At 72.9% G+C, this 53,580-nt stretch carries 47 protein-coding genes and 1 rRNA gene; 33 read left to right on the top strand and 15 right to left on the bottom strand.

Translation table 11 applies throughout. From position 1 onward, the window contains the following. Nucleotides 1–196: 196 nt before the first annotated feature. From rrf to ACZ4Z1_RS39580, 3 genes are all read left to right on the top strand, one after another. Nucleotides 197–313, top strand: a 5S ribosomal RNA gene (gene rrf, locus ACZ4Z1_RS39590). Between the two features lie 206 nt (nt 314–519). After that, entirely contained in the window at nt 520–1,761 is a 1,242-nt protein-coding gene (locus ACZ4Z1_RS39585) for a hypothetical protein (protein WP_468491547.1), read from the top strand. Beyond that, on the top strand, nt 1,698–2,519 hold the full coding sequence (locus ACZ4Z1_RS39580; RefSeq protein ID WP_468491546.1) for a tetratricopeptide repeat protein: 822 nt from the start codon (nt 1,698–1,700) through the stop codon (nt 2,517–2,519). The genes ACZ4Z1_RS39585 and ACZ4Z1_RS39580 overlap by 64 nt, the downstream gene beginning before the upstream one ends. Nucleotides 2,520–2,618: 99 nt before the next feature. Here the strand turns inward: ACZ4Z1_RS39580 and ACZ4Z1_RS39575 are convergent, their stop codons facing one another. From ACZ4Z1_RS39575 to ACZ4Z1_RS39555, 5 genes are all read right to left on the bottom strand, one after another. Beyond that, nucleotides 2,619–4,454, bottom strand: a complete 1,836-nt coding sequence (locus ACZ4Z1_RS39575; protein ID WP_468491541.1) for an IucA/IucC family protein — start codon at nt 4,452–4,454, stop codon at nt 2,619–2,621. Then, on the bottom strand, nt 4,448–5,020 hold the full coding sequence (locus tag ACZ4Z1_RS39570; RefSeq protein ID WP_468491540.1) for a GNAT family N-acetyltransferase: 573 nt from the start codon (nt 5,018–5,020) through the stop codon (nt 4,448–4,450). Before ACZ4Z1_RS39570 ends, ACZ4Z1_RS39575 begins: the two co-directional genes overlap by 7 nt. Continuing rightward, entirely contained in the window at nt 5,017–6,339 is a 1,323-nt protein-coding gene (locus tag ACZ4Z1_RS39565) for a lysine N(6)-hydroxylase/L-ornithine N(5)-oxygenase family protein (RefSeq protein ID WP_468491539.1), read from the bottom strand. Before ACZ4Z1_RS39565 ends, ACZ4Z1_RS39570 begins: the two co-directional genes overlap by 4 nt. Before the next feature lie 55 nt (nt 6,340–6,394). Beyond that, on the bottom strand, nt 6,395–7,981 hold the full coding sequence (locus ACZ4Z1_RS39560) for a pyridoxal phosphate-dependent decarboxylase family protein (RefSeq protein WP_468491538.1): 1,587 nt from the start codon (nt 7,979–7,981) through the stop codon (nt 6,395–6,397). Nucleotides 7,982–8,206: 225 nt separating this feature from the next. Further along, nucleotides 8,207–9,469, bottom strand: coding sequence for a DUF1015 family protein (locus ACZ4Z1_RS39555; protein WP_468491537.1), 1,263 nt, complete (start codon nt 9,467–9,469; stop codon nt 8,207–8,209). Between the two features lie 142 nt (nt 9,470–9,611). On the opposite strand from ACZ4Z1_RS39555, the gene ACZ4Z1_RS39550 reads away from it, so the two are divergent. Beyond that, complete coding sequence (locus ACZ4Z1_RS39550; protein ID WP_468491536.1) at nt 9,612–10,640, top strand: HAD-IIA family hydrolase; 1,029 nt, start codon at nt 9,612–9,614, stop codon at nt 10,638–10,640. 168 nt (nt 10,641–10,808) lie between these two features. Here ACZ4Z1_RS39550 and ACZ4Z1_RS39545 read toward each other — a convergent pair whose 3' ends face one another. Together ACZ4Z1_RS39545 and ACZ4Z1_RS39540 are read right to left on the bottom strand one after the other, a co-directional pair. Continuing rightward, complete coding sequence (locus ACZ4Z1_RS39545; RefSeq protein WP_468491535.1) at nt 10,809–11,699, bottom strand: siderophore-interacting protein; 891 nt, start codon at nt 11,697–11,699, stop codon at nt 10,809–10,811. Between the two features lie 148 nt (nt 11,700–11,847). Further along, on the bottom strand, nt 11,848–12,873 hold the full coding sequence (locus ACZ4Z1_RS39540) for an ABC transporter substrate-binding protein (protein ID WP_468491534.1): 1,026 nt from the start codon (nt 12,871–12,873) through the stop codon (nt 11,848–11,850). A 186-nt stretch (nt 12,874–13,059) separates the two neighbouring features. Between ACZ4Z1_RS39540 and ACZ4Z1_RS39535 the strand changes: the two genes are divergently transcribed. The 3 genes from ACZ4Z1_RS39535 (at nt 13,060) to ACZ4Z1_RS39525 (ending at nt 16,189) form a co-directional block, all read left to right on the top strand. After that, on the top strand, nt 13,060–14,103 hold the full coding sequence (locus tag ACZ4Z1_RS39535; RefSeq protein ID WP_468491533.1) for a FecCD family ABC transporter permease: 1,044 nt from the start codon (nt 13,060–13,062) through the stop codon (nt 14,101–14,103). Continuing rightward, a complete protein-coding gene (locus ACZ4Z1_RS39530) occupies nt 14,100–15,209 on the top strand; it encodes a FecCD family ABC transporter permease (RefSeq protein ID WP_468491532.1) in 1,110 nt (369 codons plus the stop codon). Before ACZ4Z1_RS39535 ends, ACZ4Z1_RS39530 begins: the two co-directional genes overlap by 4 nt. A 182-nt stretch (nt 15,210–15,391) precedes the next feature. After that, nucleotides 15,392–16,189, top strand: coding sequence for an ABC transporter ATP-binding protein (locus ACZ4Z1_RS39525; RefSeq protein ID WP_468491531.1), 798 nt, complete (start codon nt 15,392–15,394; stop codon nt 16,187–16,189). A 30-nt stretch (nt 16,190–16,219) separates the two neighbouring features. Here ACZ4Z1_RS39525 and ACZ4Z1_RS39520 read toward each other — a convergent pair whose 3' ends face one another. After that, nucleotides 16,220–16,567 carry a sterol-binding protein gene (locus ACZ4Z1_RS39520; protein ID WP_468491530.1) on the bottom strand — a complete coding sequence of 116 codons (348 nt, stop codon included), beginning with the start codon at nt 16,565–16,567 and terminating at the stop codon, nt 16,220–16,222. Nucleotides 16,568–16,676: 109 nt separating this feature from the next. On the opposite strand from ACZ4Z1_RS39520, the gene ACZ4Z1_RS39515 reads away from it, so the two are divergent. Genes ACZ4Z1_RS39515 through ACZ4Z1_RS39505 form a run of 3 tightly spaced genes read left to right on the top strand, consistent with a single transcriptional unit; the run spans nt 16,677 to nt 18,860 of the window. Then, nucleotides 16,677–17,060: a hypothetical protein gene (locus tag ACZ4Z1_RS39515; RefSeq protein ID WP_468491545.1), complete on the top strand. Its 384-nt coding sequence runs from the start codon at nt 16,677–16,679 to the stop codon at nt 17,058–17,060. A 7-nt stretch (nt 17,061–17,067) separates the two neighbouring features. Then, the gene (locus ACZ4Z1_RS39510; protein WP_468491529.1) at nt 17,068–17,883 is read left to right on the top strand and encodes a TlyA family RNA methyltransferase; all 816 of its coding nucleotides are present in this window, start codon (nt 17,068–17,070) and stop codon (nt 17,881–17,883) included. Next, nucleotides 17,880–18,860: an NAD kinase gene (locus tag ACZ4Z1_RS39505; RefSeq protein WP_468491528.1), complete on the top strand. Its 981-nt coding sequence runs from the start codon at nt 17,880–17,882 to the stop codon at nt 18,858–18,860. The genes ACZ4Z1_RS39510 and ACZ4Z1_RS39505 overlap by 4 nt, the downstream gene beginning before the upstream one ends. Here the strand turns inward: ACZ4Z1_RS39505 and ACZ4Z1_RS39500 are convergent. The 3 genes from ACZ4Z1_RS39500 to ACZ4Z1_RS39490 form a co-directional block, all read right to left on the bottom strand. Beyond that, nucleotides 18,796–19,290 carry a CPBP family glutamic-type intramembrane protease gene (locus ACZ4Z1_RS39500; RefSeq protein ID WP_468491527.1) on the bottom strand — a complete coding sequence of 165 codons (495 nt, stop codon included), beginning with the start codon at nt 19,288–19,290 and terminating at the stop codon, nt 18,796–18,798. The genes ACZ4Z1_RS39505 and ACZ4Z1_RS39500 overlap by 65 nt on opposite strands. A gap of 216 nt (nt 19,291–19,506) precedes the next feature. Continuing rightward, on the bottom strand, nt 19,507–21,057 hold the full coding sequence (locus tag ACZ4Z1_RS39495) for a S41 family peptidase (protein ID WP_468491526.1): 1,551 nt from the start codon (nt 21,055–21,057) through the stop codon (nt 19,507–19,509). A 57-nt stretch (nt 21,058–21,114) separates the two neighbouring features. Next, entirely contained in the window at nt 21,115–21,417 is a 303-nt protein-coding gene (locus ACZ4Z1_RS39490) for a hypothetical protein (protein WP_468491525.1), read from the bottom strand. A 178-nt stretch (nt 21,418–21,595) separates the two neighbouring features. Here ACZ4Z1_RS39490 and recN point away from each other — a divergent pair, with 178 nt between their 5' ends. The 4 genes from recN (at nt 21,596) to ACZ4Z1_RS39470 (ending at nt 26,413) form a co-directional block, all read left to right on the top strand. Beyond that, a complete protein-coding gene (recN, locus tag ACZ4Z1_RS39485; RefSeq protein WP_468491544.1) occupies nt 21,596–23,323 on the top strand; it encodes a DNA repair protein RecN in 1,728 nt (575 codons plus the stop codon). A gap of 111 nt (nt 23,324–23,434) precedes the next feature. After that, nucleotides 23,435–24,217, top strand: coding sequence for a hypothetical protein (locus ACZ4Z1_RS39480; protein ID WP_468491524.1), 783 nt, complete (start codon nt 23,435–23,437; stop codon nt 24,215–24,217). A gap of 288 nt (nt 24,218–24,505) precedes the next feature. Next, nucleotides 24,506–25,648: a glycosyltransferase family 4 protein gene (locus ACZ4Z1_RS39475; RefSeq protein ID WP_468491523.1), complete on the top strand. Its 1,143-nt coding sequence runs from the start codon at nt 24,506–24,508 to the stop codon at nt 25,646–25,648. A 111-nt stretch (nt 25,649–25,759) separates the two neighbouring features. Further along, nucleotides 25,760–26,413 (top strand): LysE family translocator, encoded by a 654-nt coding sequence (locus ACZ4Z1_RS39470; protein WP_468491522.1) that lies wholly within the window; start codon nt 25,760–25,762, stop codon nt 26,411–26,413. 33 nt (nt 26,414–26,446) lie between these two features. On the opposite strand, the gene ACZ4Z1_RS39465 is transcribed toward ACZ4Z1_RS39470, so the two are convergent. Together ACZ4Z1_RS39465 and ACZ4Z1_RS39460 are read right to left on the bottom strand one after the other, a co-directional pair. Further along, nucleotides 26,447–28,072, bottom strand: coding sequence for a PucR family transcriptional regulator (locus ACZ4Z1_RS39465; protein WP_468491521.1), 1,626 nt, complete (start codon nt 28,070–28,072; stop codon nt 26,447–26,449). 79 nt (nt 28,073–28,151) lie between these two features. Further along, entirely contained in the window at nt 28,152–29,195 is a 1,044-nt protein-coding gene (locus tag ACZ4Z1_RS39460; protein ID WP_468491520.1) for a LacI family DNA-binding transcriptional regulator, read from the bottom strand. Nucleotides 29,196–29,372: 177 nt separating this feature from the next. Between ACZ4Z1_RS39460 and ACZ4Z1_RS39455 the strand changes: the two genes are divergently transcribed. Together ACZ4Z1_RS39455 and ACZ4Z1_RS39450 are read left to right on the top strand one after the other, a co-directional pair. Then, a complete protein-coding gene (locus tag ACZ4Z1_RS39455) occupies nt 29,373–30,338 on the top strand; it encodes a glycoside hydrolase family 16 protein (protein ID WP_468491519.1) in 966 nt (321 codons plus the stop codon). Then, a complete protein-coding gene (locus tag ACZ4Z1_RS39450; protein ID WP_468491518.1) occupies nt 30,335–31,504 on the top strand; it encodes a beta-1,3-glucanase family protein in 1,170 nt (389 codons plus the stop codon). The genes ACZ4Z1_RS39455 and ACZ4Z1_RS39450 overlap by 4 nt, the downstream gene beginning before the upstream one ends. Before the next feature lie 68 nt (nt 31,505–31,572). Here ACZ4Z1_RS39450 and ACZ4Z1_RS39445 read toward each other — a convergent pair whose 3' ends face one another. Then, entirely contained in the window at nt 31,573–33,384 is a 1,812-nt protein-coding gene (locus ACZ4Z1_RS39445) for a glycoside hydrolase family 15 protein (RefSeq protein WP_468491543.1), read from the bottom strand. Nucleotides 33,385–33,820: 436 nt separating this feature from the next. Between ACZ4Z1_RS39445 and ACZ4Z1_RS39440 the strand changes: the two genes are divergently transcribed. The 11 genes from ACZ4Z1_RS39440 (at nt 33,821) to ACZ4Z1_RS39390 (ending at nt 47,473) form a co-directional block, all read left to right on the top strand. Further along, nucleotides 33,821–35,500 carry a CTP synthase gene (locus tag ACZ4Z1_RS39440; protein ID WP_468491517.1) on the top strand — a complete coding sequence of 560 codons (1,680 nt, stop codon included), beginning with the start codon at nt 33,821–33,823 and terminating at the stop codon, nt 35,498–35,500. A 125-nt stretch (nt 35,501–35,625) separates the two neighbouring features. After that, nucleotides 35,626–36,252, top strand: a complete 627-nt coding sequence (locus ACZ4Z1_RS39435; protein ID WP_468491516.1) for an NUDIX domain-containing protein — start codon at nt 35,626–35,628, stop codon at nt 36,250–36,252. Between the two features lie 289 nt (nt 36,253–36,541). Continuing rightward, complete coding sequence (locus tag ACZ4Z1_RS39430) at nt 36,542–38,665, top strand: tetratricopeptide repeat protein (RefSeq protein WP_468491515.1); 2,124 nt, start codon at nt 36,542–36,544, stop codon at nt 38,663–38,665. Nucleotides 38,666–38,830: 165 nt separating this feature from the next. Further along, nucleotides 38,831–39,946, top strand: a complete 1,116-nt coding sequence (ald, locus tag ACZ4Z1_RS39425) for an alanine dehydrogenase (protein WP_468491542.1) — start codon at nt 38,831–38,833, stop codon at nt 39,944–39,946. A 489-nt stretch (nt 39,947–40,435) separates the two neighbouring features. Beyond that, on the top strand, nt 40,436–41,452 hold the full coding sequence (locus ACZ4Z1_RS39420; protein WP_030019435.1) for a ParA family protein: 1,017 nt from the start codon (nt 40,436–40,438) through the stop codon (nt 41,450–41,452). Continuing rightward, nucleotides 41,449–42,045: a hypothetical protein gene (locus ACZ4Z1_RS39415; RefSeq protein ID WP_468491514.1), complete on the top strand. Its 597-nt coding sequence runs from the start codon at nt 41,449–41,451 to the stop codon at nt 42,043–42,045. The genes ACZ4Z1_RS39420 and ACZ4Z1_RS39415 overlap by 4 nt, the downstream gene beginning before the upstream one ends. An 807-nt stretch (nt 42,046–42,852) precedes the next feature. After that, nucleotides 42,853–43,731: a segregation and condensation protein A gene (locus ACZ4Z1_RS39410; RefSeq protein WP_468491513.1), complete on the top strand. Its 879-nt coding sequence runs from the start codon at nt 42,853–42,855 to the stop codon at nt 43,729–43,731. Beyond that, nucleotides 43,728–44,399, top strand: coding sequence for an SMC-Scp complex subunit ScpB (scpB, locus tag ACZ4Z1_RS39405; RefSeq protein ID WP_468491512.1), 672 nt, complete (start codon nt 43,728–43,730; stop codon nt 44,397–44,399). Before ACZ4Z1_RS39410 ends, scpB begins: the two co-directional genes overlap by 4 nt. After that, nucleotides 44,399–45,598, top strand: coding sequence for a pseudouridine synthase (locus ACZ4Z1_RS39400; protein ID WP_468491511.1), 1,200 nt, complete (start codon nt 44,399–44,401; stop codon nt 45,596–45,598). The genes scpB and ACZ4Z1_RS39400 overlap by 1 nt, the downstream gene beginning before the upstream one ends. Nucleotides 45,599–45,684: 86 nt before the next feature. Then, the gene (locus tag ACZ4Z1_RS39395) at nt 45,685–46,695 is read left to right on the top strand and encodes an ADP-ribosylglycohydrolase family protein (protein WP_468491510.1); all 1,011 of its coding nucleotides are present in this window, start codon (nt 45,685–45,687) and stop codon (nt 46,693–46,695) included. Further along, the gene (locus tag ACZ4Z1_RS39390; protein ID WP_468491509.1) at nt 46,688–47,473 is read left to right on the top strand and encodes a nucleotidyltransferase domain-containing protein; all 786 of its coding nucleotides are present in this window, start codon (nt 46,688–46,690) and stop codon (nt 47,471–47,473) included. Before ACZ4Z1_RS39395 ends, ACZ4Z1_RS39390 begins: the two co-directional genes overlap by 8 nt. Here the strand turns inward: ACZ4Z1_RS39390 and ACZ4Z1_RS39385 are convergent. Continuing rightward, a complete protein-coding gene (locus tag ACZ4Z1_RS39385) occupies nt 47,426–48,172 on the bottom strand; it encodes a nucleotidyltransferase domain-containing protein (RefSeq protein WP_468491508.1) in 747 nt (248 codons plus the stop codon). The two genes, ACZ4Z1_RS39390 and ACZ4Z1_RS39385, sit on opposite strands and share 48 nt — an antisense overlap. Before the next feature lie 141 nt (nt 48,173–48,313). Here ACZ4Z1_RS39385 and ACZ4Z1_RS39380 point away from each other — a divergent pair, with 141 nt between their 5' ends. The 6 genes from ACZ4Z1_RS39380 to der all read left to right on the top strand — a co-directional run bounded on the left by ACZ4Z1_RS39380 (nt 48,314) and on the right by der (nt 53,439). Continuing rightward, nucleotides 48,314–48,760: a YidB family protein gene (locus ACZ4Z1_RS39380; protein WP_468491507.1), complete on the top strand. Its 447-nt coding sequence runs from the start codon at nt 48,314–48,316 to the stop codon at nt 48,758–48,760. Nucleotides 48,761–48,930: 170 nt separating this feature from the next. Further along, nucleotides 48,931–49,293 carry a chorismate mutase gene (gene aroH, locus ACZ4Z1_RS39375; protein ID WP_468491506.1) on the top strand — a complete coding sequence of 121 codons (363 nt, stop codon included), beginning with the start codon at nt 48,931–48,933 and terminating at the stop codon, nt 49,291–49,293. Then, the gene (locus tag ACZ4Z1_RS39370) at nt 49,290–50,375 is read left to right on the top strand and encodes a prephenate dehydrogenase (RefSeq protein ID WP_468491505.1); all 1,086 of its coding nucleotides are present in this window, start codon (nt 49,290–49,292) and stop codon (nt 50,373–50,375) included. Before aroH ends, ACZ4Z1_RS39370 begins: the two co-directional genes overlap by 4 nt. Before the next feature lie 147 nt (nt 50,376–50,522). Beyond that, the gene (gene cmk / locus ACZ4Z1_RS39365; protein WP_468491504.1) at nt 50,523–51,236 is read left to right on the top strand and encodes a (d)CMP kinase; all 714 of its coding nucleotides are present in this window, start codon (nt 50,523–50,525) and stop codon (nt 51,234–51,236) included. Continuing rightward, nucleotides 51,185–51,913, top strand: coding sequence for a lysophospholipid acyltransferase family protein (locus ACZ4Z1_RS39360; protein ID WP_468491503.1), 729 nt, complete (start codon nt 51,185–51,187; stop codon nt 51,911–51,913). Before cmk ends, ACZ4Z1_RS39360 begins: the two co-directional genes overlap by 52 nt. A 65-nt stretch (nt 51,914–51,978) precedes the next feature. Next, nucleotides 51,979–53,439 carry a ribosome biogenesis GTPase Der gene (gene der, locus ACZ4Z1_RS39355; protein ID WP_468491502.1) on the top strand — a complete coding sequence of 487 codons (1,461 nt, stop codon included), beginning with the start codon at nt 51,979–51,981 and terminating at the stop codon, nt 53,437–53,439. The last annotated feature ends 141 nt before the right edge of the window (nt 53,440–53,580 follow it).

Genomic DNA, 53,580 nt, shown 5'->3' with positions numbered 1-53,580 from the left:
GGTTGATAGGCCAGATATGGAAGCCCGGTAACGGGTGGAGTTGACTGGTACTAATAGGCCGAGGGCTTGTCCTCAGTTGCTCGCGTCCACTGTGTGGTTCCCGGGTTGCGAACAGTCGCAGCGTCGGTTGAACCAAGTTCCACTGTTTCATTCTTTTAATTGAAGAGTGTGCTTGTTCGCTAGAACCCGATAGGGTTTCGGTGGTCATAGCGTTAGGGAAACGCCCGGTTACATTCCGAACCCGGAAGCTAAGCCTTTCCGCGCCGATGGTACTGCAGGGGGGACCCTGTGGGAGAGTAGGACGCCGCCGAACAATCTTTGGAGGACCCTTGGTCCCAGCGTTCACGCTGGGGCTGAGGGTCCTTTTTTGTTTTGCCGAAGCGCGCCGGAGTGGTCGGTGCGCGAGAATGTTCGCAGTACCGAAGACAGGAGTCACGTCGATGTCCCCCAACTCTTCCGACGATCGTTCGGAGCGCCGGCCGCAGCGGCGCGAGGGCGGTGACCGCGGCGGATTCCGGCGTGACGACCGTGCCCCGCGCCGGGACGACCGGGGCGGTCGGCCCTCTGGCGGTGGCTTCGGCGGCGGCCGCCGGGATGACCGCGGCGGGAGCTTCCGTCGCGATGACCGTGGTCCGCGCCGTGATGACGACCGTGGTGGTTTCCGTCGGGATGACCGGCGTGACGACCGGCGCGGCAACGACCGTGGCGGCTTCCCCCGCGACGACCGTGCCCCGCGCCGGGACGACGACCGCGGTGGCTTCCGCCGCGACGACCGTCCCGGCTTCTCGCGCGACGACCGCGCTCCTCGCGGCCCCCGCCGCGATGACGACCGCGGCGGCAGCTTCCGTCGCGATGACCGTGGTCCGCGCCGTGACGACGACCGTGGTGGTTTCCGTCGGGACGACCGGCGTGACGACCGTCCGCGTGGCCCGCGTCGCGATGACGACCGTGGCAGCTTCCGGCGGGACGACGACCGCGGCGGGTTCCGGCGTGACGACCGGCGTGGCAACGACCGTGGCGGCTTCCCCCGCGACGACCGTGCCCCGCGCCGGGACGACGACCGCGGTGGCTTCCGGCGTGACGACCGTGCCCCGCGCCGGGACGACGACCGCGGTGGCTTCCGGCGTGACGACCGTGCCCCGCGCCGGGACGACGACCGTGGCGGCTTCCGCCGCGACAACGACCGGCGTGACGACCGCGGCGGCGGCTTCCGCCGCGATGACCGTGCCCCCCGTCGTGATGACGACCGTGGCGGTTTCCGGCGTGACGACCGGCGCGGCAACGACCGTGGCGGCTTCCCCCGCGACGACCGCGGCCCCCGCCGTGACGACGATCGTGGTGGTTTCCGTCGGGACGACCGGCGTGACGACCGTCCGCGTGGCCCGCGTCGCGACGACGACCGTGGCAGCTTCCGGCGGGACGACGACCGCGGCGGGTTCCGTCGCGACGACCGCGCCCCGCGTCGCGACGACCGCCGCGACGGCGACCGGGGTGGATTCCGGCGTGACGACCGCGGTCCGCGCCGGGACGACGACCGCGGTGGCTTCCGCCGGGACGACGACCGTGGCGGGCGCCGCCCGTACGGTGCCGGGCGCGGCCGCGACGACCGGCGGGACGACCGCCGCGACGGCGACCGTGGCGGTTTCCGGCGGGACGACCGCCGGGACGACCGGCGGGACCGGGAGCCGATCAAGCGGCTGCCGATCCCGGACGACGTCACGGGCGACGAGATCGACAAGGATGTACGGCAGGAGCTGCTGAGCCTGCCCAAGACACTCGCCGACGACGTGGCCAGGAATCTGGTCATGGTGGCCAAGCTGCTCGACGAGGACCCGGAGCAGGCGTACGGCTACTCGCGGGTGGCGCTGCGGCTCGCGTCGCGTGTCCCCGCCGTGCGCGAGGCGGCCGGTTTCGCCGCGTACGCCGTCGGGAAGTACGGCGAGGCGCTGGCGGAGTTCCGCGCGTCGCGGCGGATGACCGGCAGTGTGGAGCTGTGGCCCGTGATGGCCGACTGCGAGCGCGGTCTCGGCCGGCCGGAGAAGGCCCTGGCGATGGCCGGTGAGCCCGAGGTGCAGAAGCTGGACCGGGCCGGCCAGGTCGAGATGCGGCTGGTCGCGGCCGGCGCCCGGCGTGACATGGGCCAGACCGACGCGGCCGTGGTGACGCTGCAGAGCTCCGAGCTGGCGTCGAACTCCGTACAGCCGTGGACCGCCCGCCTGCGTTACGCGTACGCCGACGCGCTGCTGGAGGTCGGCCGCGAGGACGAGGCACGCGAGTGGTTCGCCAAGGCGCTGGAGGCCGACCAGGGCGGCACCACGAACGCCTCGGACCGGCTGGCCGAGCTGGACGGCGTGGAGTTCACGGACGCGCTGGAGGACGCGGACGAGGACGAGATCGACGAGGACGAGAACGCGGACGAGGCCCCCGAGGCCGAGGCCGCCGCCTCCGGGCAGCAGGACTCCTCCGAAGGCGGCGCCCCCACGGACGTCCCCCGCGAAGAGCGCCCCGAGCAGGGCTGACGCCATGGCGGCCCCGGCCGCGTGACGGTACATGAGTGAGGGCGGGACCCGGCCGGGTCCCGCCCTCACTCATATGTACGACTCAGACGTACGCGGAGGTCACGCCTCCCCGGCCGGGGCGAAGCGGGCGATCGGGTTCTGCAGCGTGCCGATCAGCTGGAGGGCGCCCGCCGGGTCCTGGAGGTCCACCATCTGCTCGTTGTTGCGCAGCTGGAGGCGGTTCAGGCAGGACAGCGCGAACTCGTCCGCGAACATGTCGTACTGCCGGAACTTGTCGGCGAGCTGCGGGTTGGCCTCCTGGTAGGCGGTCACGCAGTCGGCGACCGTACGCCAGAAGGTGTCCTCGTCCAGCACGTCGTTCGTGACGAGGATGCCGCTCAGGAAGCGGAAGAAGCAGTCGAAGACGTCCGTGAAGAGGGAGAGGAGCTTCTTGTCCTCGGGGACGTCGGCGCGGATGCGCTCGACGGCCGGCGGCAGGACCGCGTCCGGGTCCATGACGGCGATCTCCTCGGCGATGTCCTTGAAGATCGCGCGCTGGACGGTGCCGTCCTCGATGACCAGGATGACGTTCTCGCCGTGCGGCATGAAGACCAGGTCGTACGCGTAGAACGCGTGCAGGACGGGCGTGAGGTAGGCGTCCACGTAGCGGCGGAGCCAGTCCGCGGGCGCCAGGCCGGACTCCTCGATGAGGGCCGCGGCCAGCGAGCCGCCTTCGGGGTCGGTGTGCAGCAGGGACGCCATGGTGGCCACCCGCTGGCCCGGTTCGAGGGTGGGTACCGGGCTCTCGCGCCACAGGGCGGCGAGCATCTTCAGGTACGGGGAGCCCTTGGCGGTGGCAGCCTCGTACTGGCGGTGGTGGTAGCCGATGGCGGCGCGCTCGCGGATGATCGAGAAGCGGGCGGCCCGGAACGTCTCGTCGCTCGCGATCAGGCCCGCCAGCCAGTCGTTGATGGCCGGGGTGGCCTCCATGTAGGCGGCGGACAGGCCGCGCATGAAGCCCATGTTGAGGACCGACAGCGCCGTCTTGACGTAGTGCTTCGACGGGTCGCTGGTGTTGAAGAACGTCCGGATGGACTGCTGCGCCAGGTAGGCGTCGTCGCCGGGGCCGAGGCAGACCAGGTGCTGCTGGGCGACCTCGGCGGCGAAGGTGACGGAGAGCTTGTTCCACCACTGCCACGGGTGGACGGGGATCAGGTGGTAGTCCGCCGGGTCCAGGCCGAGGTCGCGCAGGGTGGTGGCGAACCGCTCCAGGGTGGGGCCGCCCAGCTCGTCCTCGATCAGCCGGTCGTAGTCCAGGCCTTCGCCCGCGGTGAAGGTCGAGCGGTCGCGGCGCGCGGCCAGCCAGATGAGGTGGACGGGGTGCGCGGCCTCGGGGGCGTAGGCGTGGTATTCGTGCACGCCGAAGCCGAGGCGGCCGTTGTTGGCGACGAAGCACGGGTGGCCCTCGGACATCCCCGTCTCGACCGTCTGGAAGTCCGCCTTCGCCAGTTCGGCGGCGGCCCTGGGGCCCGCGGCCAGCTTGTACGCGGTACCGGAGAGGGTGGAGCTGATCTCCTCCAGGTAGACGGGGAGGATGTCGTCGCTGAGGGCGAGGGTGCGGCGCAGCTCGATGAAGAAGTCGAGGGCGTCCAGGGGGACCTCGACGCCGTCGCGGCGGCGGGTGATGTCGTCGGCGTCGATGTGCCAGTGGTCCAGGCTCAGCCGGCGGGCGGTGAAGCGGTACTCGACACGGTCGTCGTCGCTGCGGACGACGTAGTGGCCGTCCTCGGGCAGCCGCTGCGGTGTCAGCAGGCGCTCGTGGGCGAACTCGGCGAGGGCCTTGCGTACGAGGAGGCGGTTGGCGCGCGCCCACAGTTCGGGGGTGAGGTGGCGGACGGCGTCGCGGGCTGTGGTCCCGACAGGGGCCGAGGTGGTGTCCGCGGTGGGGTTCAGCATGGGTTTTCTCCTCGGGCGGCCAGGAACTGGTCGCGGGTGCAGGTGCTCAGGTACGCCTCGCCCTTGGGCAGCGTGACGGTGCGGACGATCTCGAAGCCGACGGCCTTGTTCAGGGCGTGCACCGCGGTGTTGCCGGTGGCCGGTTCGACGACGACGCGCCGGTTGCCGGGCTCGGCGAACAGCATGTCCATGACGGTGGTGATCACGGCGAGGGTGAAGCCGTGCACCGGGGTGTCGGTGGGCGCGGTCAGGAAGTGCATGCCGATGTCGCCGGGCGCGGCCTCGTGGACCTCGGTCACCTCGCGGTGCGCGGGGTCGTAGCGCTCCATCAGGAAGGCGGGGACGCCGTTGTGCAGGCCGATGAAGGCGTCGTGGTAAGGATCGGCGTCGATGCGCGCGAACTCCTTCTCCACGGCTGCCAGGTCCGCGTCCTGCATCATCCAGTAGACGGCTTTGGGGTGGGTGACCCAGCCGTGCAGCAGCTCCGCGTCGCCGGCCGGGTCGACCGGGCGCAGCGCGAACTCGCCGAGCGAGGCGTGGGTGCGGGTGAAGACGGGCGCGGTCATACGGGCGTGACCTCCACGGGGTGGTGCGGACCGGACGGGGCGGCGAACTCCTGGAAGGCGATGGACTTCTCGACCGGGTAGTACTCGCGGCCGAGCAGCTCGCGGATGATGCAGGAATTGCGGTACGCGGCCATGCCCAGGTCGGGGGTGACGAAGCCGTGGGTGTGCAGCTCGGCGTTCTGCACGAAGATGTCGCGGCCCGCGGTGTCGACGCTGTAGTTGCGGGCGACCGCGTAGCGTCCGGCGTCGTCCCAGGCGATGCGGTCGGTGAGCGGGGCGAGGAACTTCGGTGTCTCGTACCGGTATCCGGTGGCCAGGACCAGGCCCTGGGTGGCGAGGGTGAAGTCCTGGCCCTGTTCCTCCTGGCGCAGGCCGAGGGTGTACGTGCCGGAGGCCGCGTCGTAACCGGCTTCGTTCAGTGCCGTGTTGGTGAGCAGCCGGGTGGGGCAGGGGCCGTGCAGGTTCTTCTGGTAGAGCAGGTCGAAGATGTCGTTGATCAGCTCGGAGTCGATGCCCTTGTAGAGGTTCTTGTGCGAGGCGTTGAGCCGGTCGCGGGTGGCCGCGGGCAGCGCGTGGAAGTAGTCCACGTACTCCGGGGACGTCATCTCCAGGGTGAGCTTGGTGTATTCGAGGGGGAAGAACCGGGGGGAGCGGGTGGCCCAGGTCAGGTGGTAGCCGTGGCTGTCGATGTCCTGGAGGAGGTCGTAGTAGATCTCCGCGGCGCTCTGGCCGCTGCCGACGATGGTGATGGAGTCCTTGGCCTGGAGGGCGGCCTTGTTCTCCAGGTAGTCCGCGTTGTGCAGGAGGTCACCGCCGAGGCCCTGGCAGGCTTCGGGGATGTGCGGCGGGGTGCCGGTGCCGAGGACCAGCTTGCGGGCGCGGTAGGTCTTCTTCTCGCCGGTGGGCAGGTGGTCGGCGTGGACGACGTAGACCTGCTCGGATTCGTCGTACTCGACGGTGGTGACCTGGTGGCCGAAGCGGACGGTGTCCAGCTTGGCGGCGGCCCAGCGGCAGTAGTCGTTGTACTCGGCGCGCAGCGGGTAGAAGCTCTCGCGGATGTAGAAGGAGTACATCCGTCCCGATTCCTTCAGGTAGTTCAGGAAGGAGAACGGGGAGGTGGGGTCGGCGAGGGTGACCAGGTCGGCCATGAAGGGCACCTGGAGGGTGCTGGTCTCCAGCATCATGCCCGGGTGCCAGTCGAAGGACGGTTTGTTGTCCAGGAACAGGCCGTCGAGCTCGTCGATGGGCTCGGTCAGGCAGGCGAGGCCGAGGTTGAAGGGCCCGAGGCCGATGGCGATGAAGTCGTGAGGGGCGGACACGTGGGGTCTCCGTTTGCGGGGTGTCGGTCGGCGGCGGGGCCGGTCGGCGGGACGGTCAGCTCGCGGCGCTGAGGGCCGGTTCGGGGCGCGCGGCGAGGTACGCGCCGGCGTGCTCGGCGATCAGGTCGAGGACCGTGGCGATGTCGGCCAGCGTGGTCTCGGGGTTGAGCAGGGTGAACTTCAGGTAGTGGCGGCCGTCGACGACGGTGCCCGCGACGATGGCGTCCCCGGAGGCGAACAGCGCTTCCCTGGCGTGCAGGTTGACCTCGTCGCTCAGCACCGGGTCCCGGTCGTCGGCGTACGGCAGGTAGCGGAAGACCAGGGTGCTGAGCTGGGGCTCGACCACGACCTCGAAGCGCGGGTCGTCGTTGAGGAGTTTCCAGGCGTCGGCGGCGCGGTCCACGACCTCGTCGAAGAGTTCGCCGATGCCGTCGGCGCCCATGGTGCGCAGGGTCAGCCAGAGTTTGAGCGCGTCGAACCGGCGGGTGGTCTGGATCGATTTGTCGACCTGGTTGGGGATGCGGCGCTCGGCCATCCGTGCCGGGTTGAGGTAGTCCGCGTGGTACGTGACGTGCCGCAGGGTGGCGTGGTCGCGTACCAGGACGGCGCTGGAGCTGACCGGCTGGAAGAAGGACTTGTGGTAGTCCACCGTCACCGAGTCGGCGCGCTCGATGCCGTCCAGGAGGGCGCGGCGGCGCGAGACCAGCAGGCCGCAGCCGTACGCGGCGTCCACGTGCATCCAGGCGCCGTACCGGGCGCACAGGTCGGCGACCTCGGGCAGCGGGTCGATGCTGCCGAAGTCGGTGGTGCCGGCGGTCGCGACGACCGCCATCGGGATCAGGCCCTCGGCCTCGCAGCGCGCGAGTTCGGCGGCGAGCGCGTCGGCCCGCATCCGCTTGTCCGGGCCGCACGGCACCGCGATGACGGCTTCCGCGCCGAGGCCCAGCAGGGTGGCGGCCTTCTCGATGCTGAAGTGGCCGACCTGGGAGGCGAGGATGCGCAGCCGGGGCAGGATGTCGGTACGGCGTACCGGAGTTGTGGCGCCCGGGGTGGATTCGTCCGGAACGTTCTCACGGGCCAGGGCGTTGCGGCACGCCTCGTCGCGGGCGAGCAGCATGGCCTGGAGGTTGGACTGCGTACCGCCGCTGGTGAAGATGCCGTCGGCGCGCTCGCCGAGGCCGATGCGCCGGGCGGTCCAGTCGATCAGGCGGCGCTCGATGAGGGTGCCGCCGGCGCTCTGGTCCCAGGTGTCCAGCGAGGAGTTGACCGCGGAGAGCACCGCCTCGCCCACCAGGGCGGGGATGACGACCGGGCAGTTGAGGTGCGCGAGGTAGCGCGGGTGGTGGAAGTAGACCGCGTCGCGGAGGTAGACCTCTTCGAGTTCGTCCAGCGCGGCGGCGGGGTCGTGCAGTGGCTGTTCGAGGTCGATGCCGGCCACGGTGGGGGTCAGGCCGTCGACCGTGACGCCGGTGAAGGGGCGTTCGGTACGGGATATTTTATCCGCTATGCGGTCGACGCCTTCGGCGACGGAGCGGCGGTAGTGCTGGGCGGTGCTGTTGTTGAACAGCTGTGAACGGCTGTCCGGCGCCCCGCTGCGTGCGGTGGGCGACGGGTCCTCGGCGGAGTGCGCGAGGGGACTCATGAACGTGTCCTCCCTGATGCGGACTTGCTCACGTGGGGGGATGCGCATGGAACGCCCGCGCTGGGGCAGGAGACTGTCGCGCAGGGGGGAACGGCTCCATCCGCTTACGTGATGAGGTAAGCCTAACCTAACCTCTGTGGCGGGTGAGCAAGGGGTGCCGTAGCACCGGCGCAGGAAGGCGCGCCGGGCCTCGTACGGGCGTCAGGGAGTCCGGTACGGCCGGAGTCAGGCGTTGTCGTCCAGGACGCGCAGCACCAGACCGGTGGCCGGCTTGGGGCCGAAGGACGTCGACTTGCGCGGCATGGTCACTCCGTCCAGCGCGAGTTGGCGCACCGTTTGCTCCGGTACCGGGCGCAGCAGCACGGCCGTACCGCCGCGCTTCGCCGCTTGCTCGACGGCGTCCCCGGCGCGGTGCAGATAGCTGATCTCCGTCGAGTGGTCACGGACCCGCCACACCTCGTCCAGCAGGACCGAGTGCAGCACGGTGGCGTCCAGCCCGCGCCATGCCGCCGGCCGGTCGCGGCGGACCGTACGGTCGAGCAGTGCCGCGTCGGGCCGGTCCAGCAGACAGAACCGCTCGGGACCCGAGGACAGCAGGAAGGCGTTGCCGTGCGTCTCGTCCAGTGCGGCCAGGGCCGCGTCGAGCGGTCCCTCCACCGGGCGGACGCGGAAGGCGTCACCGACTCCGGCCAGTGCCTCGTCGAGCGGGACGTGCGGCAGCACGCGGTGGATGGCCCGTACCTGGAGCGGATGGCGGGCGGAGTCCACCAGCAGCACCAGCCCGGTCGCCCACGGATTGACAGCGCCGTCGCCGGGGTGCTCGTCGCGCAGCCGCTGGTAGGTGGCCCAGCGGTGGTGCCCGTCGGCGATCAGGGCGTGCCGCAGGGCGAGGTCCTCGTCGACGGCGGCCAGTTCGGCGGGGTCGGTGACGGCCCACAGCCGGTGGGCGAAGCCGTCCTCGGTGGTGGTGGCGAGCAGCGGCGTGGTGAGGACGGTCCGTTCGATGACGCCGGTGGCGCCGTTGCCGGTGCCCTGGCCGACGTAGGACAGGAGCAGCGGCTCGAAGTTGGCGGCGGCCTCGCGCATCAGCGCGGCGCGGTCCTCGACGACCTCGGGGATCACGTCCTCGTGCGGCAGCACGGGACCGTTGAGTTCGAGCGCGCCGATCAGGCCGCGCTGCAGGAGGCCGCCCTTGCTCTGCTCGTACACGTAGAGCGCGGGCCGGTCGTCGGCCGCCAGGACGCCCTGCGCGCGCCAGCGGCGCAGCGTCTCGGCGGCCTGGCGGTGCCGGGTGGCGGGGTCGGGTGCCTGCGGGAGGATCAGCCGCACGATGTTGTACGGGTCGGCCGTTTCGAGGTGGCGCACACCGTCCGGCCGTACGACGACGTCGTACGGCGGCGAGGTGACGGCCGTGAGGCTGCTGACGCGGTCCGGGGCGTAGCGCAGCCCGCGGAAGGGGTGGAGGCGGAGGCCGTCGGTGCTGGTCATTGGGGCATGCTATGCCGCCTCACGGAGTGCGGGATGATCGGGGGGAAACCGTTGTCCGGCTGGATATATCGGTAGGCCGGGTTCCGTTTCGCGGAGCCCGCGGATCCCCCTGAGTACCTGTGTGCAGAAGGAGCGAAACGGCATGAGCGAGCGGGTGCGCAAGCAGCCCGGACAGTGCGAACGGGCACTGAGCGCGGCGTACGACACGGCGCTGCTGGACCTGGACGGAGTCGTCTACGCCGGCGGCTCGGCGATCGACCACGCCGTCGCGTCGCTCACCACGGCCCGGGACGGCGGTATGCACCTGGCGTACGTGACCAACAACGCCTCCCGGACCCCGGACACGGTCGCGGACCAGCTCACCGGATACGGGCTGCCCACCGGCCCGACGGACGTCATCACCTCGGCGCAGGCGGTCGCCCGGCTGATCGCCGGACAGGTGCCCGAGGGCGCACGGGTGCTGGCGGTCGGCGGCGAGGGCCTGCGGGTGGCGCTGCGCGAGCGCGGGCTGGTGCCGGTGGACTCCGCGGAGGACGACCCGGCCGCGGTGGTGCAGGGATTCGACCCGAAACTGGACTGGGAACGGCTGGCGGAAGCCGCGTACGCCGTCCAGCGCGGCGTGCCCTGGTTCGCCTCGAACACCGACCTGACGATCCCGAAGGAGCGCGGGATCGCGCCCGGCAACGGCGCTCTGGTGGAGGTCGTACGGACCGCCACCGGCGGTACGCCCCAGGTGGCGGGCAAGCCGGAGACGCCCATGCACCGCGAGACGGTGCTGCGGACCGGTGCGCAGCGGCCGCTGGTGGTCGGCGACCGGCTCGACACGGACATCGAGGGCGCCTACAACGGCGGCGTGGACTCGCTGCTGGTGCTGACCGGTGTGACCACCGCCGCCGAGCTGCTGGCCGCGCCGCCGCAGCACCGCCCCACGTACGTCGACGCGGACCTGCGCGGCCTGCTCGGTCCGCAGCCGGAGGTGTCCGGGGAGGCGGACGGCGGCTTCCGGTGCGGCGGCTGGACCGCGTCCGTACGGGACGGCGTACTGGCGCTGGACGGTGAGGGCGCGCCGCTGGACGGCCTGCGGGCGCTGTGCGCGGCGGCCTGGACGGCGGCGGGAGACGGCAGTTGCGACGCCGACGCGGGGAAGGCGCTGGCGCGGCTCGGGCTGTGACGCGCGCGCCGCGGCGGGCGGCGCACGAAGGAGGGAGGGGCCTCGCTCGGTGCCGAGCGGGGCCCCTCCCTCGGGTGCGTGTACGGACCGTCGTACTCGCACGGTATGGGGGTCACCTCCGGGGCAGAGCCTGTGCCATGGCTCCGGCCGGGGGTGCGGCGAAGAGTCTCAGTCCTCGTCGGTGGCGGCCGCCGTGCCCGCCACGTACTCCGCGAGCAGGTCCTCCTCGCTGGCGCCGCGCCGCCAGTAGCCGGTGAACTTCACGGCCCGGCGGTCGAACGCGCGCTCCCGCACGAGGTGCCGGCGCAGCGCCTTCACGTTGCCCGCCTCGCCCGCGATCCAGGCGTACGGCGTGCCTTCGGGCAGCTCGGCGGCGCGTACCGCCTCCAGCAGGGCGTCCCGCCCGTCCGCCGACCGCTCGTCGGCCGCGAGCCAGGTGATGTCCGCGTCCGCGAAGGTGGGCAGGTCCTGGCGGTCGGCCGCGTGGGCGACGGACAGGAAGACCTTGGCCTGGGTGCCGGGGGAGAGCCAGGCCAGGATGCCGGCCACCGCGGGCAGCGCCGTCTCGTCGCCGGTCAGCAGGATCCAGTCGGTGCCGGGCGGCGGGCGGAAGTCGACGCCGCCGTTGTCCTCGACGGCCGGGCCGAGGACCGAGACGCGGTCGCCGGGCTCGGCGGACGCCGCCCAGCGGGAGGCCGGGCCGCCGGCCGCGGCGCCCGGGGCGTCCGCGCCGTGGAGCGCGAAGTCCACGTCGATCTCGGCGGGCTCGTGGCGCTGCTCGCGGATGGTGTACGAGCGCATCAGCGGCCGCTCGGCCGGGTCCTGGGCGCGCCAGGCGGGGTACCAGTTCTCGCCCTGGTCGGCGAAGACCGGCGCGGACTGGTGGGCCTGCGGGAGGAAGAGTTTGAAGCGCTGGTCACGGCCGCCGGAGGCCAGTTCGCCCAGCCGTTCGCCGCCGAAGGTGATCCGGACCATGGAGGGCCCGAGCCGCCGGGTGCGCACGACGTGCACGTCGAAGAAGCGGAACGGGGTGGTGGCGGGTGCGGCGGTCGTGGTCATGCGGAGGAACCTCCCGGAACCGTGACTCGGTGACTGCGGTGGGGGCGGGGCGGGTGCCGTTACCGGCCGGTGCGGTGCCGGTGGCGGCCCGTGTGCTGCCGTACCGGCCGGTGTGCTGCCGTGCGGCCGGTACGGCGGCGGTACGGCGTCAGGCGACCTTCTTGGCGTTCTGGATGGCCTTGGTGAGCTCTTCGATCAGCGGCGCGGCGCCCGCGTAGGAGAAGCGCGGCTCGCTCGACCAGCCGGTGACCTGGCCGGCCTTGACGGCGGGCAGCTTGTTCCAGGCGGGCTTGGCGGCCAGGTCCTTGGGCTGGAGGGCGGAGGTGCGGTTGTCGAGCATGAGCACGTCGGCCGGGTACTTGTCGGCGTTCTCCCAGCTCAGGTTCTCGAAGTAGCCGCCCTTGTCCAGGTTGTCCGGCACGATGATGTCCACGCCCAGGGACTTGTAGTACATGATGTCGGAGTTGATGCCGGGGTTGGAGGCGTAGAAGAGGTCGGCGCTGCCGGAGCAGGCGAGCACCCGGACCGGGTTGGCCTTGGCGGCCTTGCGCAGCTCGGCGGCGGCCTTCTCGAAGCGGGCCTTGGCGTCGGTGACCTTCTTGGCCTTCAGGTCGGCGCCGAGGGACTGCGCCAGCTCGGCGTACCGCTCGATGATCTTCACCAGCGGGACCCGGGCCGAGGTGATCGCCACCGACTCGGCCAGCTTGGTGATCTTGTCCTTGCTCTCCTCCGGCACGAACCACAGGGCGTTCGGCTCGTACATGTTGGTGATCAGCAGGTCGGGATTGAGGCCCGCGTACTTCTCGACCGCGAACTGGTTGTAGGCGTTGCCGATGACGGTGACCCGGTCGACGTCGATGTCGCCGGCCTGCGGGTCGGCCTTGCCGTTCTTGAGCTTGGTCGGGCCGAAGACGCCGACGACCTGCTGGTCGATGCCGAAGTCGTACAGGGCGGCCGCAGTGCCGGTGAAGGCGACGATGCGCTGCGGCGTGTGGTCGAGGGAGACCTTCTTCTTGCGGTCGTCGGTGAAGGACCAGGCACCGCCCTTGACGCTCCCCTTGGAGCCCGAGTCCTTGCCGCCTCCGCAGGCGGCGAGGAGGGCGCCGATGCCGACGGCGCCACCGGCGGCGAGGACACCGCGTCGGGACAGGGATACGCTGCGGGAGGTGCTCATGGCTGTAGTGCTTCTCTCTGGGCTGGGGCCTCGGCACGGCCGGCAGGGCTTGACGGGACTTCAGCCGGTCGTTCACGGTCTTCGGTACGTTTCCGGTCGGACTTCAGGACGGACGGCAAAGGGCCGGTAAAAGGCCCTGCGGAACGACTTGATGTCTGATCGTGAGGGTAGGCTAACCTAACTCCCGTGTTGGTTGACAGTCCCCCCGAAGCAGCAAACGCCCCCGCGGCGCCGCGGCGGCGGCAGATCACTCGCTCGGCGGGGCTCGTCGCCTCCGTCGGCGTACTGGTCGTCGTCACCGCCCTGGGCATCGCCGTCGGCGCGAAACAGGTACCCCTCGACCAGGTGTGGCACGCCCTCTTCCACTACACGGGCGACGACACCGACGTGGTCGTACGGGACGTACGCCTGCCGCGCACCCTCCTCGGCCTGCTGGCCGGCGCGGCCCTGGGGCTGGCCGGCACGGTGATGCAGGCCCTGACCCGCAACCCCCTCGCCGACCCGGGCGTCCTCGGCATCAACGCGGGCGCCTCCGCGGCCGTCGTCTCCGCCATCAGCTTCCTGGGGATCACCTCACTGACCGGGTACGTGTGGTTCGCCTTCCTCGGCGCCGCGGTCGTCTCGGTCGCCGTGTACGTGCTCGGCGGCACCCGCAGCGCCACCCCCGTACGGCTCGCACTCGCCGGCACCGCCCTGAGCGCCGTACTGATCGGCTACATCAACGCCGTCAACCTCCTGGACACCGCGGCGCTGGACCGGATGCGCTTCTGGACGGTCGGCTCGCTGGCCTCCGCCACCATGACCACCGTGCAGGAGGTCGCGCCGTTCCTGCTGGCCGGAGCCGTACTGGCACTCGCCGTCGGGCGCCCCCTGAACGCCATCGCGCTCGGCGACGACCAGGCGCGCGCCCTGGGCGCCCGGCTGACCCGCACCCGGGTGCTGGCCATGGTCGCCGTCACCCTGCTGTGCGGCGGCGCGACCGCCGCCTGCGGCCCGATCGTCTACGTCGGCCTGATGGTCCCGCACGTCGTCCGCGCCGTCACCGGCCCCGACCTGCGGTGGATCCTGCCGTACTCGGCGGTCCTCTCGCCGGTCCTGCTGCTCGGCGCCGACGTCCTGGGGCGCGTCGTGGCCCGGCCCGGCGAGATCCAGGTCGGCATCGTGACGGCCGTCGTCGGCGGCCCGGTCTTCATCTACCTCGTACGGCGTCGGAGGATGGCCCAGCTGTGAGTTCCACCGTCAAGACCGGCACCGACCGGAACGACTCCGCGGCGACCGGCCGGGCCGCCGCCGGGACCGGCAGGGCAGTACGGGCCGTACGCACCGCCGGCGGGCTGTCCGTGCGCCTGGACGTGCGCACCCTCGTCGTCGCCGTGCTGCTGGCGGCCGTGGCCCTGTTCGCGAGCGTCCTGCTGATCGGCACCGGCGACTTCCCGATGAGCCCGGCGGACGTCCTCGCCACCCTCACCGGATCCGGCACCACCGCGCAGGAGTTCATCGTCAACGACCTGCGGCTGCCGCGGGTCCTGGTCGGACTGCTGGTCGGCGCCGCCTTCGGGATCGCCGGCGCCGTCTTCCAGGCCGTCTCCCGCAACCCGCTCGGCAGCCCCGACGTCCTCGGCTTCTCCCAGGGCTCGACGGTCGGCGCGCTGCTCGTCATCGTCTTCTTCCAGGGCGGCACCTTCGCCATCGCCGCCGGCTCGGTCGGCGGCGGCATCGTCACCGGGCTGGCGATCTTCCTGCTGGCCTGGAAGGGCGGCATCCACGGCTACCGCTTCGTCCTCGTCGGCATCGGCGCCGCCGCCATGCTCTACGCGATGGTCCTGTACCTGATGACCAAGGCGAACATCGTCGAGGCGACCCAGGCCGTCACCTGGATGACCGGCACCCTCAGCGGCCGCGACTGGGACCAGGTCTGGCCGCTGGCCATCGTCTGCGCCGTCCTGATCCCGCCGGCCCTGCTGTACGGACGGCCGCTGCGCATGCTGGAGATGGGCGACGACGCCGCGTACGCGCTGGGCGTCCGCGTCACCCGCGTACGCGTCGTCCTGCTGACGGCGGCCGTGCTGCTGGTCGCCGCGGCCACCGCGGCGGCCGGACCGATCGCCTTCCTCGCCCTGACCGCGCCGCAGCTCGCCCGCCGCCTGACCCGCTCGCCCGGCCCCAACCTGCTGCCCGCCGCCCTCATGGGCGCCGCCCTGCTGGTCACCGCCGACTGGGTCTCCCAGCAGGTCTTCGGCGCCGACCAGCTCCCGGTGGGCGTGCTCACCGGGGTGCTCGGCGGCGGCTACCTGCTGTGGCTGCTGGCCTCCGAGCGCAAGGCGGGCCGGATATGAGCACGCGGGGCGGGCCGGGTCCGAGCGTTCAAGGCGGGCCGGACACGAGTACGCGGGACGTCCCGCGGCGGTCCGTACCGGCCCCTGCTCCCGGTCCCGGGACCGGGACCGCTCACGCCCGCGCGACACCGACCGAGCCGCCCCAGGCCCCCACGACGCAGACCGCGACAAGGAGCAACGCAGTGAGCCGTCTCACGGCCGAGAACGTGACCCTCGCCTACGACCAGCGGGTCATCGCCGAGGACCTCTCGGTGGCCATACCGGACCGGTCCTTCACGGTCATCGTCGGACCGAACGCCTGCGGCAAGTCCACGCTGCTGCGCGCCCTGTCGCGGATGCTCAAGCCGGCCGCGGGCTCGGTGCTGCTGGACGGCTCGGCCATCTCCTCGCTGCCCGCCAAGAAGGTCGCCCGCACCCTCGGGCTGCTGCCGCAGTCCTCCATCGCGCCCGACGGCATCACCGTCGCCGACCTGGTCGCGCGCGGCCGCTACCCGCACCAGGGACTGCTGCGCCAGTGGTCGGGCGAGGACGAGCGGATCGTCCGCGAGTCGATGGACGCCACCGGCGTCGGCGAACTCGCCGAGCGCTACGTCGACGAACTCTCCGGCGGGCAGCGGCAGCGCGTGTGGATCGCCATGGCGCTCGCCCAGCAGACGCCGCTGCTCCTGCTGGACGAGCCGACCACCTACCTCGACATCCAGCACCAGATCGAGGTGCTGGACCTGTGTGCCGAACTCCACGAGGAGCAGGGCCGCACCCTCGTCGCCGTCCTGCACGACCTCAACCACGCCGCCCGCTATGCCACCCACCTGATCGCGATGCGCGGCGGCGAGATCGTCGCCGAGGGACCGCCGCAACAGGTCGTCACCGCCGACCTCGTCGAGCGGGTCTTCGGCCTGAAGTGCCAGGTCATCGACGACCCGGAGACGGGCACGCCGCTGGTCGTGCCGGCGGCGCGCAAGGTGCGGGCGGGGGTCTGAAGGGCGTACGTGCGGGCGGCCGGGCCCTGGTCAGAGCAGCGCCCGCAGGCGCAGCAGGTCACGGAAGCCCGCCTCCAGCTTGACCCGGCCGCTGCCCCACGCCTTGGCGAAGTGCAGTTCGCCGTCGACCATCGCCACCAGGTCGTCGCCGCGCATCGTCAGGCGGATCTGGGCGCGTCCGGGCGGCGGCCCGGGGACGCTGCTGACGTCCTCCAGGGTGCCGTTCGCCAGCCGGCCGGTGAAGGTGACGTCCAGGTCGGTGATCCAGCAGCTCAGCGAACGGTCGAGCGCGGCCGCGCTGCGGACGTCGCCGTGCGCGGCGGAGAGGTTCTGTGCGAGCCGGCCCAGGGCGGCACGGCACTCTTCGAGGGTTGCCATCGAGATCGACGATACGCCCGAACAGGGCGGGCGGGCGGTGGCCCGGTCGGCGGGTGGTTCGAGGTAGCGTCGAGGCATGGAAGAGCCGAGAGAGCCGGTGGCGGGCGGGATGCCGGACGGGCGGGTGCCGGACGGTACGGACGCGGCGCGCCCGGAGCCGGACCTCCAGGCGGCGGACGGGCCCGAGGCGGACGGGCCCGCGGCGGACGGGCCGCAGGTGGAGGCGGACGGAACCGGGCCGGGCGGGCCCGCCGGGCCGCAGCCGCTCGGTGTGGTCGTCACGCCCACCGGGGACGCCGCCGTCGACGCCCAGCTGCGGCGCCTGGCCGACGCCGACCACCTCGCCGCGAGCGGACACCTCGAGGTGTACGAGGATGTCCACCGGGGACTGCGCGACGCGCTGGCCGCGCTCGACCGGCGCCCCGGGCCCGCCGGCCCGTCCGGCGCGCCTCCGTCCCCGCAGCCGTCCGCAACGTACGACAACAGGAGCTGAACCACAGGTGGCAGGAGTGGCACGACGCCGACTCGACGCGGAGCTGGTGCGCCGCAAGCTGGCCCGCTCGCGCGAACACGCGAGCCAGCTGATCGCCGCGGGGCGGGTGACCGTCGGCGGGACGACGGCGACCAAGTCCGCCACCCAGGTGGAGACCAGCGCGGCCCTGGTCGTACGCGAGGACGACAGCGACCCGGACTACGTCTCGCGCGGCGGCCACAAGCTGGCCGGGGCCCTCGCCGCGTTCGAACCCCGCGGCCTGAAGGTGGCCGGCCGCCGCGCCCTGGACGCGGGCGCCTCCACCGGCGGCTTCACGGACGTCCTGCTGCGGGCCGGAGCCGGGCACGTCGTCGCCGCCGACGTCGGATACGGGCAGCTCGCCTGGTCGCTGCAGGGCGACGACCGGGTCACCGTCAAGGACCGCACCAACGTGCGCGAACTGACGCCGGAACAGCTCGACGGCGAGCCCGTCGACCTCGTCGTGGGCGACTTGTCCTTCATCCCGCTGGGCCTGGTGCTGCCCGCCCTCGTCCGCTGCGCGGCGCCCGACGCCGACCTGGTGCTGATGGTCAAGCCGCAGTTCGAGGTCGGCAAGGAGCGCCTGGGCAGCGGCGGGGTGGTGCGCAGCGCCGAACTGCGGGCCGAGGCGGTGCGCGGTGTCGCCGAGCGGGCCGCCGCGCTGGGACTGGGCGTGGCCGGTGTGACCGCGAGCCCGTTGCCCGGCCCCTCCGGCAATGTCGAGTACTTTCTGTGGCTGCGCGCCGGGGCGGACGCACTCGACCCGGCGGACGTCGACCGAGCAGTGGCGGAGGGGCCCCGTTGACCAGTTCTGAAACATCCGGAGCGGCTGAGACAGCCGGCTCGCGCACCACCCGTACCGCACCGCCGCAGGGCGGCCCGGAGCCGTCCGGGCAGCGTACGGTCTTCCTGCTCGCCCACACCGGCCGTCCCGCGGCCGTCCGCAGCGCCGAACTCGTCGTCCAGGGGCTGCTGCGCAGCGGCATCGGCGTACGGGTCCTGGCCGAGGAGGCCGCGGACCTGCCGCTGCCCGCGTCCGTGGTGCGCGTCGAGTCCGAGCAGTGCGCGGCCGAGGGCTGCGAACTGCTGGTGGTCCTCGGCGGGGACGGGACGCTGCTGCGCGGCGCGGACTTCGCCCGTACCTCCGGGGTGCCGATGCTCGGCGTCAACCTCGGCCGGGTCGGCTTCCTGGCGGAGGCCGAACGCGACGACCTGGACAAGGTCGTCGACCGGGTCGTGACCCGCTCCTACGAGGTCGAGGAGCGGATGACCATCGATGTCCTGGTCCGCAACAACGGCAGCATCGCGCACACCGACTGGGCCCTGAACGAGGCGTCGGTGGAGAAGGCGGCCCGGGAGCGGATGCTGGAGGTCGTCACCGAGGTCGACGGGCGGCCCGTCTCGCGCTTCGGCGGCGACGGCGTCGTGTGCGCCACACCCACCGGCTCCACCGCCTACGCCTTCTCGGCGGGCGGCCCGGTGGTCTGGCCCGAGGTCGAGGCCCTGCTGATGGTGCCGATCAGCGCCCACGCGCTGTTCGCCAAGCCGCTGGTCACCTCGCCGGACTCGGTGCTGGCCGTCGAGGTGCAGCCCAAGACGCCGCACGGCGTGCTGTGGTGCGACGGCCGCCGCAGCGTCGAACTGCCCGCGGGCGCCCGGGTGGAAGTCCGCCGCGGCGCAACACCGGTACGCCTCGCCCGCCTCCACCACGCCTCCTTCACCGACCGCCTGGTGGCCAAGTTCGCCCTGCCGGTGGCGGGGTGGCGGGGGGCGCCGCAGTAACGGCAGCCGGGCGGAACGGTCGTCGGCTCTCCGCGGGCCGGAGCGGGTGGGTGGCTTCGGCCCGCGGCGGAGGGCCACGACCACGGCCGTGAGCGACGCGACGGCGCCGAGGACCAGGGCGGGCGTGGCGTGCTCCGGGTAGCCCGGGAACACCCGACTCGGCGAGGTTGACCGTGGTGTGCGCCACGACGGCTGTCAGCACGAACCCGCCGGAACCGTCGTACAGCCGGACCATGACAACCCGCGCCGCGACCGAGCCGAGGACCTGGCCGGCTGTCCACAGGGCGGAACGGCCGGCCTGGACGTACGGGACCACGTGCCAGGCCGCCCGCACCAGGCCGATGACCAGCCCCGCGCCGAACGTCCCCCAGCGCTCCCGCACGGGCTGCAGCAGATGTCCCGTCCACCCCGCCTCCTCGGCGGCGGCCACGAAGTACAGGACGTACCCTGCGCCCGCCCTCCTCGCGGAAGAGGAGGAACGCGGCCACCGCCGCCGGCAGGACGCACTGGAACGCGCTCAGCGGCATTCCCATGGGCAGTGCCCCGGACAGGTCGAAGATCGCACCGGCCACCCAGAACGGGACGGAGAGGGCCGCCGGTAACGCGACGAACGTGAAGGGCGGCCTGCCGTCCGTCGCGGTCGGAGTCATGGCGTCGGACGGCCGGCGGCCAGGAGGGCGCGGGCGCGGGTCAGGGCCGGGTCACGGCGGGACGCCAGGTCCTCGGGGGCGAAGACCGGGGTGCGGACGGCCGGGGGGACGCCTGTTCCGTCGAAGGTGCGGCCGTCCGCGGTGCGGAACTCCTCGTTGGGGAGGGCGAACTTCCAGCCGTTCGGCAGGGTGCGCTCCAGGGTGTCGGAGAAGACGCCCTGGGTGGCCTCGCCGATGCGGACCGGTGCGGGCGTACGGCCGAGCAGGGCCTGCGTGAAGGTCTCGCCCGCGCTGATCGTCAGCCGCCCGGTCAGCAGCGCCAGCGGGCCCGTGTAGCGCGGGCCGTCGTGCGGGCGCACCCGTATGGACTGGTCGGGGGTGAACTTGCGCGGGTCGTCCGGGTCATTGCGCGCGTGTTTGCGGTACGCGAGGTACGGGCGGTCGGTCAGCCGGGAGGCGACGCGCAGTCCGAGCCGGTCCGAGCCGCCGCCGTTCAGCCGCAGGTCGATGATGAGGCCGCGCAGGGCCTTCGGCCCGGACGTGCGGGCCTTGGTGAACACCGCGTCCAGCGCGCGGTTCAGCTCCGCGACGTCGCTGTCGTAGTCCTCGCGGTCGGTGTAGCCGTGGAAGGACGTGATGCGGAGGTAGCCGAGACGGCCGGGGTGACCGGGGTGACCAGGGTGGTCGGTGTTGGCGGGGAGGTCGGTGTAGGAGAGGGCGCCGCCGGCCCACCGGCGCGGGGTGGCGTCCTCGCCGAGGCCGGCCGCGATCGCCGCGTCCACCTGCTGGAGGAACGCGGGGGTGGGGGCGGTCGTCCCGGGGCGCGATCCCGCGTACACCCGGCCGGGGCCCGCGGCCAGGTTGGTGTGCCCGTCGTGCAGCGGCTCGATCATCGCGCGCAGCACGGCGAAGAGCTCGTCGTCGGTGGTCCGGGCGGTGATGCGCGGGCGGTACCGGGCGCGGACGGCGGCCCAGTCGATCCCCTTGGCGGCGAAGAACGGGTAGTTCTCGGCGTAGGTGTGCCAGAAGACGTCGAAGACCGTACGGGGGTCCTTCGCCGGGCGCTGGTGGCAGCGGGCGGGCAGCCCGGTGATCCGGTGGAGGGTGCGGTACCCGACGTTGTCCTGGATGCTCAGGCGGGCCGCACCGGCGCCCTGCGGCGCGACCGTGACGCGCGCCGCGTCCGGCACGGCGAACTCCACCCGGCCCCCGGCACCCGGCGGGCCCGTACGGACGCCGTCGACGGAACCTGGGAGGCAGCTCACGGCCGTGGTCTCGTACGTGCGCAGCCGCCGCCCGTCGATCGTGACGAGGGCGCCGTACCCGTCCATCCGCCACACGCCCTCCAGGGAGGCCGCGTGACCCGCCGCAGGCCGCGTCGCGGCGCCCGCGGACGGCGTACGGGACGCCTGAGCACCGGCGGACGGCGTACAGGCGGTGGCCAGGGCGGTGACGGCCAGCAGGAGGGCGGCCCGCCGGGTGGGGCGGAGGCCGGCCGACGTCTTGGCCGGCTGTGTGTTCGGCTGCGTGGCCGGCTGTTCTGCCATGGTTGTGTCCCCCGACGTGAGGCGTTGCGTTGTGGTTCGGGTCGGTATCGGTCGCTGTCACGCCGCTGCGAGCGTCTCCCCGGCACGGCGGCGCAGGGTCGCGCCCGCCATGACGGCCGTACCGGCCAAGGAGGCCAGGTGGCCGTGCGGCGCCGCCCGCGCCGGCCCGCTCGTCGCGGGCCCTTTGGGCGCCCGGCCCGCGGCGGCCCCGCCGTCGCCCGCGGGGCCGTCGCCCGCGGGGCCGCCGTACGCAGGCTCCTCATGGACGGACCTGACGCACCCCCGCCCGCCGCCCGAGGACCCGCCGTACGCGACACCCTCCGGCCCCGCCCCGCTTTCCACCGTCGCTCCGCCGGACATGTGGCACACCCTTCCGATCGTGTTCTTTCTTCAGCGTGGCGGGCGGGACGGGGGTATCGCCATGAGGAAAACATCCGTTCCCGGGGTGGGGTTTTCCGCAGGACGGAGCGGCAAGGCGAGGGGAGGCCGTCGCGGGGCGGGCCCGGGACCTCGTAAGGTCGTATCCGTGTTGGAGGAGATGCGGATCAGGTCCCTGGGCGTCATTGACGATGCCGTCGTCGAGCTGTCGCCGGGTTTCACGGCGGTGACCGGCGAGACGGGCGCGGGCAAGACCATGGTCGTCACCAGCCTCGGGCTGCTGCTCGGCGGGCGCGCCGACCCCGCCCTGGTGCGGATCGGCGCCAAGTCGGCGGTCGTGGAGGGCCGCATAGCGGTGGGCCCGGCGGCTCCGGCCGCGTTGCGCGCCGAGGAGGCGGGCGCCGAGCTGGATGACGGGACACTGCTGATCAGCCGCACGGTCTCGGCCGAGGGCCGCTCGCGCGCCCACGTCGGCGGTCGTTCCGTCCCGGTCGGGCTGCTGGGGGAGTTGGCGGACGACCTGGTCGCCGTGCACGGCCAGACCGACCAGCAGGGCCTGCTGCGCCCGGCCCGGCAGCGGCAGGCACTGGACCGCTACGCGGGCGACGCGGTGTCCGTACCGCTCGCCAAGTACACCGCCGCCTACCGGCGGCTGCGCGCCGTCGCCGCCGAGCTGGACGAGCTGACCACCCGCGCCCGCGAGCGGGCCCAGGAGGCCGACCTGCTGCGCTTCGGCCTGGAGGAAATCGCCGCGGCCGAACCGCAGCCGGACGAGGACACCGAGCTGGCCGCCGAGGCTGAACGGCTCGGCCACGCCGAGGCGCTGGCCTCCGCCGCCGCGGCCGCGCACGCCGCGCTGGCCGGCAACCCCGAGGACCTGGAGGCCGTCGACGCCACCACCCTGGTCGCGGGCGCGCACCGGGCGCTGGACGCCGTACGCAGCCACGACCCCGCGCTGTCCGCGCTCACCGAGCGGCTGGGCGAGATCGGCATCCTGATGGCCGACGTGGCGGGCGAACTGGCCAGCTACGCGGACGGGCTGGACGCCGACCCGCTGCGGCTGGCCGCCGTCGAGGAGCGCCGGGCCACGCTCACCCACCTGACGCGCAAGTACGGGGAGGACATCGGCGCCGTGCTGGCCTGGGCCGAGGAGAGCGCGGCCCGTCTCGCCGAACTGGAGGGCGACGACGACCGGATCGGCGAACTGACGGCGGAGCGCGACGCGCTGCGCGCGGAACTGGGCGAGCTGGCGCAGGCGTTGACCGACGCCCGCGAGGCGTCGGCGAAGCGATTCGCCGACGCGGTGACGGCCGAGCTGGCCGAGCTGGCCATGCCGCACGCCAGGGTGAGCGTCCGAATCAGCCAGACCGAGACCGCCGACGAGAACGACGGCGTCGAGGTCGGCGGCCGTACGGTGGCCTACGGCCCCACCGGTGCCGATGAGGTGGAGCTGCTGCTCGCCCCGCATCCGGGCACGCCGCCCCGCCCCATCGCCAAGGGGGCGTCGGGTGGTGAGCTCTCCCGGGTGATGCTCGCGGTCGAGGTGGTCTTCGCCGGTTCCGACCCCGTACCGACGTATTTGTTCGACGAGGTGGACGCGGGCGTCGGCGGCAAGGCCGCCGTCGAGGTCGGCCGCCGGCTGGCACGCCTGGCCCGGTCCGCCCAGGTCGTGGTCGTCACCCACCTCCCGCAGGTCGCGGCCTTCGCCGACCGGCAGCTGCTGGTGGAGAAGACCCACGACGGCTCGGTGACCCGCAGCGGTGTCACGGTCCTGGAGGGCGAGGAGCGGGTACGCGAACTCTCCCGGATGCTCGCCGGCCAGGAGGACTCCGAGACGGCGCGGGCCCACGCGGAGGAACTTCTGGAGACCGCCCGCGCGGGGCGCTGAGGCGGGGCGAAGGCCGCCGAGGCCGAAGGCCCCGAGGCCGAGGGCCGAGGCCGGAGCCGGGAGACGGGACCCAGGAGCGCAGGCCCGAACGGGCTCTTTAGGCTGCCGACCATGATCGAAACGTTGCGCAAGGGCTTGCCGTTCGCCGCCGCGGCAGGCGTCACCCGGGCCGTGTACGGGCAGTTCCGGCGCCGGCCGCCCGGCGGGCGCGGGCGCTGGGAGCGGACGAACCACGCCGGCCGTACGGTCGACCTGTACAGCGGGCCCGCCACCGCGGCGGGCACCGCGCTCGCCGCCGTGACCGCGCCGGGGCTGCCCGCCCGGACGCGGACGGCGGCGGCGCTGGCCGTCCTGGCGGCAGGCGGCTGCGGCGCGTATGACGACCTCGCCGGAGCGGGGGACCCCCGGCGCGGCTTTCGCGCGCATCTGTCGGCCCTGCTTGGTGGGGAGTTGACCAGCGGTGCGGTGAAACTGTTCGGGATCGGTGCGGCAGGGCTGGCCGCCGGCGCGCTGCTCAAGGACCGGCCGCTGGACAAGGTGCTCGCCGGGGTGGTGATCGCGGGTGCCGCGCACGCCGTGAACCTGGTGGACGTACGGCCGGGCCGGGCGGCGGTGGCCACGCTCGCCGCGGCGGCTCCGGGGCTGCTGCGGAGCGGCCCGGCCGGGGCCCTGGCCGCCGCGCCGGCGGGCGCCGCGGCGGCGGTCCTCGTGGACGACCTGGGGGAGCGCACCATGATCGGTGACGCCGGGGCGCACGCCTTGGGCGCCGGGCTCGGCCTCGCCGCCGCCGCCGCGTACGGCCGCGCGGGGCTGGCCGTGCACGCCGTCGCCCTGGTCGCGGCCGCGGCGGCCGGTGACCGGGCCGGCCGGGCGGCCGCGGGCGTCGGTACGTAACGGCTCGGCCGTCGGCACGTAACGGGCGGACTCCGCACCAGGTCACTGCTGCTGGGCCAGCAGAGTGGGCGGTTTGTCGCCCATATGGGTGGTCAGGTGGGTGTATGGGCGATGTGTGCCCTTGGAACGGCTCGTCGGCGGTCCCTGATCCACAGTCGGGGCTGGCATCCTGGGGGCGCAGCGCGTACAGCTGCGCGACCGCGCCACTGTACCGGCGCCCGCCCCGGACGGACCGGACCCGCGCCGCGCCGCCCGGTCCGCCCGCCCGACCCCAGGAGCACCGCCCACGTGACCAGCACCCCGGCCCCGCCGCACGGACAGTCGCCGCTGCGCACGGTCCAGGTGCTGGGTCGTGGCAGCGCGGGCAGCGCCGCCCATGTCCGTTCGCTGGCCGCCGGGCTGGTGGCGCGCGGCATCCGGGTGACGGTGTGCGCGCCGCCCGCCGCCGAGGACACGTACGACTACACCGACGCGGGCGCGCAATTCGTACCGGTGCCGCCGCGCACCGACCCGGCGAGCGTGACATCGCTGCGGGCCGCCTGCGGGGACGCCGACCTCGTGCACGCGCACGGCCTGCGGGCGGGCCTGCGCGCCGCGTTGGCCCTCCAGGGCCCGCGGGGCCGCCGGGTCCCCCTCGTGGTCACCTGGCACACCAAGGCACATACGGACGGGGCGCGGGCCCGCCTGGTCCACCTGCTGGAGCGGCGGGTGGCACGGGCCGCCGCGGTCGTCCTGGGCGCGTGCTCGGACCTGGTGGACCGGGCACGCGAGCGCGGCGCCCGCGACGCGCGCCTGGCCCCCGTCGCGATCCCGGCCCCCCGGGCGGGCGGCCGACCGCTCACGGCGGAGGACCGCCCCGCCCACAAGCAGCGCGCCGAACTGGGCGCGGTGGACCGCCCCCTGGTCCTCGTCGTCGGCCGCCTGGAGACGCACCAGGGGCACGGCCTCCTGCTGGACGCGGCGCACGCCTGGTGCGCCCTGGACCCGCAGCCGATGGTCGCGGTGGCGGGGGAGGGCGGGCAGCGCGAGGCGCTGCAACGGCGCATCGACGCCGAGCAGCTGCCGGTACGCCTGCTCGGCCGCCGCGACGACGTGCCCGAACTCCTCGCCGCCGCCGACCTCCTGGTGCTGCCCAGCCGCTGGGAGGCTCGCTCGCTGATCGCCCAGGAGGCGCTGCGGGCCGGTGTCCCGCTGGTGGCCACCGACGTCGGCGGCACCCGCGAACTGGTCGGCCGCGCCGCCGAACTCGTCCCGTACGGTGACGCGGCGGCCCTCGCCCGTACCGTCCTGGACCTGCTGGCCGACCCCGCCCGCCGGGACGCGTTGGCCGCCGCCGGCCGTGCGCAGGCCGCGGGCTGGCCGACCGAGGACGCCACGGTCGCGCAGGTGCTGAGCGTGTACGACGAGCTGATGCAACGGCGGGAGCGCTGAAATCCGGTGGCTGGGCGCGCGGGGAAAAAGGGCGCGCCCCCGCCGATGACCCGTGGGTAGAGTCGCCCGGCACCGCTCACGATCATCACGGACGTACGACAGGAGGCCGCTGTGACGGCTGCGCTTCTCGGCTTTGCGCTCTTCGCCCTGCTGGTGTCGATGGCCCCGGGGCTGGACACCCTGCTGGTGCTGCGCAACTGCCTGCGCGGCGGCAGACGCAGCGGGGCGGCCAGCGCTCTCGGCTCCGCGGTGGGGTCGTTGGTCTGGGCCGGTGCCGCCGCGGCCGGGCTGGCGGCGGCCCTCCAGCGCTGGGACGCCGCCTTCATGACCGTACGGCTGCTGGGCGCGGCCTATCTGGTGGTGCTGGGCGCGCAGGCCCTGTGGACGTACCGGCGGGCCGGGACGAGCACCCCGGATGCGATGGAGGGCGCCGACCCGGCGGGAACGGCCCCGGCGGTCCGCCCGTTGAGGGCGTTCCGGCAGGGGCTCTGCGGCTGTCTGCTCAACCCCAAGGTCGGGATCTTCTTCGTCGCGGTCGTCCCGCAGTTCCTGCCGGAGGGGCATTCGGTGCTCGGCGTGACCCTGCTCTTCGGCGTCATCGACGCGGTGATCGCGGGAAGCTGGCTGCTGCTGGTGGCCGTGTGTGCCGGGCGGCTGCTGAAGTGGCTGCGGCGGCCCCGGGTGCACCACAATCTGGAGCGCGGCACGGGCGGCCTGCTGCTGGCGCTCGGCGTCGGCATGGCGGCGGAGACGCTGCGGGCATGACGGGCTCCGGGCTCCTGCGGGCCCGGCCGCCCTTCACCCCCGGTCCGTGTGCCTCCTGGCCCGCAGGGCCAGCCGCAGGCCGAGGACCGTCTGGGGGTCGTCCAGGTCGGTGCTCAGCAACTGGGCGATACGGGCCAGCCGGTCGTACAGCGTCTGCCGGTTGACGTTCAGGTCGCGGGCCGTCTCCGCCTTGCGGCCCGCGCTGGCCAGGTAGGCCTCCAGGGTCGGCAGCAGCGGCTGGCGGGCGGACCGGTCGTGGACGAGCAGTGGACCGATGGCACGGTCCACGAAGTCCGTCAGGACGCCCTGTTCGCCGTGTTCGCGCATCCGCCACAGCAGCAGCTCGATGTCCAGCCGGCGCGCGTCGTGCCAGGGCTGTTCCGGCAGGCCCTGCGCGGCGGCGGCCGCCTCCGTCGCGTGCCGCAGCCCGGGGCCGGCAGCCGGCCAGTCGCCCGCCGCGCCGACCACGACCACCGGGCGCCGGGCCGCCGGGGAGTCCGCCCCGGCCCGTACGACTCCCGCGCGGAGCGCTTCGGCGACCCGGTCGGCGACGTGCGTACGGTCCTGGCCCGCGCGCAGCGCGACGAGCAGCGGCACGCGGCCTTCGACGGGCCGTACGCCGAGCAGGACGGGTGCGCCCAGGGCGGCCAGTTCCTCGCGCAGGGCGCGGGCCAGTACCGCCCAGCTGCCGGGCGCGGGCAGGTGGGAGGGCAGCCGCATGACCACGGGAAGGATCGGTTCGCCGCCCGGCCGGAACCCCAGCAGGCGGGCCTGTGCCGGGGCCTCGCCCGCGGTGATCCGGCCCTCCGCCAGATCGGCGAGGAAGTCGCCGCGCCCGCGCGCGGCCAGCACCTCCTCCTGCCGGGACTGGAGCAGCACGACGGCGAGCAGATCGGCGGCGCGCTCGGCGGCGATCCGGTGCACCGGCGCGACGGGCGCGTTGACGGGCAGCAGGACCAGGCGGGCGCGTACGGCGTCGGGGCCGGGCCCGCCGCCGGGCACGTCCACCCGCAGGCCGGTCTCCCGCAGCCCCTCCCACGCCTGGAGGGGGTCGGCGTCCGCGGCCCCGCCGTCGTCCGGGCCCGCGGCGTACAGGGGGCTGCCGTCGGGAGTCTCCAGGCAGAGCGGGTTGCCCGTGAAGGCGGCCAGCCGCCGCAGTACCTCGGGGGCGCCGCCGCCGCGCAGCAGGACGTCCGTACAGCTGCGCAGGAGTTCGTCGGCCTGCCGCAGCAGCAGGTAGTGGCTGTTGACCAGCTCGGTGTGGATCTCTTCGGTGACGGTGACGTACGGGACCTCGCGGTGCAGCTGCACCAGCGGCAGGCCGCAGGCCCGCGCGCTGTCGACGACGGCGGACGGCAGCGCCTCGAAGCGGGAACCCAGCTCCACGACGAGCGCGGCGATCTCGCGGTCGGCCAGTTCGCGGACGAAGGCGCGCTGTTCGGAGGGGCGGGCGCCCAGGCCGAGGCCGGTGGTCAGCAGCAGTTCGCCGCCCTTCAGGAGCGACGCGATGTGCGGCACCTCGCCCGCGTGCACCCAGCGTACGGCGCGGTCGAGACGGTCCTCGCCGGCCAGCACCTCGGGCAGCCCGCGCCGCAGAGCGGGCAGCTCCAGTGCCCTGCGTACCGTGATCTCCGCTTCGATCTTCGCTTCCGGCCCCATGGCGGGGAACGCTACCGGTAGTCCGCTATCCGGACGTACCGGGACGCTCGCTCCTCCTCCCCGTCCGGAGCAGGCCCGCTCACCCCGACTCCCTGATCACCAGCCTCGCCGCCGTGACCACCGGGGACAGCTCGTCCCCGAGAGCCTCCGCTTCCGCCCCCAGCCGCCGCAGCAACAACCGCGCCATCAAACGGCCCATCTCCTCCACGTCCTGCCGCACCGTGGTCAGCGGCGGGTCCGTCCACGCCGCGGGGTCCAGGTCGTCGTAGCCCACCACGCCCACGTCCTCCGGCACCCGGCGGCCGTGGGCCCGCAGGGTGCGCAGCGCGCCGGAGGCCATCAGGTCGGAGCAGACGAAGACACCGTCCAGATCCGGTGCGGCGGCCAGCAGTTGGGCCATCGCGCGTTCGCCGCCCTGGGCGGTGAAGCCGCCGTCGGCGATCAGCCGCGGGTCGGGTGCGGCGGGGGCCAGCGCGTCGCGGTAGCCGTCCAGGCGGTCCTGGGCGGAGGTCTGGTCGAGCGGCCCGGTGATCACGGCGATCCGGCGGCGTCCGCGGTCCCGGAGGTGGCGTACGGCCTGCCGGGCGCCGTCGCGGTTGTCGGTGTCGACGTACAGCGGGCGCGGCGCGTGGCCGTCGGCCGCCCAGCCGGGACGGCCGCCGTAGACGGTGGGCAGGCCGGACGCCTCGGCCATCGCGGGCAGTGGGTCGTCCCGGTGCAGCGAGAACATCAGTACGCCGTCGGCGTGTCCGGCGGACAGGTAGCGGCCGACGCGGTCGCAGTCGGCGCGGGTCTCCTGGAGGAGGAGCAGCAGCTGGATGTCGGCGGCCGACAACTCGCGGCTGATACCGCGCAGTTGGCGGCCGAAGAACGGGTCGGCGAAGACCCGGGCCTCCGGTTCGGCGATCACCACGGCGACCGCGCCGGTGCGGCGGGTCACCAGGGAGCGGGCCGCGCTGTTCGGTACGTAGCCCAGGTCGGTGACGGCGCGCCGGACCCGTTCCCGTACCTCGCCGCGGACCCCGGCGCCGCCGTTGACCACGCGGGAGACCGTGGCGCGTGAGACGCCGGCCCGTGCGGCGACCGCCTCCAGCGTCGGACGCCCGCCCTTCGATGTACCCACCATTCAACTCCCGGTGTCGAAAACGGGCCAACCCGTTGGTCCACGCCAAGCCTTGACGGCCCGGCAGGAAGTCGGCACTGTGTGCCCCTACACGGCATGAGAGCGCTCTCAATCCTCTCAGGCCGCGTGTGCACACGGAACTCCTCACCGCCCCCACCCCGCCGAGGAGCGTATGTCATGGACACGAAAATACCTGTACGGAAGCGGACCCGGGCCAGAACCACGGCACTGCTCGGCTCACTCGGCGCCGCCTTCGCCCTCGTCCTCGCCTGGCCACCCGCCCTGCCCGCCGCTTCGGCCGGCCAGCCGGCGGCCGCGTACCAGCAGGTCTGGCGCACCGACTTCAACGGCGCCGCGGGCTCCCGCCCGTCCGCCGCCGACTGGATCACCGACACCGGTACGAGCTACCCGGGCGGCCCCGCCAACTGGGGCACCGGCGAACGCCAGACCTACACCGACCGCCCCGAGAACCTGCAACTCGACGGCGCGGGCCACCTGAAGATCACCGCACTCAAGAACGGCGCCACCTGGACCTCCGGCCGCATCGAGACCCGCCGCACCGACTTCGCCGCCCCGGCCAAGGGCAAGCTGCGGATCGAGGCACGCGTCAAGATGCCGGACATCTCCGGCGACGCGGCGCTCGGCTACTGGCCGGCGTTCTGGACACTCGGCGCCGCGTTCCGCGGCAACTACTGGAACTGGCCCGGCATCGGCGAGTTCGACATCATGGAGAACGTCAACGGCGCCAATCGCGTCTGGGGCGTCCTGCACTGCGGCGTCAACCCCGGCGGCCCCTGCAACGAGACGCAGGGCCGCGGCAATTCCCGCGTCTGCCCCGGCGCCACCTGCCAGGCCGGATTCCACACGTACGCCATCGAACTGGACCGCACCGGCCCCACCGAGTACCTGCACTGGTCCGTCGACGGACAGCGTTTCCACACCGTCAGCTCGGCCGACATGGACGCCGGCACCTGGGCCAGGGCGACCCACCACGGCCACTTCATCCTGCTCAACCTCGCGATGGGCGGCGCCTTCCCGGACGCCGTCGCGGGCCGCGCCACCCCCACCGACAAGACACGCCCCGGCGCCTTTCTCCTCGTCGACCACGTGTCCGTCTCCGTACAGCAAGGAGCCACCGCATGATCTCCCGTCGTACCCTGCTCGGCGGCCTCGCCGCGACGGCCGCCGCCGGAGCCGGCGCGGGCCTGCTCGCCCGTACCGCCGGGGCCGCCACGGCCGGCGGCACGGCGGCCGCCGGACTGCCGCTGCACGTCGTCAACCGGACCGGCCGCTACGCCGACAACGCCGTCTGGATCTACATCGTCGGCAACACCGGAGGCCAGCAGGTACGGGTCACCGCGAACGGCGACATCAAGCCCATCGCCCTCTCCGACAACCGCCCGGACGGCTTCACCGATTACGCCCTACCGCTCACCGCCAACGGCAACACCACCCTGCGCGTCCCGCGGATGTCCGGGCGCATCTACGTGGCCTGTGGCACCAAGCTCAAGTTCAAGGCGGTGAAGGACGGCAACGGCAAACCCGCGCTGGCCTACCCCGCGGGCTGGGTGTCCGGCGACCCCAACTACCCGATCGTGCACGACTGCGCGGAGTTCACGTACGACGGGGCCGGCATGCACTGCAACACCACGTCGGTCGACATGTTCAGCGTCCCGATGTCCATCCGCCTCGTCGGCGCCCGCGACCAGACGGCCGGGGCGCTCAAGGCCGGTGCCCGCTCCCGCATCTTCTCCGAGATCGGCCGTACGCCGGGTTTCGGCAAGCTCGTCGTCGGCGACAAGCGCGTCATCGCCCCCAGCCACGGCCTGGACAGCGGGCTGTTCGACCGGAACTACCTCGCGCCGTACATCGACCGCGCCTGGAACGCGTACACGTCCAAGGACCTGAAGGTCACCACCAACGCCGGCACCTTCACCGGCCGGGTCAGCGGCGGCCAGTTCACCTTCAGAGGCCCCGCCCAGTTCTCCATCGCCAAGCCCTCCACCCGCGACGTGCTCTTCTGCCACGGCGCCCTGCAAGCCCCCAACGACGGACTGCGCGGCCCGGTCGCCGCTGTCCTCGGCGCCGCCCTCAACCGCGCCACCCTCGCCGACCACGCGGCCCAGCCCACCACCAACGCGGGCACCTTCTACAAGGGCCAGCTCGCCAACCACTACGCGCGCGTCCTGCACGCCGAGGCCGCCGACGGCAAGGCGTACGGCTTCGCCTTCGACGACGTGGCCGATTTCGCCTCGTACATCGAGGACGGAGCGCCCCGCGAGATGACACTCACGCTGACGGCCTTCTGAGCCGCCGCGCCACACGACGAGGGGCCACGGCACCGCTGCCGTGGCCCCTCAGCCGTCCGCGTCCCGCGTTAACCGCCGTACGCCCCGCTCGCCGTCAGCCGCAGCGCCGTGTCGATCAGCGGGACGTGGCTGAACGCCTGCGGGAAGTTGCCCACCTGGCGCTGGAGCTTGGAGTCCCACTCCTCGGCCAGCAGGCCCAGGTCGTTGCGGAGCGAGAGGAGCTTTTCGAACAGGATGCGGGCCTCCTCGACCCGGCCGATCATCGCCAGGTCGTCGGCCAGCCAGAACGAGCACGCCAGGAACGCACCCTCGTCGCCCTCCAGGCCGTCCACGCCCGCGTCCTCGCCCGAGGTCGGGTAGCGCAGGATGAAGCCGTCCTCGGTGCCCAGCTCGCGCTGGATGGCCTCGATGGTGCCGATCACCCGCTTGTCGTCCGGCGGCAGGAAGCCCATCTGCGGGATCAGCAGCAGCGAGGCGTCCAGCTCCTTGGAGCCGTAGGACTGCGTGAAGGTGTTGCGCTCCGGGTCGTAGCCCTTCGCGCAGACCTCCCGGTGAATCGTCTCGCGCAGCTGCCGCCAGCGGTCCAGCGGGCCGTCCACGTCACCGGACTCGACCAGCTTGATCGTGCGGTCCACCGCGACCCAGGTCATCACCTTGGAGTGCACGAAGTGGCGGCGCGGGCCGCGCACCTCCCAGATGCCCTCGTCCGGCTCGTCCCAGTGCTTCTCCACCCACTGGATCAGCTTGAGCTGGAGCAGCGAGGCGTAGTCGTTGCGGGCCAGACCGGTGTTGTGCGCCAGGTGCAGCGCCTCGGTGACCTCGCCGTACACGTCGAGCTGGAGCTGCCCGGCGGCGCCGTTGCCGACCCGGACGGGCTGCGAGTTCTCGTACCCGGTCAGCCAGGTCAGCTCGTTCTCGCCCAGCTCCCGCTCGCCCGCGATCCCGTACATGATCTGCAGGTTCTCCGGGTCGCCGGCCACCGCGCGCAGCAGCCACTCGCGCCAGGCGCGGGCCTCCTCGCGGTAGCCGGTGCGCAGCAGCGAGGACAGGGTGATCGCCGCGTCGCGCAGCCACGTGAAACGGTAGTCCCAGTTGCGCGAGCCGCCGATGTCCTCGGGCAGCGAGGTGGTGGGCGCCGCGACGATGCCGCCGGTGGGCGCGTACGTGAGCGCCTTGAGCGTGATCAGCGAGCGCACCACCGCGTCCCGGTACGGGCCGTGGTACGTGCAGTGGTCCACCCACTCGCGCCAGAAGTCCTCGGTCGCCTCCAGCGCCGCCTCCGGCTCCGGCACCCCCGGCGGGCGGCTGTGCGAGGGCTGCCAGCTGATGGTGAAGGCGATCCGCTCGCCCGGGCCGACCGTGAAGTCCGCGTACGTCGTCAGGTCCCGGCCGTAGGTCTCGGCGTCCGTGTCCAGCCACACCGAGTCGGGCCCGGCGACGGCGACGGTGCGCTCGTCGACCTTGTGGACCCACGGCACGACCCAGCCGTACGAGAACCGCATGCGCAGCGCCGAGCGCATCGGCACCCGTCCGCTGACGCCCTCCACGATACGGACGAGCTGCGGTGCCGCGCCCTCGCGTGGCGGCATGAAGTCGATGACCCGAACGGTGCCGCGCGGGGTGTCCCACTCGGACTCCAGGACGAGCGAGTCGCCCCGGTAGCGGCGGCGGTCGGCGGGCAGCGGCCCGCCCTCGGGGCTGTGCGCGGGCCCCAGCCGCCAGAAACCGTTCTCTTCCGTGCCCAGCAGTCCTGCGAAGACCGCGGGTGAGTCGAAGCGGGGCAGGCACAGCCAATCCACCGTGCCGTCCCGGCACACAAGAGCGGCGGTCTGCATATCGCCGATGAGTGCGTAGTCCTCGATGCGCCCGGCCACGTGCATCTCCCGTCGAACTGGAGTGACGCCCCCCATGGGACGTGTGATCTTGTCCGTCCTGCCCATGAAACTCCGCCGAGCGGCGAGTCCGGAAATCGGGCGGGGGTGGTGCCTTGCCGGACAGCTCGTGGCGAGTGTCCGAGCAGGATACGACGCACGGCAGTGATCTGCTCGCCGCTGCGGGAAGACGGCACTGCGCCGAACGGGTGGCCTGGGTCACGCGGGGTGCCGCGCGGCCCGCGGGAGACGGCCGTACGTGTGCGCCGCGAGCGTGGCCGGGCGCGACCATGCCCGGTCGCTGATAGCCTGGTACCCCGTGGACCGGTGGGCCCGGCGCAAGTCACACGGCACCCCCGACCGCAGCGAAGGCACCCCTGACAACCGCAGGGCGTGGCTGATTCGCACCTCTTCACCACGCGACCACGGGAGCCCCCTCTTGGCCATGCCGCCCAAATCCTCGACGACCAAGCACCTCTTCGTCACCGGGGGTGTCGCCTCCTCGCTCGGCAAGGGCCTCACCGCCTCCAGCCTGGGCGCGCTGCTCAAGGCGCGGGGCCTGCGGGTCACGATGCAAAAGCTCGACCCGTACCTGAACGTCGACCCCGGCACGATGAACCCGTTCCAGCACGGTGAGGTCTTCGTCACCAACGACGGGGCCGAGACCGACCTGGACATCGGCCACTACGAGCGCTTCCTGGACGTCGACCTCGACGGCTCCGCGAACGTCACCACCGGCCAGGTCTACAACACCGTGATCGCCAAGGAGCGGCGCGGCGAGTACCTGGGCGACACCGTGCAGGTCATCCCGCACATCACCAACGAGATCAAGCACCGCATCCGCCGGCTGGCCCACGAGGACGTCGACGTCGTCATCACCGAGGTCGGCGGCACGGTCGGCGACATCGAGTCGCTGCCGTTCCTGGAGACCGTCCGCCAGGTCCGCCACGAGGTCGGCCGCGACAACGTCTTCGTCGTGCACATCTCGCTGCTGCCCTACATCGGCCCCTCCGGTGAGCTGAAGACCAAGCCGACCCAGCACTCGGTCGCGGCGCTGCGCAACATCGGCATCCAGCCGGATGCCATCGTGCTGCGCGCCGACCGTGAGGTGCCCACCGCCATCAAGCGCAAGATCTCGCTGATGTGCGACGTGGACGAGGCCGCCGTCATCGCCTGCCCGGACGCCCCCTCCATCTACGACATCCCCAAGGTCGTGCACGCCGAGGGCCTGGACGCCTACGTCGTGCGCAAGCTGGACCTGCCGTTCCGCGACGTGGACTGGACCGTCTGGGCCGACCTGCTGGACCGGGTGCACAACCCCGACCACGAGGTGAAGGTCGCGCTGGTCGGCAAGTACATCGACCTGCCCGACGCCTACCTGTCGGTCACCGAGGCGCTGCGCGCCGGCGGCTTCGCCAACAAGGCCCGCGTGAAGATCAAGTGGGTCACCTCCGACGACTGCAAGACGCCGGCCGGCGCCAAGCAGCAGCTCGCCGACTGCGACGCGGTCTGCATCCCCGGCGGCTTCGGCGACCGCGGCGTGGACGGCAAGGTCGGCGCCATCACCTACGCCCGCGAGAACAAGCTCCCGCTGCTCGGCCTGTGCCTGGGCCTGCAGTGCGTGGTCATCGAGGCGGCCCGCAACCTGGCCGGCATCGAAGGCGCCAACTCCACCGAGTTCGACCCGGCCGCCGCCGACCCGGTCATCTCCACCATGGCCGAGCAGATGGACATCGTCGCCGGCGAAGGCGACATGGGCGGCACCATGCGGCTGGGCATGTACCCGGCCAAGCTGGCCGAAGGGTCGATCGTGCGCGAGGTCTACGACGACCAGCCGTACGTCGAGGAGCGCCACCGCCACCGCTACGAGGTCAACAACGCCTACCGCGGCGAGCTGGAGAAGAAGGCCGGCCTGCTGTTCTCCGGCACCTCCCCGGACAACAAGCTGGTCGAGTACGTCGAATACCCGCGCGAGGTGCACCCCTACCTGGTCGCCACCCAGGCGCACCCGGAGCTGCGCTCCCGCCCGACCCGCCCGCACCCGCTCTTCGCCGGCCTGGTGAAGGCGGCCGTCGAGCGCAAGACCGGCGCGGCGGCCGGCGCCAAGAAGAGCGCCAAGGCCTGACCCCGAGGGCGGCCGGCCCCCTCGTGAGGCACGTGGGGGACCGGCCGCCGACGGGTACGGTTGACCGGGGCACCTGGCCTTTCACGGCCGGGCGCCCCGGTCGACTGTTTTGCGGAAGGACGTACATGGCCATCCAGGACACCCCGGAAGCGTGGCGGGTCACCGCGACCGCGACGCCGTTCACCGGCAAGAAGACCAGCATGCGCACGGACGAGGTCGTCATGCCGGACGGCTCCACGGCCACCCGCGACTACCAGGTCCACCCCGGATCGGTGGCCGTCCTCGCGCTCGACGAGGAGGACCGGGTGCTGGTCCTGCGCCAGTACCGCCACCCCGTACGGCACAAGCTCTGGGAGATCCCGGCCGGACTGCTGGACGTCCCCGGCGAGAACCCGCTGCACGCCGCCCAGCGCGAGCTGTACGAGGAGGCCCACGTCAAGGCCGAGGACTGGCGGGTGCTGACGGACGTCTACACCACGCCCGGCGGCTGCGACGAAGCCGTACGGATCTTCCTGGCCCGTGACCTGTCCGAGGCCGAGGGGGAGCGCTTCGAGGTCTCCGAGGAAGAGGCCGACATGGAGCTGGCGCGGGTGCCGGCCGCCGAACTGGTCCACGGCGCGCTCGCCGGCGAACTGCACAACAACTGCCTGGTGGTGGGCGTGCTCGCGCTGGCCGCCGCCCGCGCGGGGGAGGGCCTGGACGCGCTGCGCCCGGCCGACGCGCCGTGGCCGGCCCGCCCGTTCGAGGCCTGAGCACCGCCGCTCCGCCCCCTCACGGCCCCCTCACGACCCCGCGGTCCGATGATGTGCTGATCCGGACGGGTGACTCAACCGTCGCGCTCCACAGGGCGTGTGACGGGTCGTGAACTACGCTCGACGGCGTGCCCGTACGCGACCGCGGCGGGCTCGTAAGCGCAGGTGGACGGGAGCGTGACCCGTGGCGGATCAGGCGGTGGGCGGGGGAGGTGTCCCGCCGGGGAAGGCGGGCGGACCCGCGACGGCGGCACGGCAGCGGCCGGGACCGGACCCGGATTCCACGGCCGTGGAGCCTGCCACCGACCGCGCCACCCCCGGCCGGGGGACGGACGGGCACACCGCCGCGGCCGGCCCCGGCAGCCGCAGGACCCCGGCCCGCCGGACCGTTCCGCCCGCCGCCACCACGGCCGGCGGCTTCATCGGCCGCCGCCGCGAACTGAAGGCCCTCCGCGCCGACATCGCCCGTACGGGCCTGGACACCCTCTCCGGCCGCCGGGGCGCCCGCAGCCGTGTCCTGCTGATCGCCGGGCGCCCCGGCTCCGGCCGCAGCGCCCTCGCCGCCGAACTCGCCCGGCAACTCGCCGACGAATACCCCGACGGAGTACTGCGCGCCACCCTGAGCACCCCGGGCGGCGGCCCCGTACCCCTCGACCTCGTCGCCCGCGACCTGCTCACCGCCCTCGGCGCCCCCGTCCAGCCCGGCGCCGCCGAGGACGAGCTGACCGAGGCGCTGCGCGCCGCCCTCGCCGAGCGCCGCGCCCTGCTCCTGCTGGACGACGCGGCCGGCGCCGAACAGGTCGAACCCCTGCTGCCGGACGCCGCCGGCTGCCTCGTCGTCGCGGTCTCCGAGGGCCCGCTCACCGGCATCACCGACGTACGGCCCTGCACCCTGGGCGGCCTGGACAACGCGTCCGCCGTCGAACTGCTCAGCCGGTACGCGGGCCCCACCCGTATCACCGTCGATCCGCGCTCCGCCGACGCCGTCGCCGAGGAGTGCGGCGGCCGCCCCGCCGCGCTCGTCCTGGTGGGCGGCTGGCTCGCCGGGCACCCCAAGAACTCCGTCGCCGACCTCCTCCAGGCGCTGCGGGACGTACCGGAACCGGCCGGCGAACCGGCCGGCGGCCGCCCCCTGGCCCGCGCCTTCCACCTCGTCTACGACACCCTGCCGTCCGTCGCCGCCCGCACCCTGCGGCTGATCACCCTCGCCCCGGCCGGGCTGGTGGACGCGCACATCGCCTCCGCCCTCGCCGGCTGCTCGGTCGCCGCGGCCGAGTCGGCACTGCAGGACTTCGCCGCCCGGGGACTGCTGCGGCCGGTCGAGAGCGCGGAGCCGCAGCCGACGGGCCCCGGGGCGCCGGCCGCCGGGAGCGCCGGCCTCCAGGCGCAGTACCGGATGCCCGGCTGCCTGGTCCAGCTCGTACGGGCCGCGATGCACGAGAAGGAGCGGCCCGCCGAGATCCAGCTCGCCCGGGCCCGGATGCTGGAGCGCACCGTACGGCTCCTCCAGTCGTGCCGGGCGCTCGGCGAACCCGCCGGATCACCGGCCCGGCAGAAGGTGGCCGGCCTGCCGCGCTCGCTGCGCTTCGCCTCCACCGCCTCCGCCGCCGCCTGGCTGCGCAGCCGCCGGCCCGCCCTCCTGGAGGCGGCCCGCATCGCCGTCGAGGAAGGCGAGCTGGACACCCTGGACCGGCGGCTGATGGCCGCGATCGTCCGCACGCTCATCGCCCACCAGGGCGCCGAGGCCGCCGCACTCGACCTGTACGGGCTGCACGGCCTGGTCCTGGAGGTCGCCGAACGGCGCGGCCTGGCGCGGGAGCGGGCCGCGGCGCTGCTCAACCTCGGTGACCTGGACGCGCAGGCCGGGCGGACCGCGGACGCGATGGCCCGCTACCGGGGCGCGCTGACCGCGGCGCGCGAGGTCCGGGACCCCATCGCGACGGTACGGGCACTGGAGTCGCTGGGCGGTACGTACACGGAGCTGGGGGACTGGCAGCGGGCCGCCGACTGGTACGGGCGGGCGCTGGAACTGCGGCTGACCCGCGGCGAGAACGCGGACGGGGCGCGGCTGCACGGCCGGATCGGCGCGGTGCTGACGTACGCGGCGCGGTGGGGCGAGGCGCTCAAGGAGTGGCGGGCCGCCTATGGGGCGTACCGCAGGCTCGGTGACGTGGCGGGCCAGGCCCGCGCGCTCGGCGAGGCGGCGCGGGTGCAGGAGTACGCGGGCCGCCCCGAGGAGTCGCTGCGGACCTGCACCGCGGCCCTCTCGCTGGCCGCCGAGGCCAAGGACGGACGGCTGGAGGCGGCGCTGCAGCTGCGGATCGCGGACACCCTCGACCGGCTCGGCGACGCCGCCGCCGCAAGGCTGCACCGGGGTATAGGGGAACGACTCCTCTCAGATCACCCACAGTGACCTACGAAATCGGTGGTGCTCCTCTCAGTAATAGATGCTTTGCAAGGCTAGACAACACAGAATCCTTCAATAGACTGGCCAGGCCGCGGACACCGCGGTCAGTCCCGGCATGCCTCGCATGCATGGATTTTTCCTGCAAGCTCTCTTACAAGGACCGTGATCGACGTGAAGGTCGGCATCCCCCGCGAGGTCAAGAACAACGAGTTCCGGGTGGCGATCACGCCCGCCGGTGTGCACGAGCTGGTCCGCCACGGCCACCAGGTCGTCATCGAGAAGGACGCCGGCCTCGGCTCCGCGATCCCGAACGAGGAGTACGTCTCGGCCGGCGCCGAGATCCTCGACACCGCCGACGAGGTCTGGGCCACCGCGGACCTGCTGCTGAAGGTCAAGGAGCCGATCGCGGAGGAGTACCACCGCCTCCGCAAGGACCAGACCCTCTTCACCTATCTGCACCTGGCCGCCTCCCGCGAGTGCACCGACGCCCTCCTGGAGTCCGGCACCACCGCCATCGCCTACGAGACGGTGGAGACCCCGGGCCGCCAGCTGCCGCTGCTCGCCCCGATGTCCGAGGTCGCGGGCCGCATCGCCCCCCAGGTCGGTGCCTACCACCTGATGCGCCAGGCCGGCGGCCGCGGCGTGCTGCCGGGCGGCGTACCGGGCGTGGCCGCGGGCAAGGCCGTCGTCATCGGCGGCGGTGTCTCCGGCTGGAACGCCGTGCAGATCGCCGTGGGCCTCGGCTTCCACGTCACCCTGCTCGACAAGGACATCAACAAGCTGCGCGAGGCGGACCGGATCTTCGGCACCAAGGTGCAGACGATCGTCTCCAACGCCTACGAGCTGGAGAAGGCCGTCGTCGAGGCCGACCTCGTCGTCGGCGCGGTCCTCATCCCGGGTGCCAAGGCCCCGAAGCTGGTCACCAACGAGCTGGTCGCCAAGATGAAGCCCGGAAGTGTCCTTGTCGACATCGCCATCGACCAGGGCGGCTGCTTCGAGGACTCCCGTCCCACCACCCACGCCGAGCCGACCTTCCAGGTCCACAACTCGGTCTTCTACTGCGTGGCCAACATGCCGGGCGCGGTGCCCAGCACCTCCACCTACGCCCTGACCAACGCCACGCTGCCCTACATCGTGTCGCTGGCCAACAACGGCTGGGTCGAGGCGCTGCGCCGCGACGCCGCCCTGGCCAAGGGGCTGAACACCCACGACGGCAAGGTCGTCTACGGCCCGGTCGCCGAGGCACACGGCCTGGAGGCCACCGACCTGGCCACGCTTCTCGGCTGAGGCGTCAATAGCGCGCGTCAATGACGCACTGCCGGCCGGGCCTTGTCCACAAGGCCCGGCCGCGGCCGTTCACCGACACGCCGCACGCCCGGAACCGCACCGGCGGACCCCAACTCGCCGAGAACGTAACCCTTTAACCGATTCGCACACCCTCGAAACCTTGGTCTTGTGCGGCTTGCACCCTTGACATCGGCATGTTCGATTGCCGACACATCGGGCCGGGTCCGGCGGATTGTGTTGCTGCGAACGCCCGACACGCCATAGAGTCGCCAACCGTCGGCATAGTGCCACGCTGACCTATCGATAAGTTTCCTGGTCACATCCAAGGAGGTAAGACGACTTGTGAATGAGTCGACATTTACTCCCGGAGGTGGTCGACCAGGAGCGGTTGCACGGGGCCAGGGTCCCTCGGGGCTCCAGGCTGTCGGCTCCGTCGCTGTCCACACCTTCGCGACCCAACAGAGCCCCACGACGACAGCCCACCAGAGCATGGACGGCCATCACGTGAACGCCATGGCCGGCGACCGGGGCGGCTCAGATCCCACCCGGCTCGCCGACTACGACGACCTGCCCGAAGGGCACTTCTACGATCCGGACGCGGAGTACGAACCGGACCCCGAATACGCGGCCACGCTCGCACCGGACGCCGCCCGCCAGCGCCGCGAACGCGTCGGCCCGACCGGGCGCCCCCTTCCCTACTTCCCGATTCCAGGACCGTTGACGGACCACGGCCCCGCCAAAATCATCGCGATGTGCAACCAGAAAGGCGGGGTGGGCAAGACCACCTCGACCATCAACCTGGGCGCCGCACTCGCCGAATACGGCCGACGGGTGCTGCTCGTCGACTTCGACCCGCAGGGCGCGCTGTCCGTCGGGCTCGGAGTCAACCCGATGGAACTGGACCTGACGGTCTACAACCTGCTCATGGAGCGGGGCATGTCGGCCGACGAGGTACTGCTGAAGACCGCGGTCCCCAACATGGACCTGCTGCCCAGCAATATCGATTTGTCAGCCGCCGAGGTCCAGCTGGTCAGCGAGGTCGCGCGCGAGTCGACGCTCCAGCGCGCCCTGAAGCCGCTGATGGCCGACTACGACTACATCGTCATCGACTGCCAGCCCTCCCTCGGTCTGCTGACCGTCAACGCGCTGACGGCGGCTCACAAGGTGATCGTCCCGCTGGAGTGCGAATTCTTCGCGCTGCGCGGTGTGGCGCTGCTCACCGAGACGATCGAGAAGGTCCAGGAACGGCTCAACCCCGACCTGGAGCTCGACGGCATCCTGGCGACCATGTACGACTCGCGGACCGTGCACAGCCGCGAGGTCCTCGCACGCGTCGTGGAAGCCTTCGACGACCACGTCTACCACACCGTCATCGGTCGTACCGTGCGCTTCCCCGAGACCACCGTCGCGGGCGAACCCATCACCACGTACGCGTCCAACTCCGTCGGCGCCGCCGCCTACCGTCAACTGGCCAGGGAGGTGCTCGCCCGGTGTCACGCCGAGTGAGTCTGCCCGGAGCCGACGAATTGTTCCGCACGACCGGGGGGTCGGGGCTGCAGTCCCCGGCGCCCCGCAAGACCAACGGGCCGGCCGCGGCCAACGGCGCCTCCCCTGTCAACGGGGAGACGCCGCGTGTTCCCTCGCCTGGCGGTGAGCCGGAGCCGGGGGCGGTACCCGGGCCGGGGGCCGGCTCGGGGGCGGGCTCGGGCTCGGGCGAGGAAACGGCCCCGCGGCAGCGGCGAGCCGAACCGGAGACCGGTACGGGCGGGGCGGCGCCGGCCGAACACGGGGGGCGTGGACGCGGCACGGAAACGCAGCCGGCGGCCGGCGGAGCCCAGGAGAGCGGCACCTCCCGACGCCGTGGACGTGGCGCGAACCGGCGGCCCAGCGGCCGCGAACGGCACGACGAGAAGATCACGGTCTACGTCTCCGCCGAAGAGCTGATGGACCTCGAACACGCCCGCCTCGTTCTGCGGGGCGAGCACGGTCTCGCCGTCGATCGTGGGCGCATTGTCCGCGAGGCGGTGGCGGTGGTTCTGGCGGATCTGGAGTCCCGGGGGGATGCGAGTATTTTGGTGCGGCGGTTGCGGGGCCGCTGACGCGGCGGGTGGCCTGGTTCGTGGGTGCGCGCCGGTGGGTGGGCCGGCCCTCTGCGCTTCGCGCGAGGGTTTGCGCTGTCGCGCGGATCGCATTTGTTTGTGCGGGGGCGGGGGCGCGCAGGGGGCCAACTCTCCCCCAGCCTTCGGCCGGGGGGACCCCCACGGCACCGTTGAGTCCCACTAGTGCGATTCGGTGGCCGGGAACCCGGCTGCCTGCGGGGATGGCCCCCTACACACCCCCTCGGGCCGGTTTGGCGAGTCCGGGACAGCTGGGGGGAGTCTGTCGATGACCCTGGTGCCCGCTCTCCTGGGGGTGAGGTCCCTGGCGGTGGGGCGGGAAGGCAGCCCGTTGCCCGGCGCCCGGCATTGTCACGTGAGCCCGGTGGGCCGCAGCTACTCCCACACGTTCACCGGATGGGGCTTGGCTTGTGCATGTCCCCAGCCCAGATGCTCGGAAAGCCGCGAACGGCGCGGGCTCGGGGCCATACAGGGGTCTCCCCGCAGGCAGCCGGGTTCCCGGCTACCGAATCGCACTGGAAGGGCTCAACGGTGCCGTGGGGGTCCCCCCGGCCGAAGGCTGGGGGAGAGTGACCCCTGTGTGGCCCCGAGCCCCCACCCACCGGACCGGCTGCGAACAAAAAGCCCGTCCGGCGTTTGAGGACACAGGAACGCGCACCCCCACGGCGGGCAAGCAGAACGCAGCCCCCGAACCCATCGCAAACGCGCGCTCCCCATAGGCGCGCCTCGGAATTCGGCTGCCCCCCGGGGCGGCTACGCTTGGGGGACCCGTCAGCAGCTTTCTGGATCATGATGCCCACCACCGAAGACCACGCCCCGTCCGTCGAGGACGCCGAGGCGGCCGGTGACGGGAAGTTCACCGTTCGGCTGGAGAACTTCGAGGGGCCGTTCGATCTGCTGCTTCAGCTGATTTCCAAGCACAAGATGGACGTGACCGAGGTCGCCCTGTCCCGGGTGACGGACGAGTTCATGGCGTACATCCGGGCGATGGGGCCGGACTGGGATCTGGACCAGACGACCGAGTTCCTGGTGGTCGCCGCCACGCTGCTCGATCTGAAGGCGGCGCGGCTGCTGCCCGCGGCCGAGGTGGAGGACGAGGCGGACCTCGCGCTGCTGGAGGCGCGGGACCTGCTGTTCGCGCGGCTGCTCCAGTACAGGGCGTACAAGCGGATCGCGGACATCTTCAGCGAGCGCCTGGAGGACGAGGGGCGCCGTCATCCCCGTACGGTCGGACTGGAGCCGCACCACGCGGAGCTGCTGCCCGAGGTCGCCATCAGCATCGGCGCGGAGGGCTTCGCGCGGCTGGCGGTGAAGGCGATGCAGCCCAAGGCCAGGCCGCAGGTGTACGTGGATCACATCCACGCGCCGCTGGTCAGTGTCAGGGAGCAGGCGGAGGTGCTGGTGGCGAGGCTGCGGGTCGCGGGGGAGGCCGGTTTCGCGGAGCTGACCGCGGACGCGGAGGACACGCTCACCGTCGTCGCCCGCTTCCTCGCGCTGCTGGAGCTGTACCGGGAGCGGGTGGTGGAGCTGGACCAGGACCAGGCTCTGGGCGCGCTGACGGTCCGGTGGACGGGCGGCGCGGAGGCCGAGCCGGTCGTGACGGACGAGTTCGACCGGGAGGCCGGGCCGGAGGTCCGGGACGGTGAGGGTGAGAGGGGTGCGGTGTGAGTGAGGCGGCGGTGTACGCGGACGAAGGCGGGCCGGAGGGTCCGGGCGCTCCGGTGGGGGCGCTCGGTGTCGCGGACCTGGAGTTGCGGCCGGCGCTGGAGGCCGTGCTGATGGTCGTGGACGAGCCCGCGACGGAGGAGCACCTGGCCAGGGTGCTGGAGCGGCCCCGCCGGGAGGTCGCGCTGGCGCTGCGGGAGCTGTCGGAGGACTACACGCGGCAGGGGCGCGGTTTCGACCTGCGGCTGGTGGCGGGGGGCTGGCGGTTCTACACCCGGCCCGCGTACGCGGACGCCGTGGAGAGCTTCGTGCTGGACGGCCAGCAGGCCCGGCTGACGCAGGCCGCATTGGAGACTCTGGCCGTGGTCGCGTACCGTCAGCCGGTCAGCCGTTCCCGGGTCTCGGCCGTTCGCGGGGTGAACTGTGACGGTGTGATGCGCACCCTTCTCCAGCGCGGTCTGGTGGAGGAGACGGGGACGGAACCTGAAACAGGTGCGATCCTGTACAGGACGACGAACTACTTTCTGGAGCGGATGGGCCTGCGCGGCCTGGACGAGCTTCCGGAGCTCGCTCCCTTCCTCCCGGAGGCGGAGGCGGTCGAGGGCGATTCCCGGGAAGGTGTTCCGTCGTTCGACGTAGACGACAGCGGCGACTCTCAGACGGATCATTGATGCGAAGCAGCGGCAGGAACAACAGGGACGCCGGTAGGGGCAACTACCGGGGTGCGGGCAACAAGAAGGACGAGAAGCAGCAGCGCGCCGGCCGGCCCCGTCCCGAGGAGCGCCGCTACGACGTGGGCGAGGGCGGACCGGGGCGCGGCGACGGCGCGGGCCGGGGCGGTTCCGGCGGCCGTGGCGGCCAGGGCGGTGGCGGCGGCCAGGGTGGTCGCGGCGGCTCCGCCGGCCGTGGTGGGGCTCCGGACCGTGGCGAGGAGCGCAGGGGCCGCGGCGCGGCCGCCCGCGGTGGCGCCAAGGGCGGTCCCCGTACGAGTCCGAAGGGCGGTGGCAAGCCCGGGGGGAAGGGCCAGCAGCAGCGCGGCCGGGGGCAGGCCCCGGCGCGGCCGCGTGAGTACGACGCGCAGGTGGAGGAGCGCAATCGCGCTCGTCACAGCAAGCCGCAGATCAAGACGCCGAAGACGTTCGGTGACCAGGAGGGTGAGCGCCTGCAGAAGGTGCTGGCCCGTGCGGGCATGGGCTCGCGCCGTGCGTGCGAGGAGCTGATCGACCAGGCACGGGTCGAGGTCAACGGGCGGATCGTGACCGAGCAGGGTGTGCGGGTCGACCCGGAGAAGGACGAGGTCAAGGTGGACGGCCTGACGGTCGCCACGCAGTCGTACCTCTTCTTCGCGCTGAACAAGCCGGCCGGTGTCGTCTCGACGATGGAGGACCCGGACGGGCGGCAGTGCCTGGGCGACTACGTGACCAACCGCGAGACGCGACTGTTCCACGTGGGCCGGCTGGACACGGAGACCGAGGGCATCATCCTGCTCACCAACCACGGCGAGCTGGCCCACCGGCTGACCCATCCGCGGTACGGCGTGAAGAAGACCTACCTGGCGGCGATCCAGGGTCCGCTCCCGCGTGACCTGGGCAAGCAGCTCAAGGACGGTATCCAGCTGGAGGACGGCTACGCGCGCGCCGACCACTTCCGGGTGGTGGAGAACACCGGCAAGAACTACCTGGTCGAGGTGACCCTGCACGAGGGTCGCAAGCACATCGTGCGCCGGATGCTGTCCGAGGCGGGTTTCCCGGTCGACAAGCTGGTGCGGACGGCCTTCGGACCGATCTCGCTGGGCGACCAGAAGTCCGGCTGGCTGCGGCGGATGACCAACACCGAGGTCGGCATGCTGATGCGCGAGGTGGAGCTGTAAGCATCGGGTGCAGGGCACCGCGTGCCTTGTCAGGTGGCGGAACCACCCCTTATTGTCATTGTGACGATTAAGGGGTGGTTCTTTTCATGGCGTCCGCCGCGACCGGATCGCTCATCGGGCTGGCGCTCGGTGACGCGCTGGGGTACCCGACCGAGTTCAACGACGTGCCCGCGATCGAGGCCACGTACGGCCCGTGGCGGGAGATGGCCCTGCCGGATCCCGCGTACGTCACCGACGACACGCAGATGACGATCGCCCTCGGGCGCGGCCTGCGTACGGCCGTGGCGGCCGCGGGCGGCGGCCTGGACGCCGCGCACCTGCTCCCGCCCGTACGGCGGAACTACGTCGAGTGGTGGCGCTCCCCGGACAACGACCGGGCCCCCGGCAACACCTGCCTCACCGCCTGCCACCTGCTCAGCGACGACACGCGCCCGTGGATTGAGGCCAGCCGCACCGGCGCGAAGGGGTGCGGCGCGAACATGCGGGTGGCGCCCGTGGGGCTGGTGCCGGGGCTGAGCCCGGAGCAGCGTTCCGGGGCGGCGCAGCTCCAGTCCGCGCTGACGCACGGGCATCCGACCGCGCTCGCCGCCAGTGACCTGACGGCGCACGCCGTGTACCTGCTCACGCAGGGCGTCCGGCCGGACGAGCTGACCGGGCTGCTGCGCGCGTACGCGGTGGACAGCCGTGGCGTCCATCGCGGCGACTGGCTCGGTGAGCTGTGGCGGCATGCCCAGGATCCGTCTCCGGAGCACTTCATCGCGCGCGGGTGGGACGACTGTCTCGGTGTGCTGGACCGACTGGACGCGGCGCTGCGCGCGCCCGCCCCGGAGGCCGACCCGTGCCTGGCCACCGGTGCCGGCTGGATCGCCGAGGAGGCGCTCGCCACCGGCCTGCTGTGCTTCCTGCTCTTTCCCGAAGAGCCGCTGACCGCGCTGCGCCGGGCCGCCTGCTCCTCCGGCGACTCCGACTCGATCGCCTGCCTCGCCGGCGCCTTCGCGGGCGCCCACCTGGGCGCCGGGGCGTGGCCCGAGGAGTGGGCGGGCCGGATCGAGTACCGCGACGAGCTGCTGGCGCTGGGGGAGGCGTGGGATGCGTAGTGCTGTCCTGGAGGCGGCCGGGCTGCCGGAGACCGACCTGGGTGTGGTGACGGCGGGGGAGGGGGACCCGCTGGTCTTCGCGACGGTTTCCGGCGCGCACCTCTACGGGTTTCCCTCCCGCGACTCGGACGTGGACCTGCGCGGCGCGCATCTGCTGCCGGCTGCCGCGCTGGTCGGACTGCGGGAGCCGGACGAGACGCGGTCCTGGATGGCGGACCGGGACGGCGTCGAGGTCGATCTCGTCACACACGACCTGCGCAAGTTCGCGCGGCTGATGCTGCGGCGCAACGGCTACGTACTGGAGCAGCTGCTCTCACCGCTGGTGGTGCGGACGAGCGCGGTGCACGAGGAGCTGGTGGCGCTGGCGCCCGCCGTCCTCACCCACCAACACGCGCACCATTACCGGGGCTTCGCGAACACGCAGTGGCGTCTCTTCGAGAAGACCGGCGAGCTGAAGCCGCTGCTCTATACGTTGCGGGTGCTGCTGACCGGCATTCATCTGCTGGGCAGTGGTGAGGTGCAGGCACATCTGCCCACGCTGATCGGGCTGGTGGCGGCGCCTTCGTACGTGCCCGAGCTGGTCGAGGCGAAGGCCGCGGCGGAGCACGGGCCCGCCGCCGGGCTGGTGGACGTGGAGCGGCTGCGGGCCGACGTGGCGGAGCTGCACGGCCGGCTGGACGCGGCGCAGGCCGCCTCCGCGCTGCCGGACGCCCCCGGCGGGTACGCCGCGCTACACGACCTCGTCGTACGGGCCCGGCTCGGCGCAGCGGAGCGCTGACGCGCGCCGGGCGCGGTACAGGAAGTCCTCGACGCGGCGGCGGTCGGGCTCCGGCGGCAGCGGTGAGCCGGGCTCGGCCGCCGCGGCCTGCTCGGTCAGTACGGTCATCCGGCGTTCGACCTCGGGCCAGGGCAGCTCGCCGCGTTTGACGGCGAGCAGCTCGTCGCGCGCGTCGCCGACGTCCAGGGTGAGCACGCCCGTACGCAGCAGGTCGCGGGAGCAGCGCAGCAGCCGCAGCAGGTGCATGGCGTGCTTCCAGCGGGGTGCGCCGTGCTGCCGTACATCCGCCTCCAGCTTCTTGAGCTGGCCGGCCGCGTAGCCGGTGAAGGTGCGGTGCACGAGGCGGGAGAGGAACGCGCCGCGCAGGGCGAGCAGTTCGCGGCCGGTGGCGTCGAGGTGTTCGACGAGGGGGGAGTGCAGGCACTCCAGGATGTTGGGGTTGGCGCGCAGCGCCAGTTCGCAGAAGCGTTCCAGCTCCCAGGAGAACTCCTCCTCGCGCGGCCCCTCCACATGCGTCGGCGGCTTCTCGAAGCGCCAGAACAGCTCGGTGGGCGCGAGATAGACACCGCGCCGGTCGGTGTCGCTGCCGTCGGTGGCGAGCCCGAAGGCGCGTGAGCCCATGACGCAGGCGTAGACGGTGTGGCCGGCGACCAGGGCGTGGTCCGCGAGCGGGGCGTGGCCTGTGGCGGGGGACGGCATGAGGGGGATTGTGGCTGGTGGGAGCGGTCTGCGCCAGCCGGTTTCGGGTGGCGGAAATGCCGCGCGTCGGTACGTTTGAAAGAAGTCACTCGTCGCGTGGGCCTCATCGACACTGCCGGGAATGCGTGGAAAGGCACGGACATGACGGGATCACCAGACCTCGGGAGACCGATGGGCCGGCGGCCCGGCGGCAGCCACGGCGGCGCGACAGGAGACCTCATCGGATCGCTGCTGGGGGCGCTCGGCGGCAGTACCGGCCCCGGAGGGCAGGGCGCACCCGGACACGGCGGCATACGGACCGTACTGGGCAAGCTCCTCCAGGGAGAGCTGGGACGCCAGGCGCATTCCTGGGTGGGACACGGCGCCAACGAACCGGTCACCCCCGAGCAGGTCGCCCAGGCGCTGCCCGGCGAGACCCTGCGGCGGATCGCCGAGGAGAACGGCGTCAGCGCCCAGGAGGCCGCACAGCAGCTCGCGCACACCCTGCCGCAGGCCGTGGACCGGCTGACGCCCGACGGCGAGATACCGCAGGACCCCGCACTCCAGGACCTCGTCGCCCGCCGGCACCGGACCGCCGGGCAGCGTTAGACACCGTCCCCCGGGCGCGGGCACGCGTCTCGTACCCGCCCGCTCCGTGTCTCGCGGACCGGGCGGCATCGTGCTCCGGCCCCGGACCTGGCTAGGCTGACGAGGAAGAAACGGCGGCCGGCGCGGGGTGCGTGCCGACCGCCGGACACGGATCTCAGGGGAGCGGTGACGTGGCGGTACGAGCGGTACGCGGGGCCGTGCAACTGGAGCGGGACGAGGCCGGACACATGCACGAGCAGGTGTCCGCGCTGCTGACGGCCGTCCTGGAGCGCAACGACCTGGCCCCGGACGACCTGATCAGCGTGTGGTTCACCGCCACCCCCGACCTGCACAGCGACTTCCCCGCGGTGGCCGCCCGCCAGCTCGGCATCACCGACGTGCCGCTGATCTGCGCCCAGGAACTGGACATCGCCGGCGCCATGCCGCGCGTGGTGCGCGTCCTCGCGCACGTCGAGACCGACCGCAGCAAGGCCGAGGTCGCGCACGTCTACCTCGGTGCCGCCGGGGCCCTGCGGAAGGACATCGCCCAGTGAGGACCGCGCTCGTCATCGGCACCGGCCTGATCGGCACGTCCGTCGCCCTCGCGCTGCACGCCCGCGGCGTCCAGGTGTACCTGGCCGACCACGACCCGGCGCAGGCCGAGACCGCCGCCGCGCTCGGCGCCGGCACGGCCGAGGAGCCGCCGGGCCCGGTCGACCTGGCCGTGGTGGCCGTACCGCCCGCCCACGTCGCGCCGACGCTGGCCGCGGTGATCCGGCGCGGCGCCGCCCGTGCCTACCTCGACGTCGCCAGCGTCAAGGGCGGCCCGCGCCGCGAGCTGGAGGCGATGGGCTGCGACCTGACGGCGTACCTCGGCACCCACCCGATGGCGGGCAAGGAGCGCTCCGGACCGCTCGCCGCCACCGCCGACCTCTTCGAAGGGCGGCCCTGGGTGCTGACCCCGGCCGAGGGCGGCGACACCGAGGTGCTCAACCTGGCGCTGGAGCTGGTCGCGCTGTGCCGCGCGGTGCCCGTCGTCATGGAGGCGGACGCCCACGACCGGGCCGTGGCCCTGGTCTCGCACACGCCCCAGCTGGTTTCCAGCCTGGTCGCCGCCCGCCTGCAGAGCGCGGACGAGACCGCCGTACGGCTGTGCGGCCAGGGGATCAGGGACGTGACGCGGATCGCCGCGTCCGCGCCCCGGATGTGGATGGACATCCTCTCCGCCAACCCGGGGCCGGTCGCCGACGTGCTCAGCGAGGTCTCGGCCGACCTGGAGAAGACCGTACGGGCGCTGCGCGCGCTGCAGGCGGCCGACGAGGAGAAGCGTGCCGAGGGCGCGCGTGGCGTCGAGGACGTGCTGCTGCGCGGCAACGCGGGCCGCGAGCGGGTGCCGGGCAAGCACGGTGCAGCTCCGGCCGCGTACGAGATCGTCGCGGTGCACATCGGTGACCAGCCCGGCGAGCTGGCCCGCATCTTCGCGGACGCCGGCCGGGCCGCGGTCAACATCGAGGACGTCCGCATCGAGCACGCCACCGGCCAGCAGGCGGGCTTCATCCAGCTCATGGTCGAGCCGCAGGCGGCGCCCATACTGGCGGCGGAGCTGCGCGAGCGGGGCTGGTCGATACGGCAGTAGCCGGGTCCGGTGCCCGGGGCGGGGACCGGACCGGGGAGGCAGGGGCGTACGGGCTGCACGGGGCGCCGCTGCTTGCCAGTAACCTTGTGCGGGGCCCCGCGCAGCGGCCCCCGTCCCGCCCCGTGATCGAGGAAGGTGCCCGACACCGTGGAAACCCCCGCCCGGACCGCCCCGGCCGCAGTGATTGTCGCCATCGACGGCCCCGCAGGCACGGGTAAGTCCAGCACCTCCAAGGCCGTCGCCGCCAAGCTGGGGCTGGGCTACCTGGACACCGGTGCCCAGTACCGCGCGATCACGTGGTGGATGCTGAGCAACGGCGTGGACGTGAACGACGCCATCGCCGTGGCGGACGCCTCGGCCAAGCCCGTGATCGTCTCCGGTACCGACCCGGCCGCACCGACGATCACCGTGGACGGTCTGGACGCCGCGGGCCCGATCCGCACCCAGGAGGTCACCTCGGCCGTCAGCGCCGTCAGCGCCGTCCCCGAGGTGCGGACCCGGATCACCGAGCTGCAGCGGGAGATCGCCGCCGGGGCTCCGGAGGGCATCGTCGTCGAGGGCCGCGACATCGGCAGCACCGTACTGCCCGACGCCGACCTGAAGATCTTCCTGACCGCCTCGCCGGAGGCCCGCGCGGCCCGCCGCAGCGGCGAGCTGACCGGCAAGGACGCCACCGACCTGGCGGCCACCCGGGAAGCCCTGGTCAAGCGGGACGCGGCCGACTCCTCCCGCAAGACCTCGCCGCTGGCCAAGGCCGACGACGCGGTCGAGGTGGACACCACCGACCTCACCCTGGAGCAGGTCATCGAGTGCGTGGTCACCCTCACCGAGGCGGCGATGGCCGCGAAGGCGGCGCGGTGACGCGGAGCGCACGGGCCGCGGGCCCGGACGGCGAGCGGCTGCCCAGCGCGGCCGGCGCCGTGGTCGGGCGGCGGATCGGCATCGGCCTGATGTACGGGCTGTGGAAGCCGCGGGTGCTGGGCGCCTGGCGGGTGCCGGCCACCGGTCCGGTGATCCTCGCGGTCAACCACGCACACGGGCTGGACGGCCCGATGCTGATGGGCACCGCGCCGCGGCCGGTGCACTTCCTGATCAAGAAGGAAGCGTTCGTCGGCCCGCTGGACCCGTTCCTGCGCGGCATCGGCCAGGTGAAGGTGGACCGCTCCGGCACCGACCGCAAGGCCGTCACCGACGCGCTGGCCGTGCTGGCGGACGACGGTGTGCTGGGGATCTTCCCCGAGGGCACCCGGGGCGAGGGCGACTTTGCCTCGCTGCGCGCGGGCCTGGCGTACTTCGCGGTGCGCTCCGGCGCGCCCGTGGTGCCGGTGGCCGTGCTGGGCAGCGCGGAGCGCCGGAGCCGGGCGATAAAGGCGGTGCCGCCGCTGCGCAGCCGCGTCGATGTCGTCTTCGGCGACGCCTTCGAGGCGGGCGACGGCAGCGGCCGGCGCACCCGTACGGCGCTGGACGCGGCGACGACGCGCATACAGGAGCGGCTGACCGCTCACCTTGCCCAGGCCAGGCGCCTGACCGGGCACTGAACGAGACTTGAACGGCGGCCCGCGTACGAGCGGGCACCGATGACGGAGAACGAGGAACGGACTTCATGAACGACCAGACCCCCACCGGCGACGAGCACGGTGCGCTTGGTGACGCCGAGTACACGGAGTTCATGGAGCTCGCCGCGCAGGAGGGCTTCGACCCGGAGGAGGTCGAGGGCGACATCGCCGCGGCCGGGCACGGCCCGCTGCCCGTCCTCGCCGTCGTCGGCCGCCCCAATGTCGGCAAGTCGACCCTGGTGAACCGCATGATCGGCCGCCGTGAGGCGGTCGTCGAGGACAAGCCGGGCGTCACCCGCGACCGGGTCACCTACGAGGCCGACTGGAACGGCCGCCGCTTCAAGGTCGTCGACACCGGCGGCTGGGAGCAGGACGTGCTGGGCATCGACGCCTCGGTGGCGATGCAGGCCGAGTTCGCGATCGAGGCCGCCGACGCGGTGGTCTTCGTCGTGGACGCCAAGGTCGGCGCCACCGACACCGACGAGGCCGTCGTCAAGCTGCTGCGCCGGGCCGGCAAGCCCGTCGTGCTGGTCGCCAACAAGGTGGACGGCCCGTCCGGCGAGGCGGACGCCGCCATGCTGTGGTCGCTGGGCCTCGGCGAGCCGCACCCGGTCTCCGCGCTGCACGGCCGCGGCACCGGTGACATGCTGGACGCCGCCCTCGACGCGCTGCCCGAGGCGCCCGAGCAGACCTTCGGCACCCGGCTCGGCGGGCCGCGCCGGATCGCGCTGATCGGCCGCCCGAACGTCGGCAAGTCCTCCCTGCTGAACAAGCTGGCCGGTGAGGAGCGGGTGGTCGTCAACGAGCAGGCGGGCACCACCCGCGACCCGGTCGACGAGCTGATCGAGCTGGGCGGCAAGACCTGGAAGTTCGTGGACACCGCGGGCATCCGCAAGCGCGTCCACCTCCAGGAGGGCGCCGATTACTACGCCTCGCTGCGCACCGCGGCCGCCGTGGAGAAGGCCGAGGTCGCGGTCGTCCTGATCGACGCGAGCGAGTCCATCAGCGTCCAGGACCAGCGGATCATCACGATGGCCGTGGAGGCGGGCCGCGCGCTGGTCATCGCGTACAACAAGTGGGACAACCTGGACGAGGAGCGCCGCTTCTATCTGGAGCGGGAGATCGAGCGGGACCTCGTGCAGATCCCGTGGGCGATGCGGGTCAACGTCTCGGCGCGCACCGGCCGGCACATGGACAAGCTCGTCCCGGCGATCGAGACCGCGCTGGACGGCTGGGAGACCCGCGTCCCCACCGGCCGCCTGAACGCCTTCCTCGGTGAGATCGTCGCCGCCCACCCGCACCCGATCCGGGGCGGCAAGCAGCCGCGCATCCTCTTCGGCACCCAGGCGGGTACCAAGCCGCCGCGCTTCGTGCTCTTCGCCTCCGGCTTCCTGGAGGCGGGCTACCGCCGCTTCGTCGAGCGCCGGCTGCGTGAGGAGTTCGGCTTCGAGGGGACGCCGATCCACATCTCCGTACGGGTGCGCGAGAAGCGCAGCAAGAAGAAGTAGCCGCCGCTTCGACGGCGGACGGTGGGGGGGGGGGGGGGGGGGGGGGGCCCCCCACACCCTCTCTTGTGTGTGGGTTGGGGGGGTAGGAACAGGGGTGGGGGGGCGAGGGGGGGAGAGGAGAGAGAACAGGAGGGTGTGTGG

The sequence above is a fragment of the Streptomyces sp. NPDC030165 genome (assembly GCF_055573595.1).
This window is presented reverse-complemented; position numbering and strand designations above follow the sequence as displayed.

Bases quoted from the DNA above. Each gene is read 5' to 3' on its own strand.
- ACZ4Z1_RS39575 (WP_468491541.1), bottom strand. From the start codon at position 4,454: ATGCTGAACCCCACCGCGGACACCACCTCGGCCCCTGTCGGGACCACA.
- ACZ4Z1_RS39570 (WP_468491540.1), bottom strand. From the start codon at position 5,020: ATGACCGCGCCCGTCTTCACCCGCACCCACGCCTCGCTCGGCGAGTTC.
- ACZ4Z1_RS39560 (WP_468491538.1), bottom strand. From the start codon at position 7,981: ATGAGTCCCCTCGCGCACTCCGCCGAGGACCCGTCGCCCACCGCACGC.
- ACZ4Z1_RS39555 (WP_468491537.1), bottom strand. From the start codon at position 9,469: ATGACCAGCACCGACGGCCTCCGCCTCCACCCCTTCCGCGGGCTGCGC.
- ACZ4Z1_RS39550 (WP_468491536.1), top strand. From the start codon at position 9,612: ATGAGCGAGCGGGTGCGCAAGCAGCCCGGACAGTGCGAACGGGCACTG.
- ACZ4Z1_RS39545 (WP_468491535.1), bottom strand. From the start codon at position 11,699: ATGACCACGACCGCCGCACCCGCCACCACCCCGTTCCGCTTCTTCGAC.
- ACZ4Z1_RS39540 (WP_468491534.1), bottom strand. From the start codon at position 12,873: ATGAGCACCTCCCGCAGCGTATCCCTGTCCCGACGCGGTGTCCTCGCC.
- ACZ4Z1_RS39520 (WP_468491530.1), bottom strand. From the start codon at position 16,567: ATGGCAACCCTCGAAGAGTGCCGTGCCGCCCTGGGCCGGCTCGCACAG.
- ACZ4Z1_RS39515 (WP_468491545.1), top strand. From the start codon at position 16,677: ATGCCGGACGGGCGGGTGCCGGACGGTACGGACGCGGCGCGCCCGGAG.
- ACZ4Z1_RS39495 (WP_468491526.1), bottom strand. From the start codon at position 21,057: ATGGCAGAACAGCCGGCCACGCAGCCGAACACACAGCCGGCCAAGACG.
- ACZ4Z1_RS39490 (WP_468491525.1), bottom strand. From the start codon at position 21,417: ATGTCCGGCGGAGCGACGGTGGAAAGCGGGGCGGGGCCGGAGGGTGTC.
- recN (WP_468491544.1), top strand. From the start codon at position 21,596: ATGCGGATCAGGTCCCTGGGCGTCATTGACGATGCCGTCGTCGAGCTG.
- ACZ4Z1_RS39480 (WP_468491524.1), top strand. From the start codon at position 23,435: ATGATCGAAACGTTGCGCAAGGGCTTGCCGTTCGCCGCCGCGGCAGGC.
- ACZ4Z1_RS39465 (WP_468491521.1), bottom strand. From the start codon at position 28,072: ATGGGGCCGGAAGCGAAGATCGAAGCGGAGATCACGGTACGCAGGGCA.
- ACZ4Z1_RS39455 (WP_468491519.1), top strand. From the start codon at position 29,373: ATGGACACGAAAATACCTGTACGGAAGCGGACCCGGGCCAGAACCACG.
- ACZ4Z1_RS39450 (WP_468491518.1), top strand. From the start codon at position 30,335: ATGATCTCCCGTCGTACCCTGCTCGGCGGCCTCGCCGCGACGGCCGCC.
- ACZ4Z1_RS39445 (WP_468491543.1), bottom strand. From the start codon at position 33,384: ATGCACGTGGCCGGGCGCATCGAGGACTACGCACTCATCGGCGATATG.
- ACZ4Z1_RS39440 (WP_468491517.1), top strand. From the start codon at position 33,821: ATGCCGCCCAAATCCTCGACGACCAAGCACCTCTTCGTCACCGGGGGT.
- ACZ4Z1_RS39435 (WP_468491516.1), top strand. From the start codon at position 35,626: ATGGCCATCCAGGACACCCCGGAAGCGTGGCGGGTCACCGCGACCGCG.
- ACZ4Z1_RS39420 (WP_030019435.1), top strand. From the start codon at position 40,436: ATGGACGGCCATCACGTGAACGCCATGGCCGGCGACCGGGGCGGCTCA.
- ACZ4Z1_RS39410 (WP_468491513.1), top strand. From the start codon at position 42,853: ATGATGCCCACCACCGAAGACCACGCCCCGTCCGTCGAGGACGCCGAG.
- ACZ4Z1_RS39400 (WP_468491511.1), top strand. From the start codon at position 44,399: ATGCGAAGCAGCGGCAGGAACAACAGGGACGCCGGTAGGGGCAACTAC.
- ACZ4Z1_RS39395 (WP_468491510.1), top strand. From the start codon at position 45,685: ATGGCGTCCGCCGCGACCGGATCGCTCATCGGGCTGGCGCTCGGTGAC.
- ACZ4Z1_RS39390 (WP_468491509.1), top strand. From the start codon at position 46,688: ATGCGTAGTGCTGTCCTGGAGGCGGCCGGGCTGCCGGAGACCGACCTG.
- ACZ4Z1_RS39385 (WP_468491508.1), bottom strand. From the start codon at position 48,172: ATGCCGTCCCCCGCCACAGGCCACGCCCCGCTCGCGGACCACGCCCTG.
- ACZ4Z1_RS39380 (WP_468491507.1), top strand. From the start codon at position 48,314: ATGACGGGATCACCAGACCTCGGGAGACCGATGGGCCGGCGGCCCGGC.
- der (WP_468491502.1), top strand. From the start codon at position 51,979: ATGAACGACCAGACCCCCACCGGCGACGAGCACGGTGCGCTTGGTGAC.